Annotated in this window: 51 protein-coding genes and 2 pseudogenes; 21 read left to right on the top strand and 32 right to left on the bottom strand. The window is 70.4% G+C overall.

Annotated elements, in window-relative coordinates; translation table 11 throughout:
• Positions 1 to 42: 42 nt before the first annotated feature.
• The 6 genes from ACWGI6_RS07905 to ACWGI6_RS07880 all read right to left on the bottom strand — a co-directional run bounded on the left by ACWGI6_RS07905 (position 43) and on the right by ACWGI6_RS07880 (position 4,995).
• A complete protein-coding gene (locus tag ACWGI6_RS07905) occupies positions 43 to 1,053 on the bottom strand; it encodes a hypothetical protein (RefSeq protein ID WP_453266680.1) in 1,011 nt (336 codons plus the stop codon).
• Between the two features lie 167 nt (positions 1,054 to 1,220).
• Complete coding sequence (locus tag ACWGI6_RS07900) at positions 1,221 to 1,577, bottom strand: WXG100 family type VII secretion target (protein ID WP_453266679.1); 357 nt, start codon at positions 1,575 to 1,577, stop codon at positions 1,221 to 1,223.
• A gap of 172 nt (positions 1,578 to 1,749) precedes the next feature.
• Positions 1,750 to 2,181: a Fur family transcriptional regulator gene (locus ACWGI6_RS07895; RefSeq protein WP_453266678.1), complete on the bottom strand. Its 432-nt coding sequence runs from the start codon at positions 2,179 to 2,181 to the stop codon at positions 1,750 to 1,752.
• Between the two features lie 140 nt (positions 2,182 to 2,321).
• A complete protein-coding gene (locus tag ACWGI6_RS07890; RefSeq protein WP_453266677.1) occupies positions 2,322 to 3,221 on the bottom strand; it encodes a metal ABC transporter permease in 900 nt (299 codons plus the stop codon).
• Positions 3,221 to 4,000 carry a metal ABC transporter ATP-binding protein gene (locus tag ACWGI6_RS07885; RefSeq protein ID WP_453266689.1) on the bottom strand — a complete coding sequence of 260 codons (780 nt, stop codon included), beginning with the start codon at positions 3,998 to 4,000 and terminating at the stop codon, positions 3,221 to 3,223. Before ACWGI6_RS07885 ends, ACWGI6_RS07890 begins: the two co-directional genes overlap by 1 nt.
• A gap of 32 nt (positions 4,001 to 4,032) precedes the next feature.
• Positions 4,033 to 4,995, bottom strand: a complete 963-nt coding sequence (locus tag ACWGI6_RS07880) for a metal ABC transporter substrate-binding protein (protein ID WP_453266676.1) — start codon at positions 4,993 to 4,995, stop codon at positions 4,033 to 4,035.
• Between the two features lie 210 nt (positions 4,996 to 5,205).
• On the opposite strand from ACWGI6_RS07880, the gene ACWGI6_RS07875 reads away from it, so the two are divergent.
• Entirely contained in the window at positions 5,206 to 6,588 is a 1,383-nt protein-coding gene (locus ACWGI6_RS07875) for a glycine--tRNA ligase (protein WP_453266675.1), read from the top strand.
• 382 nt (positions 6,589 to 6,970) lie between these two features.
• Here ACWGI6_RS07875 and ACWGI6_RS07870 read toward each other — a convergent pair whose 3' ends face one another.
• Complete coding sequence (locus ACWGI6_RS07870; RefSeq protein ID WP_453266674.1) at positions 6,971 to 7,411, bottom strand: hypothetical protein; 441 nt, start codon at positions 7,409 to 7,411, stop codon at positions 6,971 to 6,973.
• Between the two features lie 176 nt (positions 7,412 to 7,587).
• Between ACWGI6_RS07870 and ACWGI6_RS07865 the strand changes: the two genes are divergently transcribed.
• Both ACWGI6_RS07865 and ACWGI6_RS07860 read left to right on the top strand, forming a co-directional pair.
• Positions 7,588 to 8,814 (top strand): sensor histidine kinase, encoded by a 1,227-nt coding sequence (locus ACWGI6_RS07865; RefSeq protein ID WP_453266673.1) that lies wholly within the window; start codon positions 7,588 to 7,590, stop codon positions 8,812 to 8,814.
• Positions 8,815 to 8,822: 8 nt separating this feature from the next.
• Positions 8,823 to 9,461 carry a response regulator gene (locus ACWGI6_RS07860; protein WP_453266688.1) on the top strand — a complete coding sequence of 213 codons (639 nt, stop codon included), beginning with the start codon at positions 8,823 to 8,825 and terminating at the stop codon, positions 9,459 to 9,461.
• Between the two features lie 169 nt (positions 9,462 to 9,630).
• Here ACWGI6_RS07860 and ACWGI6_RS07855 read toward each other — a convergent pair whose 3' ends face one another.
• On the bottom strand, positions 9,631 to 10,005 hold the full coding sequence (locus tag ACWGI6_RS07855) for a cupin domain-containing protein (protein WP_453266672.1): 375 nt from the start codon (positions 10,003 to 10,005) through the stop codon (positions 9,631 to 9,633).
• A 93-nt stretch (positions 10,006 to 10,098) separates the two neighbouring features.
• On the opposite strand from ACWGI6_RS07855, the gene ACWGI6_RS07850 reads away from it, so the two are divergent.
• The 4 genes from ACWGI6_RS07850 to ACWGI6_RS07835 all read left to right on the top strand — a co-directional run bounded on the left by ACWGI6_RS07850 (position 10,099) and on the right by ACWGI6_RS07835 (position 13,323).
• Positions 10,099 to 10,539 carry a MarR family winged helix-turn-helix transcriptional regulator gene (locus ACWGI6_RS07850; protein WP_453266671.1) on the top strand — a complete coding sequence of 147 codons (441 nt, stop codon included), beginning with the start codon at positions 10,099 to 10,101 and terminating at the stop codon, positions 10,537 to 10,539.
• A 125-nt stretch (positions 10,540 to 10,664) separates the two neighbouring features.
• Entirely contained in the window at positions 10,665 to 10,940 is a 276-nt protein-coding gene (locus ACWGI6_RS07845; RefSeq protein ID WP_453266670.1) for a DUF2087 domain-containing protein, read from the top strand.
• Between the two features lie 119 nt (positions 10,941 to 11,059).
• The gene (locus ACWGI6_RS07840) at positions 11,060 to 11,611 is read left to right on the top strand and encodes an anthrone oxygenase family protein (RefSeq protein WP_453266669.1); all 552 of its coding nucleotides are present in this window, start codon (positions 11,060 to 11,062) and stop codon (positions 11,609 to 11,611) included.
• Between the two features lie 266 nt (positions 11,612 to 11,877).
• Complete coding sequence (locus ACWGI6_RS07835; RefSeq protein WP_453266668.1) at positions 11,878 to 13,323, top strand: glyceraldehyde-3-phosphate dehydrogenase; 1,446 nt, start codon at positions 11,878 to 11,880, stop codon at positions 13,321 to 13,323.
• A 594-nt stretch (positions 13,324 to 13,917) separates the two neighbouring features.
• On the opposite strand, the gene ACWGI6_RS07830 is transcribed toward ACWGI6_RS07835, so the two are convergent.
• The 3 genes from ACWGI6_RS07830 to ACWGI6_RS07820 form a co-directional block, all read right to left on the bottom strand.
• Positions 13,918 to 14,499 (bottom strand): TetR family transcriptional regulator, encoded by a 582-nt coding sequence (locus tag ACWGI6_RS07830; RefSeq protein ID WP_453266667.1) that lies wholly within the window; start codon positions 14,497 to 14,499, stop codon positions 13,918 to 13,920.
• 173 nt (positions 14,500 to 14,672) lie between these two features.
• Positions 14,673 to 15,677: an aldo/keto reductase gene (locus ACWGI6_RS07825; RefSeq protein WP_453266666.1), complete on the bottom strand. Its 1,005-nt coding sequence runs from the start codon at positions 15,675 to 15,677 to the stop codon at positions 14,673 to 14,675.
• Positions 15,678 to 15,844: 167 nt separating this feature from the next.
• Entirely contained in the window at positions 15,845 to 17,359 is a 1,515-nt protein-coding gene (locus ACWGI6_RS07820) for an MFS transporter (RefSeq protein WP_453266687.1), read from the bottom strand.
• A 122-nt stretch (positions 17,360 to 17,481) separates the two neighbouring features.
• On the opposite strand from ACWGI6_RS07820, the gene ACWGI6_RS07815 reads away from it, so the two are divergent.
• Positions 17,482 to 18,405, top strand: a complete 924-nt coding sequence (locus ACWGI6_RS07815; protein ID WP_453266665.1) for a helix-turn-helix transcriptional regulator — start codon at positions 17,482 to 17,484, stop codon at positions 18,403 to 18,405.
• Positions 18,406 to 18,518: 113 nt separating this feature from the next.
• Here the strand turns inward: ACWGI6_RS07815 and ACWGI6_RS07810 are convergent, their stop codons facing one another.
• Positions 18,519 to 19,058 (bottom strand): hypothetical protein, encoded by a 540-nt coding sequence (locus tag ACWGI6_RS07810; RefSeq protein WP_453266664.1) that lies wholly within the window; start codon positions 19,056 to 19,058, stop codon positions 18,519 to 18,521.
• 234 nt (positions 19,059 to 19,292) lie between these two features.
• Complete coding sequence (locus ACWGI6_RS07805) at positions 19,293 to 20,747, bottom strand: MFS transporter (RefSeq protein WP_453266663.1); 1,455 nt, start codon at positions 20,745 to 20,747, stop codon at positions 19,293 to 19,295.
• Positions 20,748 to 20,901: 154 nt separating this feature from the next.
• On the opposite strand from ACWGI6_RS07805, the gene dusB reads away from it, so the two are divergent.
• The 5 genes from dusB (at position 20,902) to ACWGI6_RS07780 (ending at position 28,401) form a co-directional block, all read left to right on the top strand.
• Positions 20,902 to 22,029 carry a tRNA dihydrouridine synthase DusB gene (gene dusB, locus ACWGI6_RS07800; protein ID WP_453266662.1) on the top strand — a complete coding sequence of 376 codons (1,128 nt, stop codon included), beginning with the start codon at positions 20,902 to 20,904 and terminating at the stop codon, positions 22,027 to 22,029.
• A gap of 296 nt (positions 22,030 to 22,325) precedes the next feature.
• Complete coding sequence (locus tag ACWGI6_RS07795) at positions 22,326 to 22,898, top strand: MarR family winged helix-turn-helix transcriptional regulator (RefSeq protein ID WP_393905546.1); 573 nt, start codon at positions 22,326 to 22,328, stop codon at positions 22,896 to 22,898.
• Between the two features lie 236 nt (positions 22,899 to 23,134).
• Positions 23,135 to 23,878, top strand: a complete 744-nt coding sequence (locus tag ACWGI6_RS07790) for a type 1 glutamine amidotransferase (RefSeq protein ID WP_453266661.1) — start codon at positions 23,135 to 23,137, stop codon at positions 23,876 to 23,878.
• Positions 23,879 to 24,245: 367 nt separating this feature from the next.
• Complete coding sequence (gene ppdK / locus ACWGI6_RS07785; protein WP_453266660.1) at positions 24,246 to 26,939, top strand: pyruvate, phosphate dikinase; 2,694 nt, start codon at positions 24,246 to 24,248, stop codon at positions 26,937 to 26,939.
• A gap of 616 nt (positions 26,940 to 27,555) precedes the next feature.
• Complete coding sequence (locus ACWGI6_RS07780; protein ID WP_453266659.1) at positions 27,556 to 28,401, top strand: ArsR/SmtB family transcription factor; 846 nt, start codon at positions 27,556 to 27,558, stop codon at positions 28,399 to 28,401.
• A gap of 237 nt (positions 28,402 to 28,638) precedes the next feature.
• On the opposite strand, the gene ACWGI6_RS07775 is transcribed toward ACWGI6_RS07780, so the two are convergent.
• The 4 genes from ACWGI6_RS07775 to ACWGI6_RS07760 all read right to left on the bottom strand — a co-directional run bounded on the left by ACWGI6_RS07775 (position 28,639) and on the right by ACWGI6_RS07760 (position 33,053).
• A complete protein-coding gene (locus ACWGI6_RS07775) occupies positions 28,639 to 29,586 on the bottom strand; it encodes a TauD/TfdA dioxygenase family protein (protein WP_453266658.1) in 948 nt (315 codons plus the stop codon).
• 363 nt (positions 29,587 to 29,949) lie between these two features.
• Positions 29,950 to 30,786 carry a carbohydrate ABC transporter permease gene (locus ACWGI6_RS07770; protein ID WP_453266657.1) on the bottom strand — a complete coding sequence of 279 codons (837 nt, stop codon included), beginning with the start codon at positions 30,784 to 30,786 and terminating at the stop codon, positions 29,950 to 29,952.
• 6 nt (positions 30,787 to 30,792) lie between these two features.
• The gene (locus tag ACWGI6_RS07765) at positions 30,793 to 31,737 is read right to left on the bottom strand and encodes a carbohydrate ABC transporter permease (RefSeq protein WP_453266686.1); all 945 of its coding nucleotides are present in this window, start codon (positions 31,735 to 31,737) and stop codon (positions 30,793 to 30,795) included.
• A gap of 56 nt (positions 31,738 to 31,793) precedes the next feature.
• A complete protein-coding gene (locus ACWGI6_RS07760; RefSeq protein ID WP_453266656.1) occupies positions 31,794 to 33,053 on the bottom strand; it encodes an ABC transporter substrate-binding protein in 1,260 nt (419 codons plus the stop codon).
• 174 nt (positions 33,054 to 33,227) lie between these two features.
• Between ACWGI6_RS07760 and ACWGI6_RS07755 the strand changes: the two are divergent.
• Positions 33,228 to 33,383, top strand: a pseudogene (locus ACWGI6_RS07755) (aminoglycoside 6'-acetyltransferase); the annotation flags it as partial.
• Between the two features lie 60 nt (positions 33,384 to 33,443).
• Here the strand turns inward: ACWGI6_RS07755 and ACWGI6_RS07750 are convergent.
• The 12 genes from ACWGI6_RS07750 to ACWGI6_RS07695 all read right to left on the bottom strand — a co-directional run bounded on the left by ACWGI6_RS07750 (position 33,444) and on the right by ACWGI6_RS07695 (position 45,545).
• Positions 33,444 to 33,755, bottom strand: coding sequence for a hypothetical protein (locus ACWGI6_RS07750; RefSeq protein WP_453266655.1), 312 nt, complete (start codon positions 33,753 to 33,755; stop codon positions 33,444 to 33,446).
• Between the two features lie 31 nt (positions 33,756 to 33,786).
• Positions 33,787 to 34,038 (bottom strand): SUKH-4 family immunity protein, encoded by a 252-nt coding sequence (locus tag ACWGI6_RS07745; RefSeq protein WP_453266654.1) that lies wholly within the window; start codon positions 34,036 to 34,038, stop codon positions 33,787 to 33,789.
• A 56-nt stretch (positions 34,039 to 34,094) separates the two neighbouring features.
• On the bottom strand, positions 34,095 to 34,463 hold the full coding sequence (locus ACWGI6_RS07740; protein WP_393905555.1) for a hypothetical protein: 369 nt from the start codon (positions 34,461 to 34,463) through the stop codon (positions 34,095 to 34,097).
• A 184-nt stretch (positions 34,464 to 34,647) separates the two neighbouring features.
• Positions 34,648 to 35,448, bottom strand: a complete 801-nt coding sequence (locus ACWGI6_RS07735) for a maleylpyruvate isomerase family mycothiol-dependent enzyme (protein WP_453266653.1) — start codon at positions 35,446 to 35,448, stop codon at positions 34,648 to 34,650.
• Positions 35,449 to 35,559: 111 nt separating this feature from the next.
• Positions 35,560 to 36,504 (bottom strand): oxidoreductase, encoded by a 945-nt coding sequence (locus tag ACWGI6_RS07730; protein WP_453266652.1) that lies wholly within the window; start codon positions 36,502 to 36,504, stop codon positions 35,560 to 35,562.
• Between the two features lie 196 nt (positions 36,505 to 36,700).
• A complete protein-coding gene (locus ACWGI6_RS07725; RefSeq protein WP_030984596.1) occupies positions 36,701 to 37,006 on the bottom strand; it encodes an ArsR/SmtB family transcription factor in 306 nt (101 codons plus the stop codon).
• A 131-nt stretch (positions 37,007 to 37,137) separates the two neighbouring features.
• Entirely contained in the window at positions 37,138 to 37,632 is a 495-nt protein-coding gene (locus ACWGI6_RS07720) for an SRPBCC family protein (RefSeq protein ID WP_453266651.1), read from the bottom strand.
• Between the two features lie 111 nt (positions 37,633 to 37,743).
• Positions 37,744 to 38,136, bottom strand: a complete 393-nt coding sequence (nirD, locus tag ACWGI6_RS07715; RefSeq protein ID WP_453266650.1) for a nitrite reductase small subunit NirD — start codon at positions 38,134 to 38,136, stop codon at positions 37,744 to 37,746.
• Entirely contained in the window at positions 38,136 to 40,790 is a 2,655-nt protein-coding gene (gene nirB / locus ACWGI6_RS07710) for a nitrite reductase large subunit NirB (RefSeq protein ID WP_453266649.1), read from the bottom strand. The genes nirD and nirB overlap by 1 nt, the downstream gene beginning before the upstream one ends.
• Before the next feature lie 119 nt (positions 40,791 to 40,909).
• Positions 40,910 to 42,916, bottom strand: coding sequence for a glycoside hydrolase (locus tag ACWGI6_RS07705; protein WP_453266648.1), 2,007 nt, complete (start codon positions 42,914 to 42,916; stop codon positions 40,910 to 40,912).
• A 341-nt stretch (positions 42,917 to 43,257) separates the two neighbouring features.
• A complete protein-coding gene (locus ACWGI6_RS07700; RefSeq protein WP_453266647.1) occupies positions 43,258 to 44,787 on the bottom strand; it encodes a sensor histidine kinase in 1,530 nt (509 codons plus the stop codon).
• Positions 44,784 to 45,545, bottom strand: coding sequence for a response regulator transcription factor (locus ACWGI6_RS07695; RefSeq protein WP_453266646.1), 762 nt, complete (start codon positions 45,543 to 45,545; stop codon positions 44,784 to 44,786). Before ACWGI6_RS07695 ends, ACWGI6_RS07700 begins: the two co-directional genes overlap by 4 nt.
• 622 nt (positions 45,546 to 46,167) lie before the next feature.
• Between ACWGI6_RS07695 and ACWGI6_RS07690 the strand changes: the two genes are divergently transcribed.
• From ACWGI6_RS07690 to ACWGI6_RS07660, 7 genes and pseudogenes are all read left to right on the top strand, one after another.
• Positions 46,168 to 47,838: an IucA/IucC family protein gene (locus ACWGI6_RS07690; protein ID WP_453266645.1), complete on the top strand. Its 1,671-nt coding sequence runs from the start codon at positions 46,168 to 46,170 to the stop codon at positions 47,836 to 47,838.
• A 32-nt stretch (positions 47,839 to 47,870) separates the two neighbouring features.
• Positions 47,871 to 49,577: an IucA/IucC family protein gene (locus tag ACWGI6_RS07685; RefSeq protein WP_453266644.1), complete on the top strand. Its 1,707-nt coding sequence runs from the start codon at positions 47,871 to 47,873 to the stop codon at positions 49,575 to 49,577.
• Positions 49,574 to 50,788: a type III PLP-dependent enzyme gene (locus ACWGI6_RS07680; protein ID WP_453266643.1), complete on the top strand. Its 1,215-nt coding sequence runs from the start codon at positions 49,574 to 49,576 to the stop codon at positions 50,786 to 50,788. Before ACWGI6_RS07685 ends, ACWGI6_RS07680 begins: the two co-directional genes overlap by 4 nt.
• 50 nt (positions 50,789 to 50,838) lie before the next feature.
• Positions 50,839 to 52,188 carry an MFS transporter gene (locus tag ACWGI6_RS07675; protein ID WP_453266642.1) on the top strand — a complete coding sequence of 450 codons (1,350 nt, stop codon included), beginning with the start codon at positions 50,839 to 50,841 and terminating at the stop codon, positions 52,186 to 52,188.
• A gap of 617 nt (positions 52,189 to 52,805) precedes the next feature.
• The gene (locus ACWGI6_RS07670; protein ID WP_453266641.1) at positions 52,806 to 53,474 is read left to right on the top strand and encodes a helix-turn-helix domain-containing protein; all 669 of its coding nucleotides are present in this window, start codon (positions 52,806 to 52,808) and stop codon (positions 53,472 to 53,474) included.
• Between the two features lie 190 nt (positions 53,475 to 53,664).
• Positions 53,665 to 54,231: pseudogene (locus tag ACWGI6_RS07665) on the top strand (alcohol dehydrogenase catalytic domain-containing protein); the annotation flags it as partial.
• Positions 54,232 to 54,347: 116 nt separating this feature from the next.
• Positions 54,348 to 54,968, top strand: coding sequence for a zinc-binding dehydrogenase (locus tag ACWGI6_RS07660; protein WP_453266640.1), 621 nt, complete (start codon positions 54,348 to 54,350; stop codon positions 54,966 to 54,968).
• A gap of 47 nt (positions 54,969 to 55,015) precedes the next feature.
• Here the strand turns inward: ACWGI6_RS07660 and ACWGI6_RS07655 are convergent, their stop codons facing one another.
• The 3 genes from ACWGI6_RS07655 to ACWGI6_RS07645 all read right to left on the bottom strand — a co-directional run.
• Complete coding sequence (locus ACWGI6_RS07655) at positions 55,016 to 55,303, bottom strand: hypothetical protein (RefSeq protein ID WP_453266639.1); 288 nt, start codon at positions 55,301 to 55,303, stop codon at positions 55,016 to 55,018.
• 39 nt (positions 55,304 to 55,342) lie between these two features.
• Positions 55,343 to 55,501, bottom strand: a complete 159-nt coding sequence (locus ACWGI6_RS07650) for a DUF7196 family protein (RefSeq protein ID WP_453266638.1) — start codon at positions 55,499 to 55,501, stop codon at positions 55,343 to 55,345.
• 237 nt (positions 55,502 to 55,738) lie between these two features.
• Positions 55,739 to 56,924 (bottom strand): Ig-like domain repeat protein (locus ACWGI6_RS07645; protein WP_453266637.1); only part of this gene is annotated, 1,186 nt, incomplete at its 5' end.

Below are 56,924 nucleotides of genomic sequence, written 5' to 3'. Positions count from 1 at the left end.
GCCGCGGTGCCCGCGGCCCCCGGCCGGTCCCTCGGACGCGTCCTAGAGGCCGTTGCGGCGGTAGGGCACGTACGGCTTGCCGATCGACCTTTCGTGCGCGGCGTCGCCGGAGTAGTACGGGTACGGGATGACGTGCGAGACGGTGCCCTGGGAGCCGTTGTCCTCCAGGGCGACGTACTTGGTGTGCTCCTTGTCGGCCCAGCCGCCGAACAGGACGGTGTGGTCGCCGGCGATCAGGGCGTCGCCCGGCTGCAGATCGTCCTTGGTGATCACATGGGCGGTGTTGTTGCCCATCAGGCCGTAGGTGTTCATACCCGGCGGCTCCAGACCCCAGGCGGCGGAGACGAACCCGGAGCAGTCGTCGCGGTAGCCGTTGGTGGTGGCCGACTGGCTGTAGCCGATCCGGTGGTTCACCCGCTCCAGGGCGCGGTCGATGATGTCCTTGCGCTCGCCCGGAAGCCCGGAGGTGTCGGGGGCGGTCTCGACGCCCGCACCGGTGGTGGTGTGGTGCTTGCCCGGCGACCAGGCGTCCCAGTCGCCCTTGGTGTCCCACTTGCCGTCGCCGTGCCCCTGCGTGGGGGCCGGGCCGGAGCCGCCGCCTCCGTTGCCGCCACCGCCGCCACCGGAGGAGCCGCCGTTGCCGCCGCCGGTGTGTCCGGGGGAGTGGGGGGCGTCGTGCTGCTTCTTCCGGTGCTTGATCTTCTTCAGCTCATCTTCGATCTTCTTCTCGTTGGCCTCGTACTCGGCCTTGACCTTCTTGATCTTCTCGGCGTCGCCCGCCAGCTCTTCGAGGAGCTTCTTCTTGTTCTCCTCCAGGCGCCCGCTCACCTCGGCGATGTCCTTCACGTCCGCGAGCACCTGGTAGGCGATGCCGAAGCCGGGGAGCTGCGCGAGCGGTGCCGCGGCGAGGTCGATGCCCGCCGCCGTGACCAGCGTCTTCTTGATCTCGCCCAGCCGCTGGTTCAGCTCGTGCATCCGCCGGCTGACCGAGCGCCAGTCCTTCTCGATCTTGGCGAGTTCCGCCATCTCCACGCCGAACGTGTCGCCTGCCATCCCTACAACCCCCGTGATGTGGTGGAGAACCGCGAAGCGCCCGGCGTACCGGGCGGAAGGTCGCGATCCGAAGGCCTCGGGCTCCGCGGAAGGGGAGCCCGGTGAACGTGGAGTCCAGCGGACGGTGGACTCCGTGGGCGAAGCGCCCAAGCAGGAATGACGCGTCGTCAGTAGACCTGCGACAGGCGGGTGACCGACGTGCCGAGCGTGGAGAGGTCGTCGGAGATCGTGTTCATCTCCTTGACGCGGGCGTGTGCGACACGGACGAAGGCGTCGGATGCCGGGCCGTGCCAAGTCAGGTGGTCGAGGGTGGAGTTGATCTCCTTGGTCAGGCCGTCCAGCTCGGTGCTCAGCGTCTTCAGCTCGGCCGCGATCTTCTGCAGATCGGCCTCGCCGCCGCCGAACATCTGGGTCAGCGCCCAGTGCGCGATCTCGGCCGGCGCCATCATGACGTCCTTGCCGATCTCGACCACGTCGCCGACCAGCTTTGTGCCGTCGTCCCAGAGTTCCCCGAGAACGCCCATTTTCTACCCCCGTGGTATGCGCGTAGATCCACGCTGATGCCGCGTCAAGGCTAGCACCGGCGTGTACCTGACAGTTATCCCCGGGCGCAATTCCGGGGGAGCTGTTGACCAAAGGTGCGGGCAGACGGAAGGGCCGCCTCCATCCGGAGGCGGCCCGCTCGCGTGCGCGCTGTTACTTCTGCTCCGCGGCCGGCCGTGCCGCGCACTCCCCGCAGGTCCCGAAGATCTCGATGGTGTGCGCGACGTCCTGGAAGCCGTGCTCCGCGGCGATCTGGTCGGCCCACTTCTCCACCGCGGGGCCCTCGACCTCGACGGCCTTGCCGCAGGCCCGGCACACCAGATGGTGGTGGTGATCGTCGGTGCTGCACCGGCGGTAGACCGCCTCGCCCTCGCTGGTGCGCAGCACATCGACCTCACCGGCGTCGGCGAGGGACTGCAGCGTCCGGTAGACGGTGGTCAGCCCGACCGAGTCGCCCTTGTGCTTGAGCATGTCGTGCAGCTCCTGCGCACTGCGGAACTCCTCGACCTCGTCGAGTGCGGCCGACACCGCCGTCCGCTGCCGCGTCGACCGGCCGCGTACCGGAGATCCCGCGCTCGTCGTCACCGTTGCCTCCCTAGGACGTCAGGACTTCCCCCTGGACGTGCGTTCCGCCATTGTGCCAGGTGATGACCGGACCGTCGGTGGGACGCTTACGCGTACAACTGTCTGCCGAAAGCTACCCGCCGACACCTCTCCACCCACGCTCATCCGGCCACGCTCACGTCGTCCGTGGCGCTGCGGCCGCCGGGTACCTCCAGAGTGCACCCCTTCGTGTCCTCCGCGGCAGCCCTGGCGCGCTTTTTCGCCAGCGGCGCGGCGAGCGCCGTGAAGAGCACGAACAGGGCGATGGCGAACAGCACGATCGTGGCGCCGGACGGCACGTCGACGTAGTACGAGGTGGCGGTGCCCGTAAGAGTGACCGCGACACCGATCGCGACGGCCACCACGAAGGTGACCGCGAAGCTGCGGCTGATCTGCTGTGCGGCCGCGACCGGGATCACCATCAGGGCGCTGACCAGCAGCAGCCCCACGACGCGCATGGCGACGGTGACGGTGACCGCGGCGGTGACGGCGACCAGCAGATTGAGCAGCCGCACCGGCAGGCCCGTCACCCGGGCGAACTCCTCGTCCTGGCAGACGGCGAACAGCTGACGGCGCAGCCCGATCGTGATCGCCAGCACCAGGGCTGCCAGGACATAGATCGTCGTCATGTCCTGCGGCGAGACGGTGGTGATCGAGCCGAAGAGATACGTACCGAGGTTGGCGTTGGAGCCGGCGTCGGAGAGATTCAACAGCATCACACCGCCCGCCATACCGCCGTAGAACAGCATGGCCAGCGCGAGATCGCCGCGGGTCTTGCCGTACCAGCGGATCAGCTCCATGACGACGGAGCCGGCGATGGCGACGGCGGTGGCGACCCACACCGGGCTGGTGTTGAGCAGAAAGCCGAGGCCGACGCCAGTGAGGGCGACATGGCCGATGCCGTCGCCCATCAGGGCCTGGCGGCGCTGGACGAGGTAGATGCCGATGGCGGGGGCGGTGACGCCGACGATCAGGGCGGCGATCAAGGCCCGCTGCATGAAGGCGTAGTCGAGGATTTCCATCAGCTCAGCAGCCCCGTCCGGATCGGTTCCGCGGCCGCGTCGGCGTGCGGGTGGACATGGTCATGGCCGGGCAGGGCATGCTGGCCCACGGCCTCGGGCGGCGGGCCGTCGTGGACGACACAGCCGTCCCGCAGCACCACCGCGCGGTCGATCAGCGGCTCCAGCGGGCCCAGCTCGTGCAGCACGAGCAGGACCGTGGTGCCGCGGCCGACCTGTTCGCGCAGTGCGGAGGCGAGCACCTCCTGGCTGGCCAGGTCGACGCCGGCCATCGGCTCGTCCATGATCAGCAGTTCCGGTTCGCCGGCCAGCGCGCGGGCGATCAGCACACGCTGGTGCTGCCCGCCGGAGAGCGCGTTGACGGAGTCCTTGGCGCGGTCCGCCATGCCGACCAGCTCCAGGGCGCGGTGCACCGCGGCCCGGTCGGCCTTGCGCAGGATCCCCAGCCTCGTACGGGCGAGCCGGCCGGCCGTGACGACCTCGCGGACGGTGGCGGGGACACCGCCGGCGGCGGTGGTGCGCTGCGGTACGTATCCGATCCGGGCCCAGTTCCTGAACCGCCGGAACTCCGTACCGAAGAGGGCCAGCTCGCCGCCGCTGAGCGGGACCTGGCCGATCACGGAGCGTACGGCGGTGGACTTGCCGGAGCCGTTGGCGCCGAGCAGCGCGACGACCTCGCCGGTGTGCACCGTCAGGTCGACGCCCCGCAGCACGGGGCGGGCGCCCAGGGAGGCGGTGGCCCCGCGCAGGTCGATGACCGGCTGGGCGGGCGACTGGTTCATGGTGACCTCCGTCACGTGCTGTGCGGTGTCCGTCACTTGCTGCCGAGCGCCTTCTGGAGCGCGGCGAGGTTGGCGCGCTGCACCCCGAAGTAGTCCCTGCCGCGGGACTTGCCGTTGATCCCTTCGAGCGGGTCCAGGACATCGGTCTTCAGGTGCAGGTCTCCGGCCAGGGCCTTGGCGGTGGCCGGGTTGGCGATCGTCTCGAAGAAGACGGTCGAGACATGGTGCTCGGTGGCGAGGGTGTGCAGGTCCCTGATGCGGTGGGCGCTGGGCTCGGACTCGGGGTCGAGGCCGCTGATGGCCTCCTCGGTCAGCCCGTAGCGCTCGGCGAGGTAGCCGAAGGCCGCATGAGTGGTGAGGAAGGTGTCCGAAGAGCGCTTCTTCAGCCCCTCCCGGAAGTCCTTGTTCAGCCCGTCCAGCTTCTTCACCAGCGCATCGGTGTTCTTCCGGTAGTCGGTCCTGTGGGCCGGGTCCGCCTTGGCGAGGGTCTTGTCGACGCCCTCGGCGACCTCGGCGTACTTCACGGGGTCGAGCCAGATGTGCGGGTCGTCGCCGCCCTCGGCCTCGGAGTGCGAGTGGTTGTCACCGGTGGTGTGGTGGTGGCCGTCGACCTCGGTGCCGTGCTTTTCGAGGGAGGTGAACGAGGCGGCGTCGGCGACGTTCTTGTTGCCGGACTGTGCGACGGCGTCGTCCACGGCGGGCTGCAGACCCTTGAGGTAGACGACCGCGCCGGACTCCCCGAGCTGGGCGGTCTGCTTCGGGGTGAGCTCCAGGTCGTGCGGCTCGACGCCCGGCTTGGTGAGGTCGGTCACCTCGACGTGCTGCCCGCCGATCTGCCGGGCCAGGAATTCCATGGGATAGAAGGACGCTGTCACTCGCAGCTTGCCGTCCTCGGTGCGGGCCCCGCCGGCGGGGGTGCAGGCGGAGAGAGCCAGCAGACCGAGCACCGAGACTCCGGCGAGGGCCGCGGTGGATATGCGACGGCGTATGTTCATGACACTCATTTTCAACAAAGTTGGAAACGATTGTCAACAACGGACGGGCCGGTGTGAGCGGGGCGACAGTGGGCCGGAACCGATTTGATCCAGGGGGTACGGCCGCCGGTACCCTGAACTATTCGCCCACCCGTCTCCCGACCACCACCCCCCAGCGAGGCGCTAGGGCGCTGCCCATCCATCGTTCGTCGTCGTAATGAAGAGAGCACCGTGGCCGCCGACAAGATCGATACCATCGTCAGCCTGAGCAAGCGCCGTGGCTTCGTATACCCCTGCAGTGAGATCTACGGCGGCTCCCGCGCTGCCTGGGACTACGGTCCGTTGGGCGTCGAGCTCAAGGAGAACATCAAGCGTCAGTGGTGGCGCGCCATGGTCACCTCCCGCGAAGACGTCGTCGGTCTCGACTCGTCGGTGATCCTGGCCCCCGAGGTCTGGCAGGCGTCCGGCCACGTCGCCACCTTCACCGACCCGCTCACCGAGTGCACCTCCTGCCACAAGCGCTTCCGCGCGGACCACCTGGAAGAGGCGTACGAGGCCAAGCACGGCAGGCTTCCGGCGAACGGCCTCGCCGACGTGAACTGCCCGCACTGCGGCAACAAGGGCGGCTTCACCGAGCCCAAGCAGTTCTCCGGCCTGCTCTCCACCCACCTCGGCCCGTCCCAGGACACCGCCTCGGTCGCCTACCTGCGCCCCGAGACCGCGCAGGGCATCTTCACCAACTTCGCCCAGGTGCAGCAGACTTCCCGCAAGAAGCCGCCGTTCGGCATCGCGCAGATGGGCAAGTCCTTCCGCAACGAGATCACTCCCGGCAACTTCATCTTCCGGACCCGTGAGTTCGAGCAGATGGAGATGGAGTTCTTCGTCAAGCCGGGCGAGGACGAGAAGTGGCAGGAGTACTGGATGGCCGAGCGGTGGAACTGGTACCGCGACCTCGGCATCCGCGAGGAGAACATCCGCTGGTACGAGCACCCGGCCGAGAAGCTCTCGCACTACTCCAAGCGCACCGCTGACATCGAGTACCGCTTCAACTTCGGCGGCACCGAGTTCTCCGAGCTGGAGGGTGTGGCCAACCGCACCGACTACGACCTGACCGCGCACGCCAAGGCGTCCGGCCAGGACCTCTCCTACTTCGACCAGGAGGCCGGCGAGCGCTGGACTCCGTACGTCATCGAGCCGGCGGCCGGTGTGAACCGCGCGATGCTCGCCTTCATGCTCGACTCGTACATCGAGGACGAGGCGCCCAACGCCAAGGGCAAGATGGAGAAGCGCACCGTCATGCAGCTCGACCCGCGTCTGTCGCCGGTCAAGGTCGCGGTGCTGCCCCTGTCCCGTAACCCGCAGCTGTCGCCGAAGGCCAAGGGGCTGGCCACGGACCTGCGCAAGAACTGGAACATCGAGTTCGACGACGCGGGCGCGATCGGCCGCCGCTACCGCCGCCAGGACGAGATCGGCACGCCGTTCTGCGTCACGGTTGACTTCGACACCCTCGATGACGACGCGGTGACCGTGCGCGAGCGCGACACCATGAAGCAGGAGCGGGTCAGCCTGGACCAGATCCAGGGCTACCTGGGGGCGCGGCTGCTCGGCTGCTAGTTCTCCGCGGGGCGGCGCCGGTCCTTCGCGGGGCGGCGCCGGTCCCTTGGGGGGCGGTGCCCACGTGTGACCTCAAGCGCCGGTCGGCTCGAATTCCCGGGCCCGGCCGGCGCTTTTGCGTGCGGCGCCGCGGGCCGGCAGCCGCGGGCCGGCAGCCGCGGGCCGGCAGCCGCGGGCCGGCAGCCGTGGGCTCGGCACCGCTGTCGGGTGATGTGGGGCTGATCGCCGTGGCGGCGGGACGGGGCAGCGGGACGGGGCAGCGGGGCGAGTCAGCGGGACAGCGGGACGAGTCAGCGGGAATGCCTCCCGGCGCCCCCACGTTGTGGCCCGCGAGGGGCCCTCGCACCCCTTACGGGATGTGTTCGCCCACCCCCTAAGCCCCTCAAGCGCCTCGCGTCGGCCGCGATGCGAGGCAGGCGCACAGGGCCGCCAGGGGCAGCTCCGCGCCGACGGCCATGGCTATGGCGGTGGCCAGTTCGGCGCCGGGGGCGGCGGTGGCGAGGTCGAGGCAGGCGTCGGCGAGGAGGAGGACGGTCGCGGCGGCCGCGGGGGCGCGATGGCGGGAGTCGGCGCGCAGCAGGCGGGTGCCGGCGGTGAGGAGGGCGGCGGCCTCCAGTGCGTCGAGGGTGACCCAGGCGGCGGCCTCGGCGGGCGGCAGGGTGCCGGCGAGGTAGCCGAGCCAGGGGAGGAGGGCGAGTCCGGCGCCGGTCAGGATCCGGCCCTGCAGACGGCGCGCAGCGGTGAGCCGTACGGCGCCGCGGGCCACCCGAGCAATGGGGTAACTGCCGCTGGGGCACGGTGAGTTCAAGGCGATGAGCGTCATGGGGCGGGTCTCTTTCCGAAGTCGCGAACCCGGCCGTCGGGCTCATGATCAAGACTCCGCTTTCCGCCCGTCACCGTCAGTAATGCGGAATTCCGACTTGGGGTGGCACTGGCTGCACCCCCGCTACGGACACTGCTGTCATGGCCCTCGCGCAACCGGTCTCATACGGTCGGATCATGACCGTCCCACCCCGGCTGCGCCGGGCTCTCGTCCGCCTGAGACGTGACATCGCGTTCCTGGCCGCAGGGGTGACGCTGCACCTCGTCCCGCTGGCGCTGCACTTCTGGCTGGTGGTGCTGCTGCTCGGCACCGTGCTCGACCCGGACCCCGAGACGCCGGTGGTGCCGGCGTTCACGCTTCCCCTGCTGATCGTCGCGGGCTGGGGGCTGACCGAGCCGCAGCGCTGGCGGTTCCGGGCGCTGTGCGGCGTGGAGCTGCCGCGGCTGCGGTTCAGGGAGGCCAAGCGGCAGTTCGGCTACAACTTGCTGGTCGGTCCGCTGCTCGGGGTGCTGGAATTCCTGCTGCTGGCACTGCTGTTGGCGGCGCTGGCGGCCTCGCTGGTCCTGGTGTGGGTGTGGCTGGCGCCGTGGCAGTGGCGGGTCGACCACCGCGGCTACACCACTACGGCCGCCTACCTCACCGTGGCGGGACTGGTGGCGCTCGCCGCCGTGCCCCCGCTGGCCACGGGGCTCGTCCGGTTGGAGATCCTGGTCGGGCGGGCGGTGCTGGGGGTGAGCCGGTCCGACGAGCTGGCGCGACGGGTGGAGGACCTCACCGAGAGCCGGGCCGGCGCGGTGGATGCCGCCGACGCCGAGCGCCGGCGTATCGAGCGCGATCTGCACGACGGTGCGCAGCAGCGGCTGGTGTCGCTGGCGCTGAACCTCGGGCTGGCCAAGGCGACGCTGACGGATCTGCCGCCGGAGGCGCAGCAGGTCATCGACGCCGCACACCGCGAGGCGAAGGAGGCGATCGAGGAGCTCAACAACCTGGTGCGCGGGCTCCACCCGGCCGTACTGGACGAACTGGGGCTGGACGCGGCGCTGTCGGGTCTCGCGGCCCGCGCCCCGCTGCCCGTACGGCTGCGGGTGGACCTGCCGCCCGGCCTGCCGCAGCGGGCGGCGCCGGCCATCGAGGCGGTCGCCTACTTCGTCGCCTCCGAGGCGCTGACGAACATCGCCAAGCATGCGCGGGAGGCGACCCGGGCGGAGGTGACGGTCACCCGGCTCGGCGAGATACTTCGGGTGGTGATCGCCGATGACGGTGTGGGCGGCGCCGATCCGTCCAAGGGGAGCGGTCTGAAGGGGCTTGCCCAGCGGGTGCGGTCCGTGGACGGGACCTTCCGCATGAGCAGCCCCGTGGGGGGCCCGACCATGATGAGCGTGGAGCTGCCGTGCCCGATGTGAGGCGTGCCGTGATCGCCGAGGACTCCGTTCTGCTGCGGATCGGGCTGGTCAAGGTGGTGGAGATGGCCGGGTTCGAGGTGGTGGCCGAGGCGGGGGACGCGCAAGAGCTGCTGGCGGCGGTCGGGGAACACCGGCCCGACCTCGCGGTGGTGGACGTCCGGATGCCCCCCGGCTTCACCGACGAGGGCGTACGCGCCGCACTGTCGATACGCCAGAGATGGCCCGTCACCGCCGTATTGATGCTCTCCCAGTACGTCGAGGAGCGCTACGCGGCCGACCTGCTCGCGACGAACACCAGCGGCGTCGGCTATCTGCTCAAACAACGGGTCGCGGATGTCGAGGAGTTCATCGAGGCACTGCGGAGGGTGGCGGCCGGCGGCACCGCGCTGGACCCGCAGGTCGTCGCCCAGCTGCTGGTGCGGCGGGCGAGCGATCCGCTGGAGCGGCTGACGGCCCGCGAACGGGACGTACTCGCGCTGATGGCCGAGGGCCGCTCCAACGCGGGCATCGCCGCACAGCTCGTGGTGAGCGAGAGCGCGGTCGCCAAACACATCAACAACATCCTCGCCAAACTGGACCTGCCGAAGGCGGACGCCGATCACCGCCGGGTGCTGGCGGTGCTGCACTTCCTCGGGGTGGGCGGCTAGGGCGTGTCGTTTGGATCAGGGCGGATCAGGGAGCGGGGTCTGGTTCGTGCGATCGCAAGGCGGAGGAGGGAGTCGACGCGGAGCGTCGGCGAGTGACGACAACGCGGCGAGCGTGTGTGCCAGACCCCGCGAGCCCGCCATGATCCAAACGACACGCCCTAGCGTCCTTCTAGTGGGCCCAGGGCGGCGCCATGCTGCTGCCGTCGGCCAGCTGGGCGGTCAGGCCGGTACGGGTGGTCACCCACATCCGCGCCGGCCCGTCGGTCTCATTGGCCACCGCGAGTGCGGAACCGGCGGGGGCCACCGCCGCATCGCCGGGGCTGAGTTCGGCGCTCTCACCGTCGATGGAGAACCGCAGCCGGCCGGACAGGACGTAGAAGGTTTCCTCCTTGCTGATCACATGAACCGGGGGCACCGTTCCGGCGGGGACCTCGCAAGCCCAGGCAGCGAGATCCCGGCTGCCGGTGGCCGGTCGTACGTAGGAGACGAAACGCGCACCGTGAACCTCGTGAACGACGGCCTCGTTACTGCGGATAAAGGACATGTCGGCCTCCCCGGGCAGGCCTCTTGCTCGCCTGCCATGTAGACAAGTTACTTGTCTACATAGACAAGCGCCTTGTCCAGTTATAGTCAAGACATGGATGACGCCCTGTCCTTTTCCACGCTCGTGCTCGCGCTGTCAGGACAGCTGGTGCAGGAGATTCACACACGGGTGGCCGCGCAGGGGTTCGCGGACCTGCGCCCCGTGCACGGTTTCGCCTTCGCCCGGATCTCCCGGGGCGATGTCACCACCGCCGACCTGGCCGAACACCTGGGAGTCAGCAAGCAGGCCGCCGCCCAACTGGTCGACGAGCTGGTCCGCAAGGGATATGTGGTGCGCCGGCCACACCCCCAGGACGCCCGCGCCCGGCTCCTGTCGCTGACCGAGCGCGGCGGGGCCGCGACGCGCGCCGCCGACGAGGCGGCCCGGGCGGCCGTTGCGCCGTGGCGAGAGGCGCTGGGCGCGGAGCGCTTCGGCGCCCTCGCCGCCGACCTGGCCCGGCTCGCGCCGAACGGCCCGATCCGGCCTGCCTGGTGAGCCGGTGCCCGCGTCCGCTGCCTCGCGTGGCCTTCGGGAGGCGCCGGCGCGGGCCGGGTGCCGGCGGGTTCGGCCGGGCGTTAAAACGCGTTGCACGGGTGCGGTGCGGCACGGAGGCTTCCGGCATGTCTGACCATGAATCGAGCGGTGCACAGGGGGTGGCCGCCCTCTTCTCCCGGGGGCGGCTGACGGCGATCCCGCGGAAGGCGGCCCGCCGCGAGCAGTTGCTCGTACATCTCGCGGAGACGCTGTTCGAGCGGGACCGGGAGTACAGCGAGCGCGAGATCAACGAGGCGCTGCTGACGGTGCACGAAGACTGCTCGGCGCTGCGCCGCTACCTCGTCGTGGCGGGCTTGCTGGCCCAGCCCAAGGACGGCAGCAGCTATCGGAGGGCCGGGTAGCGGCTCGTCCGCCGGTCCGGCCGTCCGGCGCGACGCCTGCCGCGGCACAGCTGTAGCGGTCCCCCAAAGCGGCGGCCACCCTCGCCAGGGTCGGTCCACGCGCCGGACACGGAGGAGCCATGGGAGCCCTGCACACCGCCACGCTCCTGGTCGCGACCCTCGGTGCGGGCCTGATGGCCGGACTGTTCGCCGCCTTCGCCTACGCGGTGATGCCCGGCCTCGGCCGGTCCGCCGACCGCACCTTCGTACAGGCCATGCAGAACATCAACAGGGCCATCGTCAACGGCTGGTTCCTGCTCCCCTTTCTGCTGCCGGTCCCCCTGCTCGTCCTCGCCACGGTCCTGGCCTGGAACGGGCGCGACCGGGTCGCCCTGCCCTGGATCCTCGCCGCGCTGGTGCTGTACTTGGCGGGCTTCTTCGTCACCAGTGGCGTCAGCGTTCCCCTCAACAACGCGCTCGACAAGGCCCCGACGGATGAGGGTCCTGCCGCCTCCGGCGGGCCAGGCGCCTCCGGCGGCCCGGCCGACCGGCCCGGTGCGCTCAAGGCGGCGCGGGACGGCTTCGAGAGCCGGTGGGTCACCTGGAACCTCGTGCGCGCGCTCGCCCACACCGCCGCCTTCGGCATGCTCGCCTGGGCCCTCTTCCCGCACGGCGCGGCGGGCACGGTGTGAGGAGCCTTCCGGGAGCCGTGTTCGATGGCGCCCGGTCCGCTTCCGTCGTCGGGCCGCTTCCGTCGATCGGGCCGGCTCCGTCGATCGGGCCGGCTCCGTCGATACGGAGCACGGCCGCCGGCGAGGCCGACGAGGAGCGGGTGGGGCAGATATGGGCAAATCCCTGCAAGTCAGAGCATCTTCCTCTCGCTGAGGGGGCACCGTTTGAATGACTAATACGGCGGCGGGTTAGCATATGAGCACCGCCTAGCTCGAAAGATAAACCTGTGACTGTCAATGACGACTCGTTCACCAACTGGAAAAACCGCGAGGAGATCGCGGAGTCGATGATCCCGATCATCGGGAAGCTGCATCGGGAACGGGACATCACGGTCCTGCTCCACAGCCGCTCCTTGGTGAACAAGTCGGTGGTCAGCATCCTCAAGACCCACCGGTTCGCCCGGCAGATCGCCGGTGCGGAACTCTCGGTCACCGAGACGCTGCCGTTCCTGCAGGCTCTCACCACGCTCGATCTCGGCCCTTCCCAGATCGACATCGGCATGCTCGCCGCGACGTACAAGACCGACGACCGCGGTCTCTCGGTGCAGGAGTTCACCGCCGAGGCCGTCGCCGGCGCCACGGGTGCCAACAAGATCGAGCGCCGTGAGCCGCGCGACGTCGTCCTCTACGGGTTCGGCCGCATCGGCCGCCTCCTCGCCCGCCTGCTCATCGAGAAGGCCGGCTCCGGCAACGGTCTGCGGCTGCGCGCCATCGTCGTGCGCAAGGGCGCCGGCCAGGACATCGTCAAGCGCGCCTCGCTGCTGCGCCGTGACTCCATCCACGGCCAGTTCCAGGGCACGATCAGTGTCGACGAGGCGAATAGCACGATCATCGCCAACGGCAACGAGATCAAGGTGATCTACTCCGACGACCCGACGTCGGTGGACTACACGGCGTACGGCATCAAGGACGCCATCCTCATCGACAACACCGGCAAGTGGCGTGACCGCGAGGGCCTGTCGAAGCACCTCCGTCCCGGCATCGCCAAGGTCGTCCTGACCGCGCCGGGCAAGGGCGACGTCCCCAACGTCGTCCATGGCGTCAACCACGACACGATCAAGCCGGACGAGCAGATCCTGTCCTGTGCGTCCTGCACCACCAACGCGCTCGTCCCGCCGCTGAAGGCGATGGCGGACGAGTACGGCGTCCTGCACGGTCATGTGGAGACCGTCCACTCGTTCACCAACGACCAGAACCTGCTGGACAATTACCACAACTCCGACCGCCGCGGCCGCTCGGCGGCGCTCAACATGGTCATTACCGAGACCGGCGCCGCCTCCGCCGTCACCAAGGCGCTGCCCGACCTCAAGGCGAGGATCACCGGCAGCTCGATCCGCGTCCCGGTGCCGGACGTCTCGATCGCGATCCTCAACTTGCGGCTCGCACGCGAGACCACCCGCGAGGAGGTCCTCGACTACCTCCGCGACGTGTCGCTGACCTCGCCGCTCAAGCGCCAGATCGACTTCATCAACGCCCCCGACGCGGTCTCCAGCGACTTCATCGGTTCGCGCCACGCCTCGATCGTCGACGCCGGTGCCACCAAGGTCGAGGGCGACAACGCGATCCTCTACCTCTGGTACGACAACGAGTTCGGCTACTCCTGCCAGGTCGTCCGCGTCGTCCAGCACGTCTCCGGGGTGGAGTACCCGACCTACCCGGCCCCAGCGGTCTGATCTCGTCGGACTGCCCGATCCGGCGTCCCGGCAAGCCGGTCTCCGGGCAAGCCCGGCGGCCCGGGTGGCAGCGGGGCGGCAACCGATCCCGATGGGGATCCGGCTGACCGGCCTGCCGTCACCCATCACCCGCCGGTCGGCGCCGGCACGGAATGGCCCAGCGGCACCGGGACACCGGGACACCGCCGACGTGTCCGCCCGGAGCCGTCACCGCCGCGCATCCGCACTGGTCGTCACGTCCGCGCCGCCACGGGCATCGTGGCGGCGCGGATGCGACTGAAGGCCGACACCCGCTCAGGAGCCTGGACCCCGGACCAGGCCGTGCCAGGCGCCGCGGACCGCCCGCGCTGATCCGAAAGACTATGGACCAGGTCCTGTCTTCCACGTCCCGTCGTTCGCCCGTAGAGCGGCCCTCGCGGTGTCCGGTGCGTGCGATCGCGAGGCGGAGGTCATCCCGGTACCGGGTTGCACCGGGTTGAACCGGGTTTTACCGGGACGATCCCGATAACGCGGATGTGGGTCCCCCCGTGCCGTTCAGGGCGTGAGGGAGTGTGTGCCAGGCACCGCGAGGCAGACGGACTGTGAAGGCAGGATCTAGCCGCGCAGGCCCCGGAGGACCAGGTCGCGGACGGCCTCGAAGTCGGTGGTGATCTCGGGGCGGGACCACTCGGGGGCGTAGCACGGGTCGTGGAAGCGGCCGGTGGCGTCGAAGACGGCGCGGGCGGTGGTGGCGGGGGAGGGGGTGTGGAACGCGCCCTGGCTGACGCCGGCCTCGATGATGGTGGTGAGCTGGGCTTCCAGATCGGTGATGTGACGGTCGACCACGCCGCCGCTCTCTCCGATCAACGTCATATAGGTGGCGAAGAGTTCGGGATCGTCGCCGGCCTTGTGCCGCTTGGCCTCGAAAAGGGCGGTCAGCCAGCGGTCCAGACGCTCCGGAGCCGGTCCTTCCGCCGTGACGATGACCGAGAGTTCCTGGCTCGTACGGTCCAGCCAGCGCTCCGTGACCGCCTCCCGCAGCGCCGCCTTCGTACGGAAGTGGCGGTAGACGCTGCCATGGCTGACGCCCAGGGCGCGCGCCACATCCACGACCGTGGCCTTGGCCGGGCCGTAGCGGCGCAGCACCTCCTCGGTGGCTTCGAGGATGCGCTCAGGGGTCAACGTCTCGGGCGGCATGGGGCGGTCGGCCTTTCGGGAGGGCGGGGCGGGGCCGGCGAGCGGTTCCGGGTGGCACACCCGGTAGGTGCCGGTCGCCGGAGTGTGCTTACACCGGATCCGTGCGCCGGGTACGTACGGACGGTACCTGGCCGTGCCCCGTACCCGCTCCGGTGGTCACGCGGCCCCCGCGGTCAGCGCTCGCTGTCCAGGTGGGCCATCTGCTCGGTGGGGTAGCGGTCGCCGGCGGCGGCGTCGGCCGGGACGGCGCGCTCGATGGCGGCCAGATCGTCGGCGTCCAGGGCGACGTCCAGGGCGCCGAGCGCCTCGGTCAGCCGGTCGCGGCGGCGGGCGCCGACCAGCGGGACGATGTCCTCGCCGCGGGAGAGCACCCAGGCGATGGCGGTCTGTGCGACCGAGACCCCCTTCTGCTCGGCGATCTTGCGCAGTGCGTCCACCAGGTCGAGGTTGCGGTCGAGATTCTCGCCCTGGAAGCGCGGGCTCATGCCACGGAAGTCGTTCGCCGCGAGCTTGCGGTCGCGATTGAAGTGGCCGCTGATCAGGCCGCGGGACAGGACGCCGTAGGCGGTGATGCCGATGCCCAGTTCGCGGGCGGTCGGCAGGATCGCCTCCTCGATGCCGCGGGAGATGAGGGAGTACTCGATCTGGAGGTCGGAGATCGGGGCGACGGCGGCGGCCCGGCGCAGGGTCTCCGCGCCGACCTCGGAGAGGCCGATGTGTCGGACGTGCCCGGCCTCGACCAGCTCGGCGATGGCGCCGACCGTCTCCTCGATCGGGACGTCCGGGTCGAGCCGGGCGATGCGGTAGATGTCGATGTGGTCGGTGCCCAGGCGCTGGAGGGAGTAGGCGGCGAAGTTCTTCACCGCATTCGGTCGGCCGTCATAGCCGGTGAAGCCTCCTTCGACCGTGCGCAGGGCGCCGAACTTGACGCTGATCTGCGCCTTTTCGCGAGCCGCCGCGGGGGCGGTGCGCAGGGCCTCGTTGATCAGCAGTTCGTTGTGGCCCATGCCGTAGAAGTCGCCGGTGTCGAGCAGGGTGATGCCCGCTTCGAGGGCGGCGTGAACGGTGGCGATGGACTCGCTGCGGTCGGTGTCGCCGTAGAGGGCGGACATGCCCATGCAGCCGAGGCCGAGGGCGGAGGTCTGTGGGCCGGTGGTGCCCAGGGTGCGGGTCTGCACTGCGTGCTCCTGGAGGACGGGAGGGGATTGGTCAGGGCGGCTGCCGTGCCTTCACTATGACATGACGGCTGACAGATTTCAATATCTGTCAGCCGTCATGTGTGGGCCGAACCTCGCCCCCGTCGTTCCAGCGCAGGTCAGCGCAGGTCAGCGCAGGTCAGCGCAGGTCAGCGCAGGGTGCGGGGCAGGCGCAGCGCGAGCGTCGTCGTGCCCGCGACGATCACCAGTTGTGTCAGCAGGGCGGCGAGCATCGCGTCGCGGACGCCGAGGGACGGCAGCAGCGCGAGGAAGAGAGTGCCGAGGGTGGCCACGCCCAGGGCGAGGCCGGACTGCTGGGTGGTGACCATGACGCCGCCGCCCACGCCCGCCTGCGCCACCGGCAGTTCGCTCAGCACGATGCGCATCAGCACCGGCAGCACCATGCCCTGCCCGATGCCCAGGACGGCCATGCTCGACGCGAGTCCGGCCACCGATATCCCGGGCCGGCCCGTGTGCACGGTCAGTGCCAGGCCGATCAGGCCGATGCCCTGGATCAGCGAACCGGCGACCACCACCCGCCGCCCGAACCGCATCACCAGCCGCGGACCGGCGAGCGAGGCGAAGAAGAACGTGATGCAGAGCGGCGCCAGGGACAGCCCGGCCGCCAACGGGCCGTAGTGCAGGCCGTTCTGGAGGGCGACGGCGACCACGAACATAAAGCCGCCGAAGCCCAGCGTGAACGGGACGATCATGGTGAGTCCGCTGTTCACGGAGGGGATGCGCAGCAGCGAGGGCGGGACGAGCGGGGTACGGCCCGCGCGTTCGGCCCGGTGCTCGACGAGCACGAACGCGGCGGCGGCGAAGGGGAAGACGGCCAGCAGGACCCAGGACCACACCGGCCAGCCGGCCGCCCGGCCCTCGGTCAGCGGCAGCAGCAGGGTGATCAGAGTGGCGGCGAGCAGCGCGGTCCCGATGCCGTCCACCCGGCTCGGGTGCGGGGAGCGGGTCTCGGGGACCGTACGGGCGGCCAGCAGCCAGGCCGCGGCGGAGATCGGGACGTTCACCAGGAAGACCGCGCGCCAGCCGGTGCCCGCCAGGTCGACGGAGACCAGCAGGCCGCCGAGCACCTGGCCGACGGCGCTGGCGACACCGGCCGTACCGCCGTACAGGCTGACGGCCTTGGCGCGCCGCTTGCCGGTGGTCGTGGCCTGGATGGTGGCCAGCACCTGCGGCAGCAGCAGCGCGGCAGCGGCGCCCTGCGCGACCCGGGCGGCCACCAGCGTCCCGGCGTCCGGCGCAAGACCGCAGGCCAGCGAAGTGATGCCGAAGGCGGCCAGGCCCCACAGGAACAGCCGACGGCGGCCGATCATGTCGCCGAGCCGGCCGCCGAGCACCAGCAGCATGGCGTAGGCGACGCCGTAACCGGCCACCACCATCTCCAGCATCGCGGGCCCCGCGTGCAGGTCGTGGTCGATGGTCGGCAGGGCGACATTGACGATAAAGAAGTCGATCATGGGCAGCGCCGCGCCCAGCAGTACGGTCAGCAGGCCGAGCGGGGTCAGCACGGTCGTGGCCGGGTGCCGCTGCGGGGCGGGGCCGGGTGCGGCCGGTGGCTCCGGGGTCGCCGGTGCCTCCGGGGTCGCGGCATCCGGGAGGGTGGCCTGGGCTTCAAAGGGCGCGACCGTGGCTTCCGCGGTGGTCATCTGTGCTCGGGTATCGCTCACGGACTCGACGATCGTCGACCGCTCAGGCTGGTACCAGAGTGTTCTTATCCTGGTACTGGCGCTACCTGGCAACCGGTTCCGGTCTGCGGCACGCTGGAGGCATGACCGTGGACCCGCCCCTGACGCAGACTGCCACAGGCCCTGGTGGCGCCGCCGCCCCGCGACCCGGCACCGCCCCGGGCGATGACGCGGTCCGCCGGGCCGAACTGGCCGCCTTTCTGCGCAGCCGGCGGGAGCGGATCACGCCGGAGCAGGTGGGGCTGCCCCGGGGCGCCCGCCGTCGTACCCCCGGTCTGCGCCGGGAGGAGGTCGCGCACCTGGGCGCCGTCGGGGTCACCTGGTACACCTGGCTCGAGCAGGCCCGGAACATCCACGTATCGCCGCAGGTCCTGGATGCGGTCGCCCGTGCGCTGCTGCTCGACCGCGCCGAGCGCAGCCATCTGTTCGCGCTGGCCGGGGCGATCGACCCGACGCCGGGCAAAGAGTGCACCGGCGTCACGCGCGAACTGCGGCAGATGCTGCGCCAGTTGGAGCCGTTCCCCGCGGTCGTCCAGAACAGCCGGTTCGACATCCTCGCCTACAACGCCACGTACGGCCGTCTGATGTGCGACCTCGATGTGCTGCCCGAAGAGGACCGCAACTGCATGTGGCTGGCGTTCACCCACCCCGAGTGGCGGGCGAGCGTGGTCGATCTGGACGCCACGATGCGGGTGATGGCCGCCAAGTTCCGGGCGTCGATGGCCGAGCACGTCGCGGAGCCGGCCTGGAAGGCGCTGGTCGCGCGGCTGACGGAGGCGTCGCCCGAGTTCCGGGAGATCTGGGCGCAGCACGAGGTCGTCCGCCCGATGAGCTCCGTCAAACTCTTCCGGCACCCCCGGGTGGGTGTGCTGCAACTGTCCGCCACCAGCCTGTGGACGGGACCCAACCCCGGCCCCAAGCTGCTGTCCTACACGCCCGTGGACGAGGTGACCCGGGAGCGGCTGCAGCAGTTGGCCGCGGAGCCGGCGGAGCTCGTCACGGTGTGAGGGCAGGGCCTCTCAGGGGAGGTCCGGGAAGTCGAGGCGGGCGGCGCGCAGTTGCCCCGGAGGAGCGCCAGGTGGGCGGCTCCCCCCGGGGGAGCGCCAGGTCGCGGTTGACCTCACCACGGTTCGCGGAACGTGATGCCGAGGTGCCGGCGGAGCCCCTCGCGCTGCTCGGCCGTGGCCAGGACCATGATGTCGTCCATGCTCCCCAAGGGGTTCTCGGGGCCGTTGTCGACGCAGCGGAAGGACCGGGGGTCGTCGTCGGGGCTGAGCTCTTCGATGGCGGCCTGCGCCGCACCCATGTCGAGGTAGTCGTTCGACTCCTGCTCTATGAGGAAGGAGAGCTCCTTGCCGTTGCGGTCGAAGTACAGCGTTCCGCGGCCGTCGTCCGCGTCCTCCTCGTCCTCCTTGTCGAAGCGGAAGTTGTCGACGGTGACCTTCCCTCCGGTGAGGGCTGCGGCTTCTTCCATGAGCGAGGGGTAGTACGCGTCGGCGAAGTCGACGTCATCGGCGTGGATGCTGATGGCCACGCCGAAGTCTTCGAGGGCGTCGGCTAGGTGATCGGGCCGTGTCAGTTCGCCGTGCGCGAGGTCACCGAAGTCGTCCACGACGCTTTGCGCCGTCTCCCGGGTGATCATGCCGAGATCGGTGAGCACTTCAGCTACCCGTATGTGGTGATCGTTGGAGACTTCGCCATGGTGTGATCCTGCCAGTCAGAGATCATCCCCGGGGCGGTCTCCTGCAAAGCTGCCCCCACGGGCGCCGAGCGGATCGTGCTCGACAGGAGAGGGGGCACCTTGCCGGGCCCCGCCTCCTCCCGGCCCCGCACGATCGCGCGTCCCCGCCGACTCCCGGCCTCTACGACTGTGCGTCCGCCGCCTCCCCGCCCCCTACGGCCGCGCGTCCGCCGCCCGGTACCCCTGCGCCTCGTCGTCGAACAGCGTTGCCGTGCGGTCGGCCGTCGCCTTCGCCCACCGGCCCGTTGTCAGGGCGCCGAGCAGCAGAACGGCCGCGCCGCAGCCGGCGATGATCCACCATGCCGGGCGGGCGGCCGCGACGAAGGCGTCCGCGCCGGCGGCGGCATGTGCCCCGCTCGCCAGTACGGCACCGATCACCGCGACACCGAGCGACTGCCCGACCTGCCGGCTGGTGGAGGCGACGGCGGCGGCCACCCCTGCCTGGGAGCGGGGCATACCGGACACCGCGGTGTTGGTGATCGGCGCATTGACCAGGCCGAACCCGATGCCGAACAGGACATAGCCGGTGAACAGCAGCGGGTTCGTCGACTGGGCGTCGAACGCCGCGAAGAGCAGCCCGCTCGCCCCCATCGCCATACCGGCGAGGAGCAGCGACAGCCGGGGCCCCCGGTTGCCGACCAGCCGCCCTGAAACCGGCGCGAAGACCAGCGTCATCCCGGCCATGGGGAGCATGTAGAGCCCGGCGCCCAAAGCGGACAGGCCACGGATGTTCTGCAGATACAGCGTGTTCATGAAGAGGAAGCCGGCCAGCGCGGCGAAGGCGCACACCGCCACGACCGTGGCCCCGCTGAACGGCGCGCTGTGGAAGAACCGCAGGTCGATGAGGGGTTCGCGACGGCGCCGCTCGTAGGCGATCAGACCGGCCAGGGATATCAGCGCCACCAGCACGAACGTCAGGATTTCGGGCGACACCCAGCCGGCGTCCGGGGCCTCGATGATCGCGTACGTCAGCGAGCCGAGCAGCGCGATCACCAGCAGCTGGCCGACCGGGTCGACCCGGCGCGGCTTGGGAGCGCGGGATTCCGGGACGTAGCGCAGGGTCAGGAAGAACGCGAGCGCGCCGATCGGCACGTTGATCCAGAAGATCGAGCGCCAGCCGACGCTCTGCACCAACAGCCCGCCGATCACCGGCCCGGCCGCCATGCTGATGCCGACGACCCCGCCCCACACCCCGATCGCGCGGGCCCGCTCCCGCGGTTCGGTGAAGGTGTTGGTGATGATCGACATGGCGACGGGGTTGAGCATCGAGCCGCCGACCGCCTGCACCATCCGGAAGACCACCAGCCACTCCAGGCCGGGAGCCAGGCTGCACAGCAGCGAGCCGACGGCGAAGACCACCAGACCGATCAGGAAGATCCGTCGCCGGCCGAGCCGGTCGGCGGTGGAGCCGGCCAGCATCAGCAGCGCCGCCAGGACCAGGGTGTAGGCGTCGATCGTCCACTGCATGCCGGAGACCGAGGCGTGCAGCTCGTGCTGGATGGACGGCAGGGCGACATTGAGGATGGTGTTGTCGAGGCTGACGATCAGCAGGCTCATACAGCAGATCGCCAGCACCAGGAGACGCCGTCGACGGCTGAGCTCAGGCATGGTTGAACGCTACAACGATCCCGCGCGTCCAGCCCTGGCGGGGCCACTCGCGCGGTGCGGGACAATGGGAGATCGCAGCGGCCGGACCGCCGTACGTGCCGCGGCCCGCCCGTCCCGTCCAAGGAAGCCGAAGAAAGCCGAAGGTATCGCCGTCATGACTCTGCTGCAGATCGGTCCGCATGCGGTGCAGCCGCCCGTGGTGCTCGCGCCCATGGCCGGGATCACCAATGCCCCGTTCCGGACGCTGTGCCGGGAGTTCAGCGGCGGCAAGGGCCTCTTCGTCAGCGAGATGATCACGACGCGGGCGCTGGTCGAACGCAACGAGAAGACCATGCAGCTGATCCACTTCGACGAGACCGAGAAGCCGCGCTCGATCCAGCTGTACGGCGTCGACCCGGACACCGTCGGCAAGGCCGCCCGCATGATCGCGGAAGAGGACCTCGCCGACCACATCGACCTGAACTTCGGGTGCCCGGTCCCGAAGGTGACCCGCAAGGGCGGCGGCTCGGCGCTTCCGTACAAGCGGAATCTGCTGCGCGCCATCCTGCGCGAGGCGGTGGCGAACGCGGGTGCGCTGCCGGTGACGATGAAGATGCGCAAGGGCATCGACGACGACCACATCACCTACCTGGACGCGGGGCGGATCGCCGCCGAGGAAGGCATCACGGCGATCGCGCTGCACGGGCGGACCGCGGCCCAGCACTACGGCGGCACCGCCGACTGGGACGCCATCGCGCGCCTCAAGGAGCATGTCCCGGAGATCCCGGTGCTCGGCAACGGCGACATCTGGTCGGCGGACGACGCGAAGCGGATGATGCGCGAGACCGGCTGCGACGGGGTGGTCGTGGGGCGCGGCTGCCTGGGCCGGCCGTGGCTGTTCGGCGATCTGGTCGCCGCGTTCGAGGGCACGGGCACGTACGCGCAGCCCACGCTCAAGGAGGTCGCGGCCGTGATGCTGCGGCACGCCACCCTGCTCGGCGAGTGGATCGGCGACGAGACCCGCGGCGTGATCGACTTCCGCAAGCACGTCGCCTGGTACACGAAGGGCTTCTCGATCGGCTCCGAGATGCGCCGCAGCCTCGCGGTGACCTCCTCGCTCGACGAGCTGGACGCGCTGCTGTCCGAGCTGGACCTGGACCAGCCGTGGCCGGTGGGCGCGGACGGCCCCCGCGGCCGTACGTCCGGCCGCAACCGGGTCGTCCTGCCGGACGGCTGGCTCAACGACCCCTACGACTGCGCGGGCGTGGACGCGGACGCGGAGCTGGACACGTCGGGCGGCTGAGCCGGATGCGGAGGGCGGGCCGAGCCACGCCGGTCTCCGCCCGCGGCAGGGGAGCCTGCCGCGAAGGCCCGGTGCCGGGGCGGTGACGACCGAGGCGACGGTGCGCCGCGGACCCGTAGGTGCGTAAAGCGGCGTGTCGGGCGCACGAGCGAGGCGGGCCGACGTGCACCCGCGATACCGTTTGAGTCCGTACGGGCTGCGGAGCACAGGGTGGGGACACGGCAGCCCGCACCGCCATGAACGAGATCCCGCACGGGGCGGGCGGGATCGCGGACGACGCTGAGGGAGCTGCCGTGGTGAGCGGGCACCGTTCCATCGAGGACACCGAAAAGGCCGTCCAGGCCAAACTCGGCGACACCCCTGTCCGCCATGAGCAGATGGCCGCGGTCGCGAACATCTACCGCGCCGCGGCCGCCGTACGGCAGCACTTCGAGAACTCCGTACTGCGTGGCGCCGAGCTGACCTGGACCTCCTTCGTCGTGCTGTGGGTGGTGTGGATCGGGGGCGAGAGGGAGACCCGCCGGGTCGCCGAGGAGGCCGGTATCTCCAAGGGCACGCTCACCGGCGTCGCCCGCACCCTCCAGGCCCGCGGCCTGATGGAGCGCAAGAGCCACCCGAGCGACGGGCGGCTCGCCCTGCTCACGCTCACCCCTGAGGGCGAGCAGCTGATGGGCCGGGTCTTCCCGGAGTTCAACGCCGAGGAAGTCTTTGTCACCGGGGGACTGAGCGACGACGAGGCGCTGGACCTGGCGGGTCTGCTGCGCCGGATCGTGGTGCAGGTCGAGACCCGCGGCGAGGACCGGCGGCTGGAGCTGCTGGACGGCCAGGATCCCCGGCCGCGGCGGAGCGGACGACGGGCCAAGGGGTAAGCGGCGAGGGCCGGTTCGCCGGGCTGTCGCGTCCCGGGACACCCCTGGCCGGGCGCCTTTGCCGTGGCGGCTGTCGGGCTCTTGAATGACCGGGGGTGCGATCGTCACCCCGGAGGCTGCCACTGCCCCACCCATCGAGGGCGGGACCGGCCGTACGCACGACAACCAGGTTCGATCCCGAACAACACCTCGGTCGAGGGCCCGGCAGGCCCCACCACAGCAGGGGAGTACCCACCATGCGCGCCTTGGTCATCATCCACGACCATCTGTCCACCGCGGGCCACGTAGGTGAGCGGCTGGCCGAGCGGGGCTATGAGCTCGACGAACTGCTCGTCGTGCCGGCCGAGCGGTATACGACCCCGGACGTCGACGTGGCCTTCCCTGCGGCCGAGAACTATGACCTGATCCTTACGCTCGGTGCTCCGTGGTCGGTGGCGCGAAGGAATGCCTGGATCGAGGCGGAACTGGCCCTGCTGCGCTCGGCGCACGAGGCCGGGATACCGGTACTCGGCATCTGTTTCGGCGGTCAGGCGCTGGCCACGGCCCTCGGTGGGGACATCGAGGTCGCCCCGCGCTTCGAGCTGGGCTGGAGCCGCATCACGACCGATGCGCCGGGCCTGGTCGGCCCGGGGCCTTGGTTCCAGTTCCACGGGGACCGCTGGCTGCTGCCGCCGGGTGCCCGGGAGTTGGCGCGTAACGAGGTCGCCTCGCAGGCCTTCGTCTGCGGCCGTTCATGGGGGGTGCAGTTCCATCCGGAGCTGACGCCGGAGGTGCTGCAGGCCTGGTTCGACGAGGACGGGAAGGCGATCGCGGCCGAGGTCGGGGTCGCCCCGGAGCGGCTGGTGGCCGAATTGCGGGCAGATCTGCCGGCCGTACGGGAGCGGGCGCGCATCCTGGTGGACGCATTCCTTGATCAGGTTGCGGAGCGAAGGGCCGGCGAGGGTCCAAATGATGGAACCCCGTCACACATGAGCGCGTGATTCTCGCCACCCCTGATAGGGGTCGCGCTCAGATGAGCAGTCCGTGAGGGGTTCCATCTCTCCAATGGTGGCACCGGGTGCCACGCTTCATGTGTTCGACTGATTACTCCATTCGTTGCAGTGAGTAGCACACCACTGCTGATTCGGGTGCTTAGCGGAGTGATGCATTCAGGTAATGAACGGACCGCCGAATGCGTGATCACTTTCGATCTACTGGCGGACGACTGGTTACACACGTATGTCGACCAAGTGGACGTACCCATACGCCTTCGATCTGGGTATGTTCCTGGCCGTCAGGGCAGCCCGTCGGCGAGGAGTCAGTGCCGTGCCGGAAACGCAAGATCCCCACGTAACCCAGCCTTCGTCCGTGAAGTTCGTCTACGACTTCACCGAGGGCAACAAGGACCTCAAGGACCTTCTAGGCGGCAAGGGCGCGAACCTCGCCGAGATGACCAACCTGGGGCTTCCCGTCCCTCCCGGCTTCACGATCACCACCGAAGCCTGCAAGGTCTACCTCGAAAGCGGCACCGAGCCCGCGGCACTGCGTGCCGAGGTCTCCGAGCACCTCGACGCCCTTGAGCGGAAGATGGGCAAGAAGCTCGGCCAGGCCGACGACCCGCTGCTCGTATCGGTGCGTTCCGGGGCGAAGTTCTCGATGCCCGGCATGATGGACACCGTCCTCAACATCGGCCTCTCCGATGCATCGGTTTCCGGCCTCGCCGCGCAGGCCGGCGACGAGCGCTTCGCGTGGGACTCCTACCGCCGCCTGATCCAGATGTTCGGCAAGACCGTGCTGGGCGTGGACGGCGAGCTCTTCGAGGAGGCGCTGGAGGAGGCCAAGCAGGCCAAGGGCGTCCGCGTCGACATCGAGCTGGACGCAGCCGACCTCAAGAGCCTGGTCGCGCACTTCAAGGACATCGTGTCCAAGGAGACCGGCCGCGACTTCCCGCAGGAGCCCCGCGAGCAGATGGACCTCGCCGTGCGCGCGGTCTTCGACTCGTGGAACACCGACCGCGCCAAGCTCTACCGCCGCCAGGAGCGCATCCCCGGCGACCTCGGCACCGCGGTCAACATCTGCTCCATGGTCTTCGGCAACCTCGGCCCCGACTCCGGCACCGGCGTCGCCTTCACCCGCGACCCCGCCACCGGCCACCAGGGCGTCTACGGCGACTACCTGCAGAACGCGCAGGGCGAGGACGTCGTCGCCGGTATCCGCAACACCGTGCCGCTCGCCGACCTCGAGCGCATCGACAAGGCGTCGTACGACCAGCTGATGCAGATCATGGAGACGCTCGAAACGCACTACAAGGACCTGTGCGACATCGAGTTCACCATCGAGCGCGGCAAGCTGTGGATGCTCCAGACCCGGATCGGCAAGCGCACCGCCGGTGCCGCCTTCCGGATCGCCACCCAGCTCGTCGACCAGGGTCTGATCGACGAGGCCGAGGCCCTCCAGCGGGTCAACGGCGCGCAGCTGGCGCAGCTGATGTTCCCCCGCTTCGACCTGGGCGCGAAGTCCGAGATGATCGGCCGTGGGATCGCCGCCTCCCCGGGCGCGGCGGTCGGCAAGGCCGTCTTCGACTCGTACACCGCCGTCAAGTGGTCGCGCTCCGGCGAGAAGGTCATCCTGATCCGCCGCGAGACCAACCCCGACGACCTCAACGGCATGATCGCCGCCGAGGGCATCCTCACCTCCCGCGGCGGCAAGACCTCGCACGCCGCCGTCGTCGCCCGCGGCATGGGCAAGACCTGTGTCTGCGGCGCCGAGGAGCTGGAGGTCGACACCAAGTCCCGCAAGATGACGACCCCGGACGGGACCGTCATCGAGGAGGGCGACGTCGTCTCCATCGACGGCTCCAGCGGCAAGGTCTACGCCGGCGAGGTGCCGGTCGTGCCGTCCCCGGTCGTGGAGTACTTCGAGGGCCGGATGCACGCCGGCGCCGACGACGCCGACGAGCTGGTCAAGGCCGTCCACCGGATCATGGCGTACGCGGACCGGGTACGCCGGCTGCGCGTACGGGCCAACGCCGACAACGCCGAGGACGCCGCCCGCGCCCGCCGGTTCGGCGCCCAGGGCATCGGCCTGTGCCGCACCGAGCACATGTTCCTCGGTGAGCGCCGGGAGATGGTCGAGCGGCTCATCCTGGCCGACACCGAGACCGACCGGAAGGCCGCGCTCCACGAGCTGCTGCCGCTCCAGAAGGCCGACTTCACCGAGCTCTTCGAGTCGATGGACGGGCTGCCGGTGACCGTCCGGCTGCTGGACCCGCCGCTGCACGAGTTCCTGCCCGACATCACCGAGCTGTCGGTGCGGGTCGCGCTCGCCGAGGCCCGCAAGGACGCCAACGAGAACGACCTGCGGCTGCTGCAGGCCGTGCACAAACTGCACGAGCAGAACCCGATGCTGGGTCTGCGCGGCGTGCGCCTCGGCCTGGTCATCCCCGGTCTGTTCGCGATGCAGGTACGCGCCATCGCGGAGGCCGCCGCCGAGCGCAAGAACGCCAAGGGCGACCCGCGCGCGGAGATCATGATCCCGCTGGTGGGTACCGTCCAGGAGCTGGAGATCGTCCGCGAGGAGGCCGAGCAGGTCATCGCCGAGGTCGAGAAGAGCCACGGCATCGACCTCAAGCTCAGCCTCGGCACGATGATCGAGCTGCCCCGCGCCGCCCTCACGGCCGGTCAGATCGCCGAGTCCGCCGACTTCTTCTCCTTCGGTACGAACGACCTCACGCAGACGGTCTGGGGCTTCAGCCGCGACGACGTCGAGGCCAGCTTCTTCACCGCGTACCTGGAGAAGGGCATCTTCGGCGTCAGCCCGTTCGAGACCATCGACAAGGACGGCGTGGGCTCCCTGGTCCGCAACGCCGTCGCGGCCGGCCGGGCCACCCGCCCGGACCTCAAGCTCGGTGTCTGCGGCGAGCACGGCGGTGACCCGGAGTCCGTCCACTTCTTCCACGAGGTGGGCCTGGACTACGTCTCCTGCTCCCCGTTCCGCATTCCGGTCGCACGGCTGGAGGCGGGCCGCGCGGCCGCGGAGTCCAAGGGCAGCGACAGCCGCTGACCGCACCGGGGACAGCGAGCACCGCTGACCCCCTCGGTCACCGTGGACGCCGAGTGCGCCCGCGGTGGCCGGAAAGACCACCGGAGTACGGCGGTTCGGGCCCAACCCTCAACCGCCCGGCTGTCGGCTCCGGCACCCGAACGAGGGCGGCACCTGTGCGGAGGTGCCGCCCTCGCTTTCTCCGGACTCCCCCCTCGGGAGCTGCCGCCACCCCGGTCGGCGCGGGAAGGCGGCCTTCAGCGGGGCTGGCGAGTGGCCGGGTGGTTGCTCATCACCCCCCACGGGATCGAGCAATCCGGTCCGTTCGCACCGCCGCTGAATTGAGTACAAGCTTTCCTCCCACCCGCCGGGTGGCGCGACCACTTTCAAGTCTGGCCAAAAGGGCATGGTGACCGCACGTGTTGGCGTGCATACTCAGGCGTGCCGGGGGCCGACTGAGGAAACCAGGGGTGGGGGTTCGGTGTTACGCGTCCATTTCAGTGGACTCGATCTGGCCCGTGTACGCATTGCGGCACGCCCGGACGCACTGTGGGAGACCGTCTTAAGCTTTCATCGGCTGCGCGACCGACGGGACGATTCGGCGTTCGGCAAATGGCGATCGGAAACACGCGGAAGGTTGAATGGCGAAGCGCGACTGCTGGCGCCGCTCGTGCCCACCCGCGGATATTTCCCCGATTTCCTGACGCCCGCCGAAGGGCTCCTCGGCATGACCGACGCACTCGCCGCACTGCGCGAGACGCCGGCCGGCCGGCTGCGCGAGGAACTCGCCCGGCTCTCCACGGCCGCCCGCCCGCTCCCGTCGTGGATACGGGCGATGGCCGAGGGCGACACCCGTGCCCTCGGCAGGCTCGCCGGGATCCTCCAGCGCTATTACGAGGCGGCCGTCGCCCCGTACTGGCCGCGCGTCCAGAGCCGTATCGAGGCCGACCGGGCCGCTCGCGGCAGGGCGTTGCTCGACGGCGGCGCGGACCGGCTGCTGGCCTCGCTCCCGCCGATGATGCGCTGGCGCCCGCCGGTCCTGGAGGCCGACTATCCGGTGGACCGCGACCTCCACCTCCGCGGCCGGGGGCTGTTGCTGCTGCCGTCGTACTTCTGCCGCCGCACGCCCGTCACGTTCCACAACACGGATCTGACGCCCGTGCTGGTCTACCCCGTGGAACACCAGACCCCGCGGTTCACCCCGCCGGTCCCGCCGGAACGTTCCCTCGGCCGGCTCGTCGGCCAGACCCGCTCCGCGATACTCCAGGGCATCGGCGTCGGCTGCACCACCAGCGAACTCGCCCGCCGCGCCGATGTCTCGCTGGCCTCCGCCAGCCAGCATGCGACGGTGCTCCGCGATGCCGGCCTGCTGGTCACCCTGCGGCAGGGCAACGCGGTACTGCACACCCTCACCCCGCTGGGCGCGGCCCTGCTGCGCGGTGCGCGCCCGGCGGAGGCGGCGGCGTACGAACGGCTGGGGTGAGCCGCGCCGGGTGCGTCTCCGGGCGCGTGGGGTACCTCGTGCCGCGCGCCCGGTACGTACTGCCGCCTGACGGGCTCCGCCCGCAGTCCGTCGGACAGGTCCTGCAGTCCGTCGGACAGGTCCCGCTGACCGCCGGGCAGGTCCCGCCGTCCGTCGGACGGGCCCTGCCGCCCGGTGGATACGTCCTGCCGCCGGTCAGGTGCGTCCTGACCGGCGGCAGCCGCGACAGGCCCCCGGTCAGTAGGGGCGATCGCCCGCGATGGCGACCCGTTCGGCGACCCGGCGGTGCGGCCCGTAGTCGTTCACCGCATAGTGCTGGGTGGCGCGGTTGTCCCAGAACGCGAGGTCCCCCGCCTGCCAGCGCCACCGCACCTGGAACTCCGGCACCTGCGCCTGCTGGAACAACAGCCGCAACAGCCGGTCGCTCGCCGCCTCCCCGAGACCCACGATCCGGGTGGTGAAGGAGGCGTTGACGAACAGCATCCGCCGCCCGGTCTCCGGGTGCCGGCGCACCACCGGATGCTCGACCGGCGGGAACTCCTCCTGGAATGGCGCCAGTTGAGCCGCTGAGTAGAAGCGCGCGAAACCCGGGAGATAGTCGTGCACCGCCCGCGCCTCATTGATCCGTGCCCGGATTTCCGGAGGCAAATTGTCGTATGCCGCGGCCATATCGGCCCACATCGTGTCTCCGCCCGCGGGCGGGACCTCCCGCAGTTGCAGCACCGCACCGAGCGCCGGCCGTTCCCGGAACGTGACATCCGTGTGCCATACGTTCTCGAACGTCGGGACGCCGCCGGCCGCCTTGTCGAACCGCACCACATCCTTCGAATCGCCCCGCGCCAGCAACGGGTTGGTCTCCAGCTCACCCCAATTGCCGGCGAATTCGCGCTGTGCGGCGGAGCTCAGATGCTGCCCGCGGAAGAACAGCACCTTCCACTCCAGCAGCGCCCGGTTCAGCTCCGCGTGCAGGCCGTCGGACAGCGGGCGGGACAGGTCCAGTCCACGAATTTCGGCCCCGATGGTGGCGGCCTGCGGTACGACCTCGAAGCGCTCGTAGGGCCGGTCGTCCCAGTCCTCGGGAGTCCGGCGCAGGATACGGTGCCCTTCGTACAGGCCGTCGGCGGGGATGCGGTGCGGGCGCAGGGCAGGGGCGAGGGGAGCCGCGGAATCGGCGAGCGTCGTCAACTGGTCCTCCTGAAGGCGGGAAGGGGAGGCGGGGGAGCGGGGAAGCCATGACCATGGCGGGTGGGAATCGTGGTGCGGCCACGGCGGAGGCGGTCGTGGGACCACCGGCCGCCGGACGTCAGTGCGCGAAGCAGTCAGAGCGCGAAGTCGTCAGTACGCGAAGCCGTCAGAGCGCGAACGCGTCAGGACGTACAGGAACAACCGGCCGGGGGAGACCCCACCCGGCCGCGGCGGCGCAGAAAGCTCAGGCCGCGGGGCGCGCACTCGCCGTGGGGGCCGCGATCGCGCGGCGCCACCTCACGGAGATTCGGATGCGTGCTCATGCCACGCACCGTACCTCCTCATGCAGGCGTCCTCAATCCGTCAGTCATCGATCCCACTGCGCTCCACCCCCGCGACGATGTACCGCTGGAGCAGCAGGAAGACCACCACCAGCGGGGCGATGGAGAACGCCGCGGCCACGAACAGCTCATGCAGATTGAGATTCTGCGCGGTGGTGAACGTCGACAGCGCCACCTGCACCGTCCAGGACTCCTGGTCCTGCCCGATCACCAGCGGCCACAGGAACGCGTTCCAGGCACCGATGAAGACGATGGTGCCGACGGCGGCGAAGACCGGCCGGGCGTTGGGGACCACGATGCGCCAGTACGTCCGCCAGTGGCCGAGCCCGTCGACCCGCGCCGCGTCCTCCAGCTCCTGGGGGAAGCCCAGGAAGTACTGCCGGAAGATGAAGCAGGCGAACGCGCTGAACAGCGTCGGAATGACCAGCCCCCGCAGCGTGGAGATCCACCCGAGCGACGACACCAGGACGAAGCTCGGCACGAACGTCACGGCCGCCGGGACCATCAGCGTCCCCAGGATCGTGTAGAAGACGGCATTGGCGTGCCGGTACGGGATCCGGGCCAGGCCGTACCCCGCGAGCGACGCCAACAGCACCGTGCCGACGGTCGTCGACACCGCGATCAGCGTCGAGTTGAGCAGCGCCCGCGCCATGGGGAGGTTCGGGTCCCGGAAGACCTCGGTCAGGTTCGACCACTGCAGCGCGTGCGGGAAGAACGTCCAGCCGGGCGCGGTGATGTCGTGCTCGGTCGCCAGCCCGTTCCGCACCAGCAGATAGAAGGGGATGAGGAACAGCAGCGCGAGGGTGATCAGGACGACGACCCGCAGTGCGCGCCCGGCTCTGGTCAGCGCGTCATGCATCGGTGCTCACTCCTCCTTGCGGCCGAGGCCGAACCAGCGGGCCTGCACGACCGTCGCCAGCGCGATGATCAGCGCCAGAATGACCGCACCCGCGCTGCCCAGCCCGAGATTCTGGTCCCGTCCGAGCGCCGTGTAGTACAGGTAGACCAACGGCGGCCGGGCATACGGCGGATAGCCGCGCGCATCGCTCAGCAGGTTGTAGAACTCGTCGAACGCCTGGAACGCATTGATCACCAACAGCAGCACCACCGCGACGGAGGTGGCACGCAACTGCGGAAAGGTGATGTGCCGGAAGACCTGCCAGCCGGGCCGTGCCCCGTCCACCGCCGCCGCCTCGTACAGCTGCGGCGAGATCCGCTGCAGCCCGGCCAGAAACAGGATCATGTAGAACCCGGCCTGCAGCCACAGCCGTACGGTCACGATGACCAGCCAGTACCAGGGCGGATCGGTCGTCGACAGCCAGGCGGTCTGGTCCGCGCCGAACCACCCCAGGACGGTGTTGGCCAGGCCGAACCGCACCCCGTTGAAGATCGACAGCTTCCAGATCACCGCCGCGACGACATACGAGCAGGCCGTCGGCAGGAAGAACACCGACCGGAAGAACGCCCGGGCGAAGCGCAGCCGGTTCACCATCAGCGCGAGTGCGAGCGAGAGTACATAGGTCGCGGGCACGATGAACGCCGTGAACAGCAGGAACGTCCCCAGGCTGCCGAGGAACGCCCGATCGCTCAGCATCGCGCCGTAGTTGCCCAGTCCGACGAAATCCGCGCCGGCCGGACTCACGGTGTTGTGCGCGTCGAAGAAGCTCAGGTAGACGCTCCACGCCAGCGGCACGTACGTGAACAGCCCCAGCCCGATCGCGAACGGCCCGACGAAGAGCCAGAACCAGAGATTCCGCCGCTGCGGGCCGAGCAGCCGGGCGCCGAACGAGCGTGGCTCGGCGACCGGCACCGCTGCGGCCCGGGGGGCCGGTACGTCTGTGACCGCCTGTTCGGTCCCGCCCGCCGTCACTTCTTCTTGACCCGCTGGAGTTCCGCGTTGACCTTGCGCACCACAGTCTTCAGCTCACTCTCCGGGTTGGTGCCGTCCTTGATGATCCGGCTCAGCGCGTCCTGATAGGCGGTACGGTCCGCTGTCGTCCACAACAGCGGCTCGGCATAGCCGTGATCGGTGGCGAACCGGACCGCGTCCGCCGCCGGGCCGGCCTGCAGCTGCCGGGCCTTCTTCGCCAGGGAGATCCGGGCCGGGATGTGGAAGCCGTACGAGAGCGCGAAGTCCTGCTGGTACTCGGTGCGGTCCACCCACAGCCACTTGGCGAACGCCTTCGCCTCCGCCTTGCGCTTGCTGCGCGAGCTGACCGCGGAGCCATAGGCGCCCACCGGAACGGAAGGCTTCCCTCCGCTCCCGTCCTTCGGGAACGGCAACACTCCGAAGTCGTCCCCCAGCGCCTTCTTGATCTGCGGCAGCGCCCACAGCCCCGACCACTGCATCGCGGTCAGTCCCTGGATGAACGCGGCCGGATCGGACCAGTCCGTGGGCGCCCCCAGCAGCAGCGACTTGTCCGCGTACAGCTGCCGGATCTTCCCGAGCGCACGAGCCGCAGCAGGATCGTCGAACCCGGCCTTGCCGTCCGCACCGATCAGACTCAGCCCGGCGGCGAACAACGGCGTGCCGCCGAGCACTCCGACCCCGCCGTCATTCCCCAGGAACAGCCCCTTGGCCTTCTTGTCGCTGAGTTTCTTCGCCCCGTCCACCAACTCGTCGAGCGTCTGCGGCGGCCGCACCCCGGCCTTCTTCAGCAGGCTCTTGCGGTAGTACAGCACCTGCATGTCAATGACCTGCGGGATGCCCCAGATCTTGTCCTGCCAGATCTTCGGTGCCAGCACGGCCTGGTGGAAGTCGTCCTTGACCGGCTCGACCTCGGCGGTCAGGTCGACCACCTGCCCGCCCTGGATCTGCTCCAGCAGCGGCCCGTTGACCTCGAAGACGTCCGGCCCCGAGTCGGTGAGCAGCGCGGCCGCGGTCTGCCGGTCGTAGTCGCCCGGCCGCCACTGCACCGAGACGTTCGCCTTCTTGTACGCGGCGGCGTACCGCTTCACGGCCCGCTCGGCCCCCGGCTCCCCGTACTGGTGGTACCACTGACGGATCCCGGGCCCCGAACCACCGCCCCCGCGCCCGGTGTTGGACCCGCACGCCGTCGCCGTCCCCGCGGCAAGGGCCAGCCCGCCGCCGGCCGCCAACAGCCGCCGCCTGTTGATCTCCGTCATGGCACGTCGCCCCCTGCGCTCGTAACCTACCGGTGATCATCGATCACCGACGGTGCGACCGTCCACTCTGCCGTACGACTGTGAAGCGCGCATGGCATCTGGACGAAACGGGGGGCCGGGTGGGGGTGTCGTCCGCGGGTGGCCGGTGGCCGGTGGCCGACCGGCAGCCGTCACGCGCTCGTCGTCGACGGTGAGGGCATCGGGGCGATTCAGTTCGACGAGGAGAGCGACCCCGAATTCCGTCACGCAAGCATCGACATCTTCCTCACGGCCCGGCGACACGGCCAGGGCCTCGGCACGGACGCCGTACGCACACTGGCCCGCCGGCTGGGCGGACGGACTGCTGAGGGATCTGTCGGCGGACGAGCTGACTTGAGCGGGCCGGCCTTGCTACGTATCCGCCCGACGCTGCTTGCGGTACAGCTCGATGGCCGCCTCGGTGGGGAAGTTGGGCACGGTGACGGTTTCGCCGGTGTCCTTGGCCACGATGACCTTTGACCCGCCTGGCGGGGCCGGCTTCGGCCGGCCGGATGCGTCCGGTGTACGGGGGGAGCCGGCGTACACGAGGTAGCCGAGGTCGAATTCGTGGACGTGCATCGGGGCGGGGGAGCCGTCCGGCAGCTTGGGCTGGGCGTAGCGGCTGCGGACGATGGCGAGCGCTTCCTCGGGGGTGGTCGGCGGGGTGGGCGTGTCCTGGGGCATACCGGATTCTCTCCTGTTCAGCATGGTCTTCTTACGCGGGACGCCCGTTAGCCCGCGGCGTGGGGCGCTCCTGGGGGCATTCCATGCCCGATGGCCAGGGGATCTCGTCGGAGACGGCCGTCCGGTGATCGCCGTACGGACAGCTGGCCAGGCCGTCTTCGTTGCTCATCGCGGGCAGCCCGAATTCCCTGAGTGTGCGGCGCGTCGGTCCGTCCGTCAGCCCGTCGGGCAGCGTGTGTTCCGGGAAGGTGTGGATGCGGTGCGTGCCGTGTTGACGGCTCACCAGGGCCACCGGCGGGCCCGGCTCCGCGCAGCGGGGGAGCTTCGGTCGGGGAGGGCTCAGGAAGTCCGCCGGCCGTGGACTTGGTAGTAGAGCTCAACCGCCGATTCCGGAGGGAAGTTGGGCAGGAAGGTCACCTCGCCGTCGGCCTTGGCGATGACGACATTGCTTCCCCCGGGCTCCGCAGGAGGAGCGGTGGGGTCCTCGGCGGGCGGCCAGCTCGCGTGGATCAGGTAGCCGTCGTCGAATTCGTGGACGAACAGGCCCGTCGGCCCGTCCGGTGAGCCGACCTCGGGGTAGTGCCGGCGGCCGATCTCCAGTGCCTCGGCCTCGTTCGTCGGCACGGGCTGCGGGCCGGTCTCCGGAGGGAGCGGGGGAGGCGTAGGGGGCAGGCCGGGAGCGCTGTCCGGCCGGTCGGAGTCGGTCATGATGCTGTCTCCTCGGCGCTGGTTCGTGTGGGTGGTGGTCAACCTAACTCACGCCGTGGCGGCCCGGTTGGTTCGCTTCCGGGGCGGGCGGGCGGCCGCCTCCGCCCCTGCACACAGGCCGTCCCGCCTCAGGTCGTCAGCCGCTGTGCCCGTAGGTACCGCCGATGCTTCCGTACGCCGGCGCTCACCCGAAGAGCACCCGCGCCAGCCAGAACTCCAGCAGTTCCGCATCGCCGACGATCTCGAAGGTGTCGCTGTCGCCGGGGAGGCGGCCGTAGATGAGGAGCAAGAGGTCCGTCAGGGGTGCGCGGACCGAGACGGCGGCCGGTTCCTGGGCGCGGCGCCAGGCGAGGGTGTCGCCGGTGAGGTCGACGGGCCAGTCGGCGGCCGCTTCCGGTGGGGTGTCCGTGGCGTGGAAGTGCAGGGTGCGGCCGGGGCCGAGGAGTTCGCGTCGGTCCGGGTGGAAGTCGAACATCTCGGGCAGGGAGCCAAGTTCCATCCACTCGTCGAGGCTGTCGAGGGCGACCCGCTGGTCGACGGTGAAGTCCCTGCCGAGGGCCAGGGTCGCGTCGGCCCGGTGCATGACCGTCTCGTGGGTCATGCGGCGGGCGAAGAAGCGCGGGGAGCCGGAGGGGAGCGGGGTCCAGATCCGGGCGTCGGGGCCGGTGCCGCGGAGCGTGTCCGCGAGGAGCCGGGCGCCTTCGGCGAGCCAGGCGGCGAGCTCGGCCGGGGACCGGGCGGTGTCGCGGGGCAGGATGCGGAGGGCGGTGTCGGGCGGGGGTTCGGTCGCCCGGGTCCGTACGAGCTCCGCCACCCAGCGATGGGCCTCGCCCAGATGCCGGAGCAGCTGGGCGAGGTTCCATTCGGGGCAGGAGGGGACGGTGGTCGTCAGGTCGGTGTCCCGCTCGATGAGGCAGGACGCCAGCAGGTCGGCCTGGTGGACGATTTCGGCGCAGTGACCGTCGTAATCCATGGCGGAGTTCATGACGTCACGGTAGGTCGGGGCACTGACAATGCGGCGTCACCACGTGCGGTTCCGCCTGTCTCCAGGCGGAACCGCAAGCGGCAGATGACCGCTCTTTCCCGGCCGTGCCGGTCAGAGGGCCGCCGCCGGCCGTGAGAAGTCGTAGCGGACGCCGGTGAGCTCCTCCGAGGCGGCCCACAGGCGTGCGCTGTTGGTGTCCTTCTTGGTCCAGGGGGCGCGGAAGGACTGGACGGGGGCGCCGCGCAGTCCGCTGCGCGGGCCGATGAAGGAGTCCGGCCGCATGTGCGGGGCGGTGGCGGCGCAGAGGGTGCCCAGGGCGCCGCCGTCCGGGGACTGGGCGAGCGCGCGGTTGGCCAGGTCGACCATGCGCTCGGCGGAGGTGCGGCCCTCCATCCGGACGCCCGCCGTCGCGAGGTTGGTGGCGGCGTATCCGGGGTGCGCGGCGGCCGCGACGACCTGCGAGCCGGCCGCGGCCAGCCGCCGGGTCAGCTCGTGGGTGAAGAGCAGGTTGGCGCTCTTGGAGCGGCCGTAGGCGATCCAGCGGCGATAGGAGCGCGCGCTGTTGAGGTCGGTGTAGTCGAGGTCGGCGAGGGCGTGCAGCATGCTGGAGACGGTGACGACCCGGGCGCCGGGCGTGGCGAGGAGCTTGGGCAGCAGCAGCCCGGTCAGCGCGAAGTGGCCGAGGTGGTTGGTGCCGAACTGCATCTCGAAGCCGTCGGCGGTGGTCCGGTACGGCAGCGCCATCACGCCCGCGTTGTTGACGAGCAGGTCGAGGCGGTCGCCGTCGAAGTCGTCGAGGGCGGCGGCGAAATCCCGCACGGAGGACAGATCGGCCAGGTCGAGCGGCCGGAACTCGGCCTCGGCGGTGGGGACCTCGGCCCGCAGCCGCTCCAGCGCGGCCCTGCCCCGCGCCTCGTTGCGGCAGGCCAGCAGCACGCGGGCGCCGTGGCGGGCCAGTTCGCGGGCGGTGACATAGCCGAGGCCGCTGTTGGCGCCCGTGACGACCGCCGAGCGGCCGGTCTGGTCGGGGATGTGGCTGGTGTTCCACCGGGTCACGCCTGTGCTCCTCCGTAGGGGGCGACCAGAGTACGTGGGCGGGGCGGCCGGGACCGGAGAGGGACGGAGGGTGACGGGCGCGGCCCGCCGGACCCCGCCCGGACAGCGGCGCGGCCCCGCCCTTGCCTTCCCGTACGGTCCCTCGCCTTCCGGTACCTCCCTCTCCGCCCGCCCCGTTGCCCGGTGGCCGCCCGGGTCACTCCCCTTCGGCGAGGCGCTTGATCGCCGAGAGACGGGTGTCCCACGCGGCGGCCACCCGGTCCATCCACCGGGCGGTGACGCCCAGCCGCTCCGGTATGACCCGGTAGCGCGCCTCCCGGCCTTCCCGGTGGCCGGCGACCAGACCGGCCCGGTCCAGGACGCCCAGGTGTTTGACGATGGCCTGGCGGCTGACCGGGAGTTCGGCCGCCAGGACCGTGGCGGTCGCCTCGCCGTGTGCGGCGAGGGCGTCGAGTATCCGGCGGCGGGTCGGATCCGCCAGTGCGGAGAACACCTCCGCCACGGCGTCCGAGCCCGCGCCCTGGCCCGAGCCCGCGCCCGCACCCCCGCCCGAGCTCTGGCCCGCGCCCGCCCCCGAGCCCGGGGCCCGGCCGGCGCCCGAGCCCCGGCCCCCGCCCGCTCCTGCAGCCCTCGTCATCCCGCGAGCTGCTCCGCGTACCGCCGGATGTTCTCCACCTGGCCGGACCAGCCCTCGGAGTGGCTCTCGTACCCGGCGGTCTTCTTCCGCTCCTCGGGGATGACGAGGCCGGCGAAGCCGGTCTCCACCACGCGCAGACGGGTGCCGTCGCCCTCCGGGGTGAGGGTGAATTCGACGAGGGTGGAGTTGCCCTCGACGGCCACCTCACCGGGGTGCGCGCTGGCCCAGCGGTACGAGAAGTGGTGCGGCGGGTCCACCTTCACGATTTTGGTGAGGAACTGGCCGTACTCGCCGTGGTCGAGCTCCATGATGCCGCCCGGCCGCAGGTCGACCGGCGTGGGCTCGCCCTGGCCGAACCACGAGCCGACGTGTTCCGGCTCGGTGAGCACGGCCCAGACCCGCTCCACGGGTGCGGCGATGCTGATCTCCCGCTCGATGCGGTCCGCGGCCTCGGTGCCGCCGTCCTTGTGCTGGTTGCTGTCGGTGCTCATGAGGTGCTCCTCCTGGCGTGCCCTTCTCGGTGCCTTACGTGCTACCCGATGGTTGCACGTGGCGACAGGAGGTGCAACCGGTGGGTTGCGCTTGTGCTTCCGGGGCGGGCCTCAGTCGTCGCGCTCCCCGCCCCGCGTCCGTACGGGGTAGGTCGCCACCGAAGTCGAAGGGTCGTCCAGGCAGTCCCCCGAGGCCAGATCGAAACGCTGCTTGAGCAGCGGCGATGCCACGAACGCCCGGCCGTCGGCCGAGCCGGTCAGACCGCGGGAGAGCACCTGGGCGCCGGTGAACGGATCGCGGTTGGCGATCGCGTACGGCCGGCCGGCGCGGTCGACGAAGAGCGCGGCCTGGGTGCCGTCCGGGAGGAGGGCGGCGACCCCGCGCCCAGGGGTGAGGTCGTCCAGCGTGCACACCGCGACCCAGCCCTGGGCGCAGCGGATCTCGAGCGCGGCGGGCGGGGCGTCGGCCTCGGGGCGGGTGAGCGGTGCGGTGGCGGTAGTCATCAGACGGAGGTCCCTTCCAGGGTGCGAACGGGCAGTGTCGGTCCGGCCAGCAGCGTCAGATCCGGCTTGACCTGGTCGCGCTCCGGTACGAAGCGGACGGACGGATCGGGTGCGTCGGGCGCATTGACGAAGGAGACGAAGCGGGCCAGCCGCTCGGGGTCGGCGAGGGTCTCGGCCCACTCGTCGCGGTAGTGGGTGACATGCGCGGCCATCAGGGCCTCCAGCTCGTCGCACAGCCCCAGCGAGTCATGGACGACGACGTCCCGTACGTGGTCGAGGCCGCCCTCGATCCGCTCCAGCCAGGCGGAGGTGCGCTCCAGGCGGTCGGCGGTGCGGATGTAGAACATCAGGAAGCGGTCGATCAGGCGGATCAGCTCGGCGTCGCTCAAGTCCTGGGCGAGCAGGTCGGCGTGGCGCGGGTCCGCGCCACCGTTTCCGCCCACGTACAGATTCCAGCCGAGGGAGGTGGCGATGATCCCGAAGTCCTTGCCGCGGGCCTCCGCGCACTCCCTCGCACACCCGGAGACCGCGGACTTCAGCTTGTGCGGCGAGCGCAGGCCCCGGTAGCGCAGCTCCAGCTCGATGGCCATACGGACCGAGTCCTGGACGCCGTAGCGGCACCAGGTCTGGCCGACGCACGACTTCACGGTGCGCAGCGCCTTGCCGTACGCATGCCCCGACTCGAAGCCGGCCGCCACCAACCGCTCCCACACCTGCGGGAGTTGATCGACGCGGGCGCCGAACAGATCGATCCGCTGACCACCGGTGATCTTGGTGTAGAGGCCGAAGTCGCGGGCCACCTCGCCGATCACGATCAGCTTCTCCGGGGTGATCTCCCCGCCGGGGATGCGCGGCACGATCGAGTACGAGCCGTTGCGCTGGAGGTTGGCGAGGAAGTGGTCATTGGTGTCCTGGAGGGCGGCCTGCTCCCCGTCGAGGACATAACCGCCGGCGCCGACGGTGGGCGCGAGGGAGGCGATGATCGAGCCGACGGTGGGCTTGCAGATCTCACAGCCGTCGCCGTTCCTGGCCGCCGGCCGGCCGTGCGAGTCCAGCAGCGCGGCGAAGGAAGTCAGCCGCAGGGTGCGGACGATCTCGTAGAGCTCGGCGCGGGTGTGCGGGAAGCAGCCGCACAGACCGGTGTCGAGGGTGGCGCCGGACGCGGTCAGTTCGTCGTTCATCACGGCGGTCAGCGACTTGACGCAGCTGCCGCAGCCGGTACCGGCCTTGGTGCACTTCTTGATCTCGGGGAGGGTGCCGCAGGAGTGCTCGGTGACCGCGGCCCGCACCGTCCCCTTGGTCACGTTGTGGCAGTTGCACAGCACCGCAGTGTCCGGCAGCGCGGACGGTCCGAGCGCGCCGCCGCCCTCGGCCGCGACCCCGGCGGGCAGCACCAGCTGCTCGGGCGCCAGAGGGGGAACGGTGCCGGTCAGCGGGCGCAGCATGCCGTACGACTCGGCGTCGCCGACCAGCACCCCGCCCAGCAGCTCGCCCGAAGCGCCGATCACCAGCTTCTTGTAGACGCCGCTGCGGGAGTCGGCGTAGACCACGTCCAGAGCGCCCTCGGTGGTGCCGTGCGCATCGCCGAAGGACGCGACGTCCACGCCGAGCAGCTTCAGCTTGGTCGACAGGTCCGCGCCGGTGAATCCGGTGTCCGGGGCGCTGCCGTCGGCGAGGCCGGCGGCGATGCCGGCGGCCGCCACCCGCGCCATGTCATAGCCCGGCGCCACCAGGCCGTAGACCCGGCCGTCCGCGGCCAGCGCGCACTCGCCGATGGCGTACACGTCCGGGTCGCCGGTGCGGCACCGCTCGTCGATGACGATGCCGCCGCGCTCGCCGACCGGCAGCCCGCAGTCCCGGGCGAGCTGGTCGCGGGGGCGGACACCGGCCGAGAAGACGACCAGGTCGGTGTCGATACGGGAGTCGTCGGACAGCCCCATGGCGGCGACCGCGCCCGCCCCGTCCGCGACGATCTCCTTGCCGCCGACTCCGGTGTGCACCTCCAGACCCATCCCCTCGACCGTACGGCGCAGCGCCCGGCCCCCGCCCTCGTCGACCTGGAGGGCCATCAGCCGCGGGCTGAACTCCACGATGTGGGTGCGCAGTCCGAGCCCCTTGAGCGCCCCGGCCGCCTCCAGGCCGAGCAGTCCGCCGCCGACCACCACACCGGTACGGGCGTTCTTGGCGTACTCCTCGATGGCGAGCAGGTCCTCGATGGTGCGGTAGACGAAACAGCCCGCGCTGTCCTTGCCCGGCACCGGCGGCACGAACGGGTAGGAGCCGGTGGCCAGCACCAGGGCGTCGTAGCGGACGGTCAGACCGGAGCGGGCGGTGACCGTGCGGGTGGTGCGGTCGACGGCCGTGGCGGGGTCGCCGAGGTGCAGCTCGATGCCGTGCCGGGCCATGAAATCCGGCTCGGCGAGACTCAGGTCGTCCGGGGTACGGCCGGCGAAGTACGAGGTCAGCTGGACGCGGTCGTAGGCCGGGCGGGGCTCCTCGCACAGCACGACCACCCGCGCCCGCTCGGTGACACCGCGGTCGGCCAGCTCCTCCAGAAAGCGCTGGCCGACCATGCCGTGGCCGATGAGGACGAGGGTGGGGGTGCCAGGTGCGGCGTCTGGCGTGGCATCCGGGTGCGGCGGCATCGAGGTCATGCCCGTCAGCCTGCGGTCCGGCTGTTACCCGCCCGCATCTGCACTGTTTCCCGGGCGGAACGCTGCCCTCAGTGGCGGGGCGGGCGCCGTGTGAGGGCGGCCCGCCCCGCGCCGGCCGGTCAGCCGTTCAGCTGCGCCGGGCACAGCCGCCGCGGCTGCTTGTCGCCGGCGAGCTCGGCGTCCACACAGCCGCCGGGCAGTCCGCCCACGGCCTTGGTGCCGAAGTTGGCGGTCACGGTCAGCCTGCCGTCGCCGAAGACCGTGCGCTGGACCGTACGGTCTCCGGTCAGCCACCGGAACGAGGTCATCCGCTCGGTGCCCGCGGCGCGGTGCAGCGGCGAGAAGTACTTCTGCAGCGCGGCCAGCCCGGGCCCGTTCCTGGCGATCGTCGGGCCGTCGAGGACATAGTTGAGCGGCGTGTTGTAGAGCATCGCCAGCAGCGCCCGGGTGGTCTTCTGGGCCGGCAGCTTCTCGTACGACAGCTCCCAGCGCTCGGCGTTGACCAGCGAGCCGTGCAGCGCGGTCTCGTAGAGCGGGACGCGGTACTTCGGCTCGTACATGGCGGTGGCCATCCGGCGGGGCAGCCGCACCGGCTTGAAGAAGGCGCCGGGGGCCTTCTCCGGGTAGTAGCCGCCCCACTTCTTCTTGTCGCGCTCCAGCTTCCACAGGCCGTCGTCGACCGGGGTGCCCGAGCCGTGGTTGTAGGCCACCACCTTGTTGGCCCAGGCCTGGGAGGCCTCCGAGCCGAGGACGAGGGTCTTCGACAGCCGCTTCATCCGGGCCAGGCGGCTCGCGCGGTCGCCGGCCTTGGTCATCTCATGACCCTTGCCGTGGTCGCGGAACACCTCTCCCGTCGCATCCACATCGAGGAAGTAGCTGTCCGCGCCGTTGGCGACCATCTTGCGGGTGCGGTCGGCGAGGTAGTGCTTGGCCGGCTCGGCCTTCTCGAAGGCGCGCGAGCTGAGGTAGCAGCCGCGGTTGCCGAAGCCCGTCTCCGGTGTGCCGTCGGCCTTGCGGACACAGAAGTCGGGGTAGACCCGGTCGGGCCAGACGGAGGTGGGGCTGTCGGCGCTCTTGGGGTCCTGGCCGTTGGCGAAGGTGTCGTACGGGCCGACGAGATAGCCGGCGTTCTTGGCGGCCCGCACCGCCTGCGCGTTCATCGGGCCGGGGCCGGAGTCGTAGCCGAGCCACATCCGGTCCACGCCCAGCTTCTTCAGCCTGTCCACCCCGGCGGCGGTCCGCGCATCGCCCCACACATACGCGTGGAACGCACCCAGCAGCTTGCCGCTGGCCGGGTTCCGCTCGATCTTCTTGCGCAGGCTGCCGAGTTGGCGGTGCTGGGAGAGGTAGGAGCGGTAGTCGGCGGCGGGGGCCACCGGGTTGCCGTCGGTGAGGGAGAAGGAGACGTCGTAGTCGCGGGTGCCCTCACCGGCGTCGAAGGCATGCGCGGCCGTGGTGCGCAGCCGGCCCCCGGTGGAGGTGAAGCGCAGCGAGGTGCCGATGTCGGTGGGGGTGAGATAGCTGACGCCTCTCCCGCCCTTACCGCCCGCCCCGCCCATGGAATAGCCCCACAGGGGCATCGAGAGGCCCTCGCCCATGTCGACGGTGCTGCCGGCCAGCCCGCCCTTCTCGGAGCCGGCGTTCCAGAAGGCGTCCCGTACGGGGATGTCCAGACCCTCACCGCGCGGCAGCTGGACGGCGGAGGCGGCACGGTCGGTACCGGTCACCGGCCAGCTGACCGACCCGTCGCGGTCCGCCCGCAGCCTGATCCGCAGCCGCCCGCGCTCCGAACTCGCCGTCACCTTCAGCCCCTTGGCGGGGTAACTCCAGTGCGCCCCGTCGGCCGTACGGGTCACCGGCCCCGGCTTCCCGAGCCCGCCGCCGGCCGGAGCGGACAGCACCAGCTGCTGCCCGTCGTCGGTGTGCGCGTTCACGGCCAGCGAGGCGGTGTCGACGACGGCGGTGCCCCCGGCGACGGGGAGCGCGAGGCGGCTGCCCTCCAGAGTGCCCGCGGCGGCGCTGTCACATCCGGCGACTCCGAGGGTGGTCGCGGTGAGCGCGAGGGAGGCGGCGAGGACGCGGGTCGTACGACGCCGTCCGGTGGTCTTGGGGAGGTGGGGTTTCATACCTGAGTGAATAGTCAGCGGGATTAAGAGAGTTCTAAGAGCGGTAGTGAGGGCGACGCTCCGTATCTGCGCTCCTGAGGCCGGCGGCTCGATGAGGGGATCCTCACGCGCGAGGTCCCAGCTCTTCCAGCTTCTGCGCTGCTGCCTTGGCCTCGATCCGGGGCGGTGAGGCGGCGGCCGAGGATCTCGGCGATCCGGGCGGTCATCCGGGCGTCGGGGAGCAGGAACCGGCGCATGTAGGCACGGTTCATCACGCAGATGGTGACTCGTCGAGGGCCTCGGCGAAGTTGTCGTACATGCGCCGGCCGAGCGGGGCCATCTCGCTGAGGATCGTTCCGGGGCTACTGCCTGACGCTCGTTTTCCGCTTCCCGAAATGCCATCGGCCATCAGTCGGGTGCTGGTTGCGGTGTGGCTGCGCTGCGACGAGATCTTCTGACAGGACGCCGAGTCTTTCCGGGCGGGTGCGGAGTGTGGGCCGGAGGTGGACGATGGCGTCGAGGCCACCGCTGGGCGCGGGGCGCAGGGTTACCTCGCCGCCGCCGGCGCGGGTGAGTTGCCGGACCATGGGCAGGCCCAGGCCGGTGCCGTCGTGCTGGGCGTCGGCCGCCCGCCAGAACCGGTCGAAGGCGCGCTGCCGCTCGGTCTCGTTCATGCCGGGTCCCTCGTCGATCACGTGCAGCTCGGTCACCGACGGCGTGCGGCCGCCGTCGGTGGGGGAGGTGAGGGTTGCCAGGGTGATGGCGGTTTCGGGCGGGGATACGCGCAGCGCGTTGGAGAGCAGGTTGTCGATGATCTGTTCAAGTGCGCCAGGGACCGCCCACACCCGACCGGCCTTTGTTCCGGTCACGGTGAGGTCGACGTGTTGTTCGCCGGCGAAGGCCGTCCAGATGGCCGCGCGGTCGGCGATGACGGCGTCGAGATCGATGGCCTCCGGCGTGATGGCGGAGTTCTCCAGGCGGGCCAGGGCGAGCAGCCCTTGGACCATGCGACTGAGCCGCTCCACTTCGCCGAGCGCTGCATCGAGGCTGTTTTGCGCGCTGGGGTCGAGGTGGGGCTCGAAATTCTCCAGACGCAGACGCAGTGAGGTCAGAGGGGTTTTGAGCTGGTGCGATGCCTCGGAGGCGAACGCCTGCTGGGCGTGGAGCAGGTGCTGGAGCCGGGTTGCGGCGCGGGTGAAGGAGGCAGTCAGTCGGCGCAGTTCCGGCGGTCCACGGTCGGTGGCCGGGGGATCGGTGAGGCGGCCGTCTGCGAGTTGTGCGGTGGCGCGTTCCAGGGCCCGGACAGGACGGGTGATCGAGCGGGCGAGCGCGAAGCCGATCACTGCGACGGTGGCCAGTACCCCCAGTCCGACGACGGCGAGTACCGCCCAGGTGGTGTGGACCTTCTCGGTGAGTGAGTTGAGGGGGTGGAGGGTCCGTACGACGCAGGCGACGGCGTTGTCGGCGCCAGAGCTGCCGGGGACGGTGACGAACAGGGCCTCGCCGTCCGAGGCCGGGGCGTCGCGGGTCCCGATGGCGGGCTGATTGTGCAGTGCGGTGGCGATGTCAGGCTCGGCGGACAGGTCTTTGCCGACGGTGGTGGTGGCGGGGGCGTTGTCGGTGTCCGTGCGGACGATGCCGTTCCGGTCGGCGACTATGACACGGCTGCCGGTACGCCGGCTGTAGTTGCGGGCGAGCTCCGGCAGCTCGGCTGCCTGTCCCCGTTCGAGCTTCTCCTCGCAGACGTCGGCGAGCGTCATCGCGCCCTGTTCCGCCGCGTTGGAGAAGCGGGACAGCTCACTGCGGCCGTAGACGACGCCGAACGGCACTTCGAGGGCGAGCAGGACGAGCAGCATGAGGCTGAGGTAGCTGCATACGAGGCGACGGGTCACCGGGTGCCTCCGTCGCGTCCAGGTGGTGGGGGATCGGCGCCGTCGCGATCGGCCGGCGGGACCAGGCGGAAACCGATGCCGCGGATGTTCTCGATCCAGGACGAGTCGCCGAGTTTGCGGCGCAGCGCGGCGATGTGTACGTCCAGGGTCTTGGTGGGGCCGAAGTAGTTGGGTTCCCAGGCCGTATCGAGGATTTGCTGGCGGGAGCAGACGGCTCCGGGGTCTTCGGCCAGGCACACGAGCAGGTCGAACTCCTTGGGGGCCAGTGCGATCGACGATTGGTGCAGACGGACTTGCCGGGTGCGGTGGTCGATGGTCAGCGGTCCGATCCGCTGGGCACCGGGTGACCCTGCCTCGGCCGCGCCGCGGGACGACCCCGGCGCCGTACCGCCCGACGCCGGGTCCCCGGCCAGGGTGCGGCGGGTGACGGCGCGGATTCGGGCCACCAGTTCCCGTACGCCGAACGGTTTGGAGAGGTAGTCGTCCGCGCCCAGCTCCAAGCCGAGCACCCGGTCCACCTCGTCATCCCTGGCAGTGATCATGATGATCGGTACCGGGGACCGGGCGCGCAGGGCCCGGCAGACGTCGATGCCGTCCATGTCGGGCAGCCCCAGGTCCAGCAACACCATCGCCGGTTCGGGTGCGGACAGGCCGTCGGTGCCGTTGCGGGCGTGTTCCACGGTGAACCCGAAGCGGTCCAGTCCCTCCATCAACGGTCCGGCCACCCGGTCGTCGTCTTCGATCAGCAGCACACGCATGCCTTCAGGTTCGCAAACGTCAGGCCGCAACCGCCGGAACCTCGCCCGAGTCACTGATCGTTCCCAAGTTCGCACAGTGCTGTGCTACCGGCACACGCTTCGGTGGTGGCTCGGACGTCGCCGAATGGCGCAGCCGCCGGACGGGGATTACCGGAACATCCAGCACTCCGACAGCATTCAGCAAAGGAGAGTTAAGAATCCGAAGGTGCAATGAGTCGGACGGTCCACCGGCCCGGGGTCGATTGAGGAGCAAGCCCGGCCAGGATTCAGCGAATTCCGGCCAGGGATGCAACGAATTGACGCGTTCGATCGCCTGCAACCACTTCCGGATTCACTGTCGGATTCGGCGTCACTCGATCCAGCACCTCTGTCATGAACAGCACCAACTACGCATCGAGGTCGCACGGAATCAGAAAGGAATCGGCGTCGCCTGATCATTCGCGAGGTGCTCGCTGTATTTCTGCTGGCCATTTCCTTGAACGCCGTCCCGTAGTGTCGAGGCGCAGGCCGGGCTACAAGAATTCCGAGCGGAACAAGTCCCCCCACATCTCCCTGGAATAGCTATGCCGAACCCTTGCACATGTGCTGATCTCCCCATCCCTTTCGGACCCGGACGGTGACGATGCGCCAGACGACGACCGACGAACTGTGCACGACCGACGAGCTGTGCACGACCGACGAACTGCGCACGATCGACGAACTGCGCCGTGCGCGCCCGGACCTGGTGGAACCGTTCACGACCGCACTGCCGGGGGCGCGCGCAGCCGTGCTCGGCCGGCTGTGGGGGGCCTTCGTGCGAGAACCCCTGCCCGGGGTGAGCGGCCGTCGCCGGGAGGCCGACACCTTAGTGGTCTCTCTGCAGCACGGCGGCCCGCTCTCCGCGGCCGACTCCTGCTCACGTCGGTTTGCCCAGGTGCCGGAGGACTTCACCGTGACCCGGCCCGATGGGCCGATCAGCGAACCGACCGAGCTGCTGGGAGAGTTGGGGGTGCGGACTCCCGCCGCGCAGCGGCTGGCGGCCGAGCTCGACAACAGCGTGGTCAACCTGGCCCTGGGTCGCGCCGCGAACGCCATGGGGATCGGCCCGCTCGCCGATTCGGCCGACGCCGAACAGGCGGTGGTCGATGGCCACCCGCAGCACCCGTGCTGCCGCACCCGTACCGGCATGTCGGTCGCCGAGGTGCTCGCTTACGCGCCCGAGCACCACCCCGTCGTGCAGTTGGCCCTGCTCGCCGTTCCGGTCGAACGCTGGCAAAGTTCCGGCCAGTGGCCTCAGGAGCTGCGTGACGGCGACACGGTCCTGGTGCCGGTACACCCGTGGCAGCGGGATCACGTACTCGTACACCACCCCGAACTGGCCATGGCGCAACCGACCATCCCGGCCCGGCCGCTGCTGTCGCTGCGTACCCTCGCTCCACTGGACGCTCTGCCGGGCTGCCACATCAAGACGGCGCTCGACGTGCAGGTCACCAACTACCGGCGCACCATCTCTCCCGCCGAGGTGGCCGATGGCCCACCCCTGTCGGACCTGGTCACGGCGGTCGTCGACAAGGCGGGGTACGGCGGCAGCCTGCGGATCCTGCGCGAACTGGGCGGCGGCGCGGTGCGCGTGGGCGGGCAGGCGTCCGCGAGCCTGGCGGCGATGATCAGGGAGTCCTCCGAGTGCCACCTCGACGCCGGGGAGATCGCCGTCCCGCTCACAGTGGTACACGCCACGGGAGCGGCCGTGGTGGCGGGTGATCCGGTGCGTTGGTTGGCGGACTTCGCCGGGCTCGTCCTGCCGCCCGCGCTCACGCTGCTGTCCATGGGGGTGGCCTTGGAGGCGCACGGTCAGAACACGCTGGTCGTGCTGCGGGACGGACGGCCGGTACGGGTGCTGTACCGGGATTTGGACGGAGTACGGATCAGCCCGCGCAGGCTGGCCCGGTGCGGATTCACGCTGCCGCCCCTGGCCGGCACCCGCGCCGGCGACGATGTGGAGGCGCTGCGCACCAAGCTGTTCGGTGGCCTGCTCAGCGGAGTCTTCAGCGAGCTGGTCGATGTCCTCGCCCGCACCCGGGCGGCGGATCCCACGGCGCTGTGGGCCGCGGTGGCCGAGGTCGGCCGACGGGTGTACGCCGACCTTCCGGACGACGGGGACGCGGCCGCGTTCTTCGGCGACACGCTTCCGTTGAAGGCGACCATCGCCATGCGCCTGGCCGACAACCCGGGCAAGGCGCTGTGGACTCCCGTCCCCAACCCCCTGGCGCGCGCACGTTCCCACGCCCCGACCACTCACCCACCCACCCGCTGACGCACCGAGTTCGTACGCATGGGAGCTACGGCATGACCACATCCACGACACACGACGTCACCGCCACCCCCACCACACTGTCCGACGACCGGGCCGAGCAGACCGCCGACACCGTCACCGCCCACACGCTGCTCAACTGCCTGATCCGCGAGGTATCCGCACCCGAGCATCAAGTAACCGTCAGCCAGGACCACTTACTACTCCGCCTGCCCCGCCGTCACCTTCTGCTGCGCGCCCGGCTGCGCCGGATCTCGCTGATCGGCGCCCACCGCTTCCACGGCCCGGTGCAGCGGTTCGAGGACGATGCCTGGGCCGCGGTCGGCTGGCGGGAGCTGGCCGGCTACATTCAGAACGAACTGGAACTGCGCACCGGCATCGCCAACGAGGAATTCCCGGCGCAGGTCGCCGACAGCCGCGAGACCATCCGCACCGCCCTGGAACAACGTTCCCACCAGCCCCGGCAGACGGACCCCTATCTCTCTTCGGAACAGTCCCTGGTGTTCGGCCATCGCTTCCACCCCACGCCCAAGGCCCGCACCGGAGACCCGGAGGACTGGCTGACGTACGGACCGGAGACCGGTGCCCGCTTCCGCCTGCGGCACCTGGCCGTACGCCGCCATCTCGTGTGCGAGGAGGGCGACCTGGACAGGCTGGACGCGCTGTGTACGTCGGCCGACCCGGGCTACCTGACACTGCCGGTACACCCCTGGCAGTACCGGATGTTGCAGGCCAACGACCGGCTGCGGGAGGCGCTGGCCGCAGGCGATGTGGTCGACACCGGCGTGCGCGGGCCGGAACTGGTGCCGACCGCGTCGGTACGCACGCTGTACCAGCCGGACACCGACACCTTCCTGAAGTTCAGCCTGAATGTCCGTCTCACCAACTGCGTGCGCAAACACGCCAGTTACGAACTGCCCGGAGCCGTTGCCCTCAACCAGCTGCTCCAGCCCGTTTTCACCGCTCTCGTCGACCGATTCCCCCGTTGTGCGCTGCTGGCCGAACCGGGCTACCGCACACTGGACGCCGACGGCGAGATCGCATTGCTGGAGGGCCTCGCGGTGATCGTGCGGTCCGGACTGCGCCCCCACCTGCGCCCCGGGGTGACGCCCCTGCTCGCCGCCGCGATCGCGGATGAGTACCCCACCAGTCCGGCCCATGTCTCGCACCTGCTCGCCCGCGGCGACGGGGATGTCCTCGCCTGGTGGGACGCCTACCTGCGGCTGCTGCTGCCGCCGGTGCTGGCCGCGTACTTCGAGCACGGCGTCGTCCTGGAACCCCACCTCCAGAACGTGGTCTTGGGGGTGCATACCGACGGGACCCCGGCGCAGATCTTCTTCCGTGACCTGGAGGGCACCAAGCTCCTGCCCGGCCACCACCGGCACGCCCTCGACCGCCTGCCCGAGGAGGTCCGTGGGCCCCTCACCTACGACGCCGAACGCGGCTGGAACCGGGTCGCGTACTGCCTCCTGGTCAACCACACCGCAGAACTGCTCGGCGCCCTGGCCGACCTCGAACCGGCGCTGGAACCGGCCCTGTGGGGGCTGGTCCGCGACCACCTCGCCGCCTACGCCGGCACCGCCGGCGAACCGCCACGGCTGCGCGCGCTGCTGTCCGGCGTACCGCTGCCCGCCAAGGCCAACCTCCTGCTGCGCTGGGCCCGCCAGGCCGACCGGCACGCCACCTACGTCCCCCTGCCCAGCCCGCTCGGCGAGGACTTCCCCCGCGAGGTGTCCCGGTGAGGCCCGCACTGCTCCACCACGTACGCCAGATGTCCGACGACGACCTGCCCGCTTACGTCTACGACCTGCCGGGCCTGCGCGAGCACGTCCGCGCGATCCGGGCGGCGCTGCCGGAACGCGTAGAGCTGCTGTACGCCGCCAAAGCGAACTCCGACCCCAGGTTGCTGCAAGCCCTGTCCGGGCAGGTCGACGGTTTCGAAGTGGCCTCCGGCGGCGAACTACGCCACCTCCACGGCCTCTTCCCCGACACACCGATCGCCTTCGGAGGCCCCGGCAAAACCCCGGCCGAGCTGGTACAAGCACTGACCGCGGGCGTACACCGCCTGCACATCGAAAGCGCACACGAGCTGCGTCTTCTCACCACTGTGCTGGGTGACCGCAAGGGCGCCGACATCTTGCTGCGCGTCAACCTTCCCGTCGTACTCGGGCCGGTCGCCCTTGCCATGGGCGGGCAGCCCAGCCCCTTCGGCCTGGATCCCGAGCAGCTGGACCGGTGCCTGGCGCTCGTCGCCTCCGACCGGCGCATCCGGCTGCGCGGCGTACACGTCCACCTGGCCAGCGGACTTGAAGCCGCCACCCAACTCGCCCTGGCCGGCGAGGTCCTGGCCTGGGCAGCCGACTGGGCCGACACACGGGGTCTCGACCTGACCGAGGTCAACATCGGCGGCGGGATGGGCGTCGACTACGCACGCCCACAGCACAGGTTCGACTGGCCCGCCTTCGGCGCCGGTCTGCGCGAGGCCCTGACCAGCCGCCCCCGTCTGACGTTGCGGATCGAGCCCGGCCGTTCGCTCACCGCCTACTGCGGCTGGTACGTCACACAGGTCCTGGACGTCAAACGCAGCCACGGCCAGGCATTCGCCGTCCTGCGCGGCGGCACCCACCATCTGCGCACACCCGCCGCCAAACAGCACGATCAGCCCTTCGAGGTGATCCCCGACGACTCCTGGTCCCAGCCCTGGGAACGTCCCGAGGCGCGTGATGAACCGGTGACGCTGGTCGGGCAACTGTGCACGCCGAAGGATGTCCTCGCCCGACAGGTGACGGTCCAGCGGCTGCGCGTCGGCGACCGGATCGCGTTCGCCATGGCCGGCGCCTACGCCTGGAACATCTCCCACCACCAGTTCCTCATGCACCCTCACCCGGCCTTCCACCACGTCGACGACATGGGGACCTCCGTCCTGAGCACCCCTGCCCACCAGACGTCGTGATCAAGTACCCCCGCGTCCGTGCACGTTCCAAGAGGAGCGCCCCGAGCGAGGTGCTCGCGACGCTCACCGTCCGGAACTTCCGCCGCTACCTGATCGGACAGCTGACCTCCAACATCGGCACCTGGATGCAGCGTGCTGCCCAGGACCTGCTGGTCCTCCACCTCACCGGCAACAGCGGCAGCGCCGTCGGCATCGTGACCGCACTGCAGTTCCTGCCGCAGACCCTGTTCGGCCTGACCGGCGGCGTCCTCGCCGACCGCTTCCCCAAACGCCGGCTGCTGCTGATCACGCAGACGGCCATGGCGGTGCAGTCCCTGCTGCTCGGTGTCCTGATCCTCACCGGAGCAGTGAACCTGCCCTCCGTGTACGCGCTGGCCTTCGCCCTCGGCGCCGCCACGGCTCTGGACAGCCCCGCCCGCAACGCCTTCATCTCCGAACTGGTCACCCGTGAGCGCGTGGCCGCCGCGGTCAGCCTGAACTCCGCCCAGTTCAACGTCGCCCGCATCCTCGGCCCTGCCCTCGCGGGCCTGACCGTCGCTGCCGCCGGAACCGCCCCGGTATTCCTCGGCAACACCGCCTCGTACCTGGCGGTCCTCTACGGGCTGATCACTATCCGCACCGACGAACCGGGGGCCTCCCGCGAGCCCCGGCGCGGCGGTACTCGGCTGCCCGACGCCTTCCGCCACATCACCTCCACCCCGGACCTGCTGCTGCCGATCTCGGTCATGGGATTCGTCGGCACCTTCGGACTCAACTTCCAGGTCACCATCTCCCTCGTGGCGATCACCGTCCTCCATACCGGCGCCGCCGCGTTCGGCTACCTCTCGGCCGCCTACGCCGCAGGCAGCCTCATCGGTGCGATCCACGGAGCCGATCGCCGCGAACCCCCCACCGCACGACGCCTGGTCACCGCCACGATCATCTTCGGGGCGTTGGAGGCCGCGCTGGGCCTGATGCCCGGCTACGGCACATTCATGGCCCTGCTCATCCCCACGGGCTTCGCCTCGGTGACCGTAACGACGACCGCCAACGCCCTAACCCAGCTCCACGCCCAACCCCGCCTGCGTGGCCGCGTCCTGTCCGTCTACTTTCTCGTCCTCCTCGGCGGCACCCCCCTCGGCGCCCCTTTGGTCGGCCTGGTCTCCGACACCCTCGGCGCCCGCTCAAGCCTGATCCTCGGCGGCCTGATCTCTGCGTCCTCCGCGCTCGCTCTCTCCGCGTTGGTCACAGCGCGGAGCCGACGGCGCGAACGGATCACGAAGTCGGCCGCCCTCGGGGAGTCACCACCCGTAGACACCGCGAGCGCCCACCGATCGGCACATGCAGACAAGAATCCGTCCGGCGTGGCTTCGCTCATGAAAACGGGTTCTGGCTCAACTTCCGTGGAGCCGCCTCGCTGAGTGACCGGCAGACCCTCATGGCCTGCTCGCACCGGCCGTCGTCGTGGTGCGTCGGGATCACGACCCTGGAGCCCCGGAGGCACGTCATCCGTCACGGGCGCCCGGGGACGGCGAACCCGGGGCATTGTTTTCGGATCACCTCACTGACCGGAGCGGGGCTGTTCCCCGCTATAGGCTCGATTCAAGAGGCAGTCACGGACGCGTGGAAGACCATTCGAGGAGGTTCGAATGGGCGTGACGGGTGCCATCGCGCACCACATGGACTTACGGGGGAGATGCCGGTGATCCGGATGAGGCTGAGTGCGCGGACTCTGGAATCGATCCGCTTTGCGGTATCACCCATGGTGGAGGCGGTGACGGCGATTCAGCACAGATGGTTCGCGCCCCACAGCGTGCCGGGAGAGCCGCCGTGGGCCCGGTCGGCCCGTGACCCGCGGTGATGGAGGCGGCTGCAGTTCCTTTCTCACCTGCTGGGTGACAACGGCGAGATCTGGCCTGCTGCCGTCCGCGGCTCCTCACCGGATCGTCCGCCCGGCTCGGACCCGTCCCGGGCGGCACCGGCCGTTCCCGAGGAGGCGAAGGCCCGGTACCTGGCCCTCTCCATGTCGTCGTCCACCGTGCCCCTGCCGCGTGCTCGGGCGCTGCTGGCCATCCAGGAGGCAGCGGTGCGAGGGGACGACGGATTCACCCAGCGGTTCATGGCGGAGATCGAGCAATTCTTCCGGCTCTGTCTTGAGCCGCACTGGCGGGCGATCGAGGAACAGGCGGAGGGGGACATCCTGTGTCGCGCGGGCGTCATCGCCAAGCGGGGGCTGGCCCATGGCCTCGCCTCGCTCCACCCTTCGGTTTCCTATCGCGACGGCACCCTGTGCATCGCCAACGACATCGAGCTGGACTCCGCGTACGACCGGGAGATCGCTCTCGTCCCGTCCACTCTGGCCACCCGGTGCTTCCTGGCGCCGGACCCCCGTGAGGGCTACCGCCTCTGCCTTGTCTATCCGGCCCTGCGGCCGGCCGAGAGCGGCGGCCGGCCCCGGACGTCGCAGCGAACGGGCGAGGTACTCAGCGAAGTTCTCGGCCATACGCGGCTGATGCTGCTGCGCAGTCTGGACCGGCCCTGCACCACCACCCGCCTCGCCGCGGTGCACCACCTCAGCCCGTCCACGGTCTCGTACCACCTCACCCGCCTGCACCGGGTGGGCCTGCTCACCCGGCTGCGGGACGGCAGCAACGTCCGCTACCAGCGCACCGGTGAGGCGGACCGGCTGCTCGCGCATGCCGTGTGACTGCTGAGCGGCGAACGCCCGGACAGGACCCCGTTCACGGTCGGCACCGAGGGAAGGGAGAAACCCCGCACGGCTCACGGGGTCCCTCCCGTAACCGTGCCTGCCCGCAGTGGAGTTGGCTTGTTCCGGACGGGTTGTGTGTGTGGGGGGCGCACGACCATCGATCAGGCCAGTGATCCCGGACGACCGGATGGCCGAGGGCTCGCCCGATGCGGCTGCCGCCGGGTACCGGCGCGCTGCGTCGGCCGAACGGGCGGTAGATGACACCAAGACCGCCCCCGGGCCTCCGCCGCGGGAAGAGCGAGGGCATGAGCCACGCACACATCCGCGAGCACGGCACGCCTCTCCTCCGAGGCCGCCGCACGGCCCTGGGCCGGCCGACGGTCTCCGCCCACTCCCCGCGTCGAACGGCAGGTACGCAGACGTGAGAGCTTTCGTTCTCCGGAGGGTCGGTGAGGTCGCCGTCATGGACAAGCCGGTCCCCGAGCCCGGCCCCACCGATGCGGTCGTGCGCACCACCGCGGCCATGGTGTGCACCACCGATGTGCACACCATGAGGGGCGCGATCCCGGTCGCGCCGGATGTGACGCTGGGGCATGAGGCGGTCGGTGTGGTCCATGCGCGCGGCTCGGCCGTCGAAGGACCGGCCGAGGGCGAGCGCGTCGCGGTGGCCGGGATCACGCCCTGCTTCCAGTGCGATTCCTGCCAGCGCGGGTTCTCCTCGCAATGCCAGGGCCGGATGCTGGGCGGCGCCCGCTTCACCAACCAGCGCGACGGGAACCTCGCCGAGTACTTCCTCGTCAACAACGCCCAGGCCAATCTCGCCCCATTCCCGAAGGGCTCTCCGACCACAAGGCGTTGTACGCCACCGACATGCTCTCCACGGGGTTCGTCGCCGCCGAACACGCGGAGCTCGCCCTCGGCGAGACCGTCGCGATCTTCGCCCAGGGCGCGGTGGGACTCTCGGCGACGATCGGCTGCCGACTCCGCGGCGCGGGCCTCATCATCGCCGTCGAGTCGGTTCCCGCCCGCCAGGAACTCGCCCGCCGCTTCGGCGCCGACCTGATCGTCGACCACACGCGGTGCGATCCGGTCGCGCGGATCATGGAGCTGACGGACGGCCAGGGGGTCGACGCCGCCATCGAGGCGCTCGGCACCCCGCAGACCTGGGAGGCGGCCTTCCGGGTCACGAAGCCGGGAGGCCGCATTTCCAACGTCGGGTACCACGGCGAGGTGCACGAGCCGTTGAAGATCCCTCTGGAGCCCTTCGGATACGGCATGTCCGACAAGCAGGTCTACGCCGGGTTCAACCGCGGAGGCCGGGGGTGGCTCCGGCGGATCTTCCGGTTGATGGAGAACGGGAAGATCGACCCCACCCCGATGACCACACACGAATTCGGCTTCGACGAGATCGAACGGGCCTTTGCCATGATGGCCTCGAAAGAGGACGGAATCATCAAGCCGCTGATTCGCTTCGATGCGGACGGTGCGTAGGCGTGACGGATGCGCGGCGCTCCCTCCTGCCGCTCACCGTTCCGGGCTCAATCGAGCCACCGGGAAGCCAACCCGGCGAGGTAGGAGAGGGACAGCGCGGTCGCGGCGATCTGGAATCCGGTTGTCCCTCCGGCCCAGTGGGCGAGCAGGGCCATGGCGGAAGCCACCCAGATGCTCGAACACCAGCCGCAGCCGACCAGATAGGCGGGTTTGGAATCGTCGCCGAAGCGGCCGGCCACCCAGGAGCGGAATCCCGCCGCGAGCGTGTCCTTCGTGAGGAATCTGGTGATGCGGCACGTCGCGCCCAGGGAAAGGAGAAACTCCACAAGGCTCATGAGATCCACCCCGTTACCGTGAAGGCACCCGGCCGGTCGTCACTGGTTGATGACGAGGATGGTGCCGATGCCGCCCGCGCGTTGGTTGGCCGCGTCGGCCTCTTGCCAGGTGTAGTACTGGCGCACGGTGCCGTCGGGCAGGTTCAGCTGGTAGATGATGACGGCCGGGCGGGCACCGCCGCCGCAATTGCAGCCCATGTTCCGCTCCTTCTGTGACGTCGTGCGATGAGGTCCGGCGGCCGGGTCGGCGTCTCGCCGTGCGGCCCTGCCGCCGTGCCTCCGGGCCTATCCTTGGGGACCGGCAGCCGTCCCCCGTACTTGCACTACGGGGGACGGCTGTTCTGCTGGTTCGCTCAGCAACTCCCTTGCCGGGCGGGCCGGTTCAGGTGAGCTGCGGTATGTTTCCGGCCGCGGTGCGCGAGCCGGGGCCGGGCGTCAGGTGGTGCAGATGGACAGGGTGCTGGAGGAGGAGACGCCCCCGCTGATCGCGGTGTAGCCGGCGAACAGCACCTGCCCGATGTTGAGGGTGGCCGTGCAGCTGGCGTTGCCGCTCGCGTTGGCGACGGCGGTGCACACCACCGGGCCGCCGGGGCCGTCCAGGTGGAAGGTGACCGTCGCGCCGGGAGTCGCGCCGCTCGCGCTGAACGTGGCGGTGGCGAAGGCCCAGGGCAGCGGGGGGACGTTGAGCCGGTAGCAGGCGGGGTGCGCCGTGAGCCCCGTCGCCGCGCCCACGGTCACGGTCCCGGTCCCGAAGGCACCGACGCAGTTGCAGGTGCCGGTGGCGGTGAGCACGGTGGCGGTGACGAGGGTGCTGCCGACGGGCAGCGTGCTGGTGGTGACGGTGGCCTGGCCGGACGCGTTGGTGAGGCCGATGCCGAGCGGACCGCTGGTGGTGCTGAACAGTACGGTCGCGCCCGGGACGGGTACGCCGCCGCAGGTGACGGTGGCGGTGACGGTCACCGGCTGCCCGGGGCTCGGGCTGGCCGGCGAGGACGTCACGGTGACGGCGCAGGTCGGTGCGGCTCCGACGGTCACGGTCGTCGTCGCGGCGACGCCGACACAGGTGCACGTCGTGGTGGCGGCCAGCACGGTGGCGGTGACGACATTGGCGCCGGCCGGTAGCAGGCTGGTGGTCACGACGGCCTGGCCGGACGCGTTGGTGACACCGACTCCGACCGGGCCGCTGGTGGTGCTGAACAGTACGGTCGCGCCCGGGACGGGTACGCCGCCGCAGGTGACGGTGGCGGTGAGGGTCACCGGCTGTCCTGCGGTCGGGTTGGCGGGCGTGGACGTCAGGGTGACGGCGCAGTTCTGTGCCGCGGTGACGTTCACGGTCGCCGAGGCGGAGACGCCGATGCAGACACAGGTGGTGTTGGCGGCGATCACGGTGGCCGTGACGACGTTGGCGCCGGTCGGCAGCAGGCTGGTGGTGAGGGTGGCCTGGCCCGCGGCGGTGGTGATGCCGACGCCCAGGGAGCCGCTGGTGGTCGCGAAGAGTACGGTCGCCCCGGAGACGGGTACACCGTCGCAGGTGACGGTGGCGGTGAGGGTCACCGGCTGTCCTGCGGTCGGGTTGGCGGGCGTGGACGTCAGGGTGACGGCGCAGTTCTGTGCCGCGGTG

The organism is Streptomyces sp. NPDC054786 (assembly GCF_053611685.1).
This window is presented reverse-complemented; position numbering and strand designations above follow the sequence as displayed.

Coding starts and splice junctions, on each gene's coding strand:
- ACWGI6_RS07650 (WP_453266638.1), bottom strand. CDS start 55,501: ATGGGCTGCAATTGCGGCGGCGGTGCCCGCCCGGCCGTCATCATCTAC.
- ACWGI6_RS07845 (WP_453266670.1), top strand. CDS start 10,665: ATGTCTGACCATGAATCGAGCGGTGCACAGGGGGTGGCCGCCCTCTTC.
- ACWGI6_RS07890 (WP_453266677.1), bottom strand. CDS start 3,221: ATGGAAATCCTCGACTACGCCTTCATGCAGCGGGCCTTGATCGCCGCC.
- ACWGI6_RS07830 (WP_453266667.1), bottom strand. CDS start 14,499: ATGCCGCCCGAGACGTTGACCCCTGAGCGCATCCTCGAAGCCACCGAG.
- ACWGI6_RS07900 (WP_453266679.1), bottom strand. CDS start 1,577: ATGGGCGTTCTCGGGGAACTCTGGGACGACGGCACAAAGCTGGTCGGC.
- ACWGI6_RS07815 (WP_453266665.1), top strand. CDS start 17,482: ATGACCGTGGACCCGCCCCTGACGCAGACTGCCACAGGCCCTGGTGGC.
- ACWGI6_RS07855 (WP_453266672.1), bottom strand. CDS start 10,005: ATGTCCTTTATCCGCAGTAACGAGGCCGTCGTTCACGAGGTTCACGGT.
- ACWGI6_RS07750 (WP_453266655.1), bottom strand. CDS start 33,755: ATGCCCCAGGACACGCCCACCCCGCCGACCACCCCCGAGGAAGCGCTC.
- ACWGI6_RS07840 (WP_453266669.1), top strand. CDS start 11,060: ATGGGAGCCCTGCACACCGCCACGCTCCTGGTCGCGACCCTCGGTGCG.
- ACWGI6_RS07805 (WP_453266663.1), bottom strand. CDS start 20,747: ATGCCTGAGCTCAGCCGTCGACGGCGTCTCCTGGTGCTGGCGATCTGC.
- ACWGI6_RS07865 (WP_453266673.1), top strand. CDS start 7,588: ATGACCGTCCCACCCCGGCTGCGCCGGGCTCTCGTCCGCCTGAGACGT.
- ACWGI6_RS07735 (WP_453266653.1), bottom strand. CDS start 35,448: ATGAACTCCGCCATGGATTACGACGGTCACTGCGCCGAAATCGTCCAC.
- ACWGI6_RS07820 (WP_453266687.1), bottom strand. CDS start 17,359: ATGACCACCGCGGAAGCCACGGTCGCGCCCTTTGAAGCCCAGGCCACC.
- ACWGI6_RS07760 (WP_453266656.1), bottom strand. CDS start 33,053: ATGACGGAGATCAACAGGCGGCGGCTGTTGGCGGCCGGCGGCGGGCTG.
- ACWGI6_RS07905 (WP_453266680.1), bottom strand. CDS start 1,053: ATGGCAGGCGACACGTTCGGCGTGGAGATGGCGGAACTCGCCAAGATC.
- ACWGI6_RS07740 (WP_393905555.1), bottom strand. CDS start 34,463: ATGACCGACTCCGACCGGCCGGACAGCGCTCCCGGCCTGCCCCCTACG.
- ACWGI6_RS07790 (WP_453266661.1), top strand. CDS start 23,135: ATGCGCGCCTTGGTCATCATCCACGACCATCTGTCCACCGCGGGCCAC.
- dusB (WP_453266662.1), top strand. CDS start 20,902: ATGACTCTGCTGCAGATCGGTCCGCATGCGGTGCAGCCGCCCGTGGTG.
- nirB (WP_453266649.1), bottom strand. CDS start 40,790: ATGACCTCGATGCCGCCGCACCCGGATGCCACGCCAGACGCCGCACCT.
- ACWGI6_RS07685 (WP_453266644.1), top strand. CDS start 47,871: ATGACCACATCCACGACACACGACGTCACCGCCACCCCCACCACACTG.
- ACWGI6_RS07705 (WP_453266648.1), bottom strand. CDS start 42,916: ATGAAACCCCACCTCCCCAAGACCACCGGACGGCGTCGTACGACCCGC.
- ACWGI6_RS07660 (WP_453266640.1), top strand. CDS start 54,348: ATGCTCTCCACGGGGTTCGTCGCCGCCGAACACGCGGAGCTCGCCCTC.
- ACWGI6_RS07655 (WP_453266639.1), bottom strand. CDS start 55,303: ATGAGCCTTGTGGAGTTTCTCCTTTCCCTGGGCGCGACGTGCCGCATC.
- ACWGI6_RS07720 (WP_453266651.1), bottom strand. CDS start 37,632: ATGAGCACCGACAGCAACCAGCACAAGGACGGCGGCACCGAGGCCGCG.
- ACWGI6_RS07770 (WP_453266657.1), bottom strand. CDS start 30,786: ATGCATGACGCGCTGACCAGAGCCGGGCGCGCACTGCGGGTCGTCGTC.
- ACWGI6_RS07690 (WP_453266645.1), top strand. CDS start 46,168: ATGCGCCAGACGACGACCGACGAACTGTGCACGACCGACGAGCTGTGC.
- ACWGI6_RS07880 (WP_453266676.1), bottom strand. CDS start 4,995: ATGAACATACGCCGTCGCATATCCACCGCGGCCCTCGCCGGAGTCTCG.
- ACWGI6_RS07885 (WP_453266689.1), bottom strand. CDS start 4,000: ATGAACCAGTCGCCCGCCCAGCCGGTCATCGACCTGCGCGGGGCCACC.
- ACWGI6_RS07850 (WP_453266671.1), top strand. CDS start 10,099: ATGGATGACGCCCTGTCCTTTTCCACGCTCGTGCTCGCGCTGTCAGGA.
- ACWGI6_RS07870 (WP_453266674.1), bottom strand. CDS start 7,411: ATGACGCTCATCGCCTTGAACTCACCGTGCCCCAGCGGCAGTTACCCC.
- nirD (WP_453266650.1), bottom strand. CDS start 38,136: ATGACTACCGCCACCGCACCGCTCACCCGCCCCGAGGCCGACGCCCCG.
- ACWGI6_RS07695 (WP_453266646.1), bottom strand. CDS start 45,545: ATGCGTGTGCTGCTGATCGAAGACGACGACCGGGTGGCCGGACCGTTG.